Annotated in this window: 54 protein-coding genes and 2 pseudogenes (1 of these 56 running past the window's edge); 17 read left to right on the top strand and 39 right to left on the bottom strand. The window is 69.5% G+C overall.

The genetic code is table 11. The annotated features are described in order from the left end of the window. Both gatA and gatC read right to left on the bottom strand, forming a co-directional pair. Positions 1–273: the beginning of an Asp-tRNA(Asn)/Glu-tRNA(Gln) amidotransferase subunit GatA gene (gene gatA, locus ABD770_RS12400; protein ID WP_344819985.1), read on the bottom strand. It extends 1263 nt beyond the left edge of the window; 273 of the gene's 1536 nt are visible here — the first part of the coding sequence; its start codon is at positions 271–273; its stop codon lies beyond the left edge, outside the window. Then, positions 270–569, bottom strand: a complete 300-nt coding sequence (gene gatC, locus ABD770_RS12395; protein ID WP_344819984.1) for an Asp-tRNA(Asn)/Glu-tRNA(Gln) amidotransferase subunit GatC — start codon at positions 567–569, stop codon at positions 270–272. The genes gatA and gatC overlap by 4 nt, the downstream gene beginning before the upstream one ends. A 97-nt stretch (positions 570–666) precedes the next feature. Here gatC and ABD770_RS12390 point away from each other — a divergent pair, with 97 nt between their 5' ends. The 3 genes from ABD770_RS12390 to ABD770_RS12380 all read left to right on the top strand — a co-directional run bounded on the left by ABD770_RS12390 (position 667) and on the right by ABD770_RS12380 (position 4515). Further along, a complete protein-coding gene (locus ABD770_RS12390; protein WP_344819983.1) occupies positions 667–795 on the top strand; it encodes a hypothetical protein in 129 nt (42 codons plus the stop codon). Next, positions 792–2492, top strand: coding sequence for a long-chain-fatty-acid--CoA ligase (locus ABD770_RS12385; RefSeq protein ID WP_344819982.1), 1701 nt, complete (start codon positions 792–794; stop codon positions 2490–2492). Before ABD770_RS12390 ends, ABD770_RS12385 begins: the two co-directional genes overlap by 4 nt. Positions 2493–2574: 82 nt before the next feature. Further along, on the top strand, positions 2575–4515 hold the full coding sequence (locus tag ABD770_RS12380) for a DEAD/DEAH box helicase (RefSeq protein ID WP_425562767.1): 1941 nt from the start codon (positions 2575–2577) through the stop codon (positions 4513–4515). Between the two features lie 267 nt (positions 4516–4782). On the opposite strand, the gene ligA is transcribed toward ABD770_RS12380, so the two are convergent. The 3 genes from ligA to ABD770_RS12365 are packed head-to-tail and all read right to left on the bottom strand — an operon-like array spanning position 4783 to position 9494. Further along, complete coding sequence (gene ligA, locus ABD770_RS12375; protein WP_344819981.1) at positions 4783–7167, bottom strand: NAD-dependent DNA ligase LigA; 2385 nt, start codon at positions 7165–7167, stop codon at positions 4783–4785. Positions 7168–7207: 40 nt separating this feature from the next. Next, a complete protein-coding gene (gene mnmA, locus ABD770_RS12370) occupies positions 7208–8308 on the bottom strand; it encodes a tRNA 2-thiouridine(34) synthase MnmA (protein WP_344819980.1) in 1101 nt (366 codons plus the stop codon). Positions 8309–8318: 10 nt separating this feature from the next. After that, the gene (locus ABD770_RS12365) at positions 8319–9494 is read right to left on the bottom strand and encodes a cysteine desulfurase family protein (protein ID WP_344819979.1); all 1176 of its coding nucleotides are present in this window, start codon (positions 9492–9494) and stop codon (positions 8319–8321) included. A 108-nt stretch (positions 9495–9602) separates the two neighbouring features. Here ABD770_RS12365 and glgX point away from each other — a divergent pair, with 108 nt between their 5' ends. The 3 genes from glgX (at position 9603) to glgB (ending at position 16046) form a co-directional block, all read left to right on the top strand. Further along, entirely contained in the window at positions 9603–11672 is a 2070-nt protein-coding gene (gene glgX / locus ABD770_RS12360; RefSeq protein WP_344819978.1) for a glycogen debranching protein GlgX, read from the top strand. A 76-nt stretch (positions 11673–11748) separates the two neighbouring features. Beyond that, positions 11749–13842: an alpha-1,4-glucan--maltose-1-phosphate maltosyltransferase gene (locus ABD770_RS12355; protein WP_344819977.1), complete on the top strand. Its 2094-nt coding sequence runs from the start codon at positions 11749–11751 to the stop codon at positions 13840–13842. Next, positions 13839–16046 carry a 1,4-alpha-glucan branching protein GlgB gene (gene glgB, locus ABD770_RS12350; RefSeq protein ID WP_344819976.1) on the top strand — a complete coding sequence of 736 codons (2208 nt, stop codon included), beginning with the start codon at positions 13839–13841 and terminating at the stop codon, positions 16044–16046. The genes ABD770_RS12355 and glgB overlap by 4 nt, the downstream gene beginning before the upstream one ends. 15 nt (positions 16047–16061) lie before the next feature. Here the strand turns inward: glgB and ABD770_RS12345 are convergent, their stop codons facing one another. Both ABD770_RS12345 and ABD770_RS12340 read right to left on the bottom strand, forming a co-directional pair. Beyond that, positions 16062–17009, bottom strand: a complete 948-nt coding sequence (locus tag ABD770_RS12345; protein WP_344819974.1) for a tetratricopeptide repeat protein — start codon at positions 17007–17009, stop codon at positions 16062–16064. Continuing rightward, the gene (locus tag ABD770_RS12340) at positions 17006–18838 is read right to left on the bottom strand and encodes a DUF8094 domain-containing protein (protein ID WP_344819972.1); all 1833 of its coding nucleotides are present in this window, start codon (positions 18836–18838) and stop codon (positions 17006–17008) included. The genes ABD770_RS12345 and ABD770_RS12340 overlap by 4 nt, the downstream gene beginning before the upstream one ends. 161 nt (positions 18839–18999) lie before the next feature. On the opposite strand from ABD770_RS12340, the gene ABD770_RS12335 reads away from it, so the two are divergent. Beyond that, entirely contained in the window at positions 19000–20079 is a 1080-nt protein-coding gene (locus ABD770_RS12335; RefSeq protein WP_344819971.1) for an AI-2E family transporter, read from the top strand. A gap of 25 nt (positions 20080–20104) precedes the next feature. Here the strand turns inward: ABD770_RS12335 and ABD770_RS12330 are convergent, their stop codons facing one another. The 9 genes from ABD770_RS12330 to rpsB all read right to left on the bottom strand — a co-directional run bounded on the left by ABD770_RS12330 (position 20105) and on the right by rpsB (position 26369). Continuing rightward, positions 20105–20281 carry a hypothetical protein gene (locus tag ABD770_RS12330; RefSeq protein WP_344819970.1) on the bottom strand — a complete coding sequence of 59 codons (177 nt, stop codon included), beginning with the start codon at positions 20279–20281 and terminating at the stop codon, positions 20105–20107. Next, on the bottom strand, positions 20278–20565 hold the full coding sequence (locus tag ABD770_RS12325; protein WP_344819969.1) for a hypothetical protein: 288 nt from the start codon (positions 20563–20565) through the stop codon (positions 20278–20280). The genes ABD770_RS12330 and ABD770_RS12325 overlap by 4 nt, the downstream gene beginning before the upstream one ends. Before the next feature lie 9 nt (positions 20566–20574). Next, complete coding sequence (locus tag ABD770_RS12320) at positions 20575–21198, bottom strand: aggregation-promoting factor C-terminal-like domain-containing protein (protein ID WP_344819968.1); 624 nt, start codon at positions 21196–21198, stop codon at positions 20575–20577. 95 nt (positions 21199–21293) lie between these two features. Continuing rightward, positions 21294–21881 carry a DivIVA domain-containing protein gene (locus tag ABD770_RS12315; protein WP_344819966.1) on the bottom strand — a complete coding sequence of 196 codons (588 nt, stop codon included), beginning with the start codon at positions 21879–21881 and terminating at the stop codon, positions 21294–21296. Beyond that, positions 21881–23167, bottom strand: a complete 1287-nt coding sequence (locus tag ABD770_RS12310) for a phosphatidate cytidylyltransferase (protein ID WP_344819965.1) — start codon at positions 23165–23167, stop codon at positions 21881–21883. Before ABD770_RS12310 ends, ABD770_RS12315 begins: the two co-directional genes overlap by 1 nt. 5 nt (positions 23168–23172) lie before the next feature. Continuing rightward, a complete protein-coding gene (gene frr, locus ABD770_RS12305) occupies positions 23173–23727 on the bottom strand; it encodes a ribosome recycling factor (protein WP_344819964.1) in 555 nt (184 codons plus the stop codon). Positions 23728–23801: 74 nt separating this feature from the next. Next, positions 23802–24518 (bottom strand): UMP kinase, encoded by a 717-nt coding sequence (pyrH, locus tag ABD770_RS12300; RefSeq protein WP_344819963.1) that lies wholly within the window; start codon positions 24516–24518, stop codon positions 23802–23804. 102 nt (positions 24519–24620) lie between these two features. Beyond that, a complete protein-coding gene (tsf, locus tag ABD770_RS12295; protein WP_344819961.1) occupies positions 24621–25448 on the bottom strand; it encodes a translation elongation factor Ts in 828 nt (275 codons plus the stop codon). A 45-nt stretch (positions 25449–25493) separates the two neighbouring features. Continuing rightward, positions 25494–26369 carry a 30S ribosomal protein S2 gene (gene rpsB / locus ABD770_RS12290; protein ID WP_344819960.1) on the bottom strand — a complete coding sequence of 292 codons (876 nt, stop codon included), beginning with the start codon at positions 26367–26369 and terminating at the stop codon, positions 25494–25496. 329 nt (positions 26370–26698) lie between these two features. Between rpsB and ABD770_RS12285 the strand changes: the two genes are divergently transcribed. After that, on the top strand, positions 26699–27280 hold the full coding sequence (locus tag ABD770_RS12285) for a murein hydrolase activator EnvC family protein (protein WP_344819959.1): 582 nt from the start codon (positions 26699–26701) through the stop codon (positions 27278–27280). 16 nt (positions 27281–27296) lie between these two features. Here the strand turns inward: ABD770_RS12285 and ABD770_RS12280 are convergent, their stop codons facing one another. The 9 genes from ABD770_RS12280 to ABD770_RS12240 all read right to left on the bottom strand — a co-directional run bounded on the left by ABD770_RS12280 (position 27297) and on the right by ABD770_RS12240 (position 34306). Beyond that, complete coding sequence (locus ABD770_RS12280; protein ID WP_344819958.1) at positions 27297–28199, bottom strand: tyrosine recombinase XerC; 903 nt, start codon at positions 28197–28199, stop codon at positions 27297–27299. A gap of 64 nt (positions 28200–28263) precedes the next feature. After that, the gene (gene dprA, locus ABD770_RS12275; RefSeq protein WP_344819957.1) at positions 28264–29451 is read right to left on the bottom strand and encodes a DNA-processing protein DprA; all 1188 of its coding nucleotides are present in this window, start codon (positions 29449–29451) and stop codon (positions 28264–28266) included. Next, positions 29448–30977: a YifB family Mg chelatase-like AAA ATPase gene (locus ABD770_RS12270; protein ID WP_344819956.1), complete on the bottom strand. Its 1530-nt coding sequence runs from the start codon at positions 30975–30977 to the stop codon at positions 29448–29450. The genes dprA and ABD770_RS12270 overlap by 4 nt, the downstream gene beginning before the upstream one ends. Then, positions 30974–31336, bottom strand: coding sequence for a YraN family protein (locus ABD770_RS12265; protein WP_344819955.1), 363 nt, complete (start codon positions 31334–31336; stop codon positions 30974–30976). The genes ABD770_RS12270 and ABD770_RS12265 overlap by 4 nt, the downstream gene beginning before the upstream one ends. 117 nt (positions 31337–31453) lie before the next feature. Continuing rightward, entirely contained in the window at positions 31454–31780 is a 327-nt protein-coding gene (locus tag ABD770_RS12260; RefSeq protein ID WP_344819954.1) for a DUF2469 family protein, read from the bottom strand. A 12-nt stretch (positions 31781–31792) separates the two neighbouring features. Next, a complete protein-coding gene (locus tag ABD770_RS12255) occupies positions 31793–32449 on the bottom strand; it encodes a ribonuclease HII (protein ID WP_344819953.1) in 657 nt (218 codons plus the stop codon). Between the two features lie 2 nt (positions 32450–32451). Beyond that, positions 32452–33183: a signal peptidase I gene (lepB, locus tag ABD770_RS12250; protein ID WP_344819952.1), complete on the bottom strand. Its 732-nt coding sequence runs from the start codon at positions 33181–33183 to the stop codon at positions 32452–32454. A 120-nt stretch (positions 33184–33303) separates the two neighbouring features. Beyond that, positions 33304–33648, bottom strand: a complete 345-nt coding sequence (gene rplS, locus ABD770_RS12245; protein ID WP_344819951.1) for a 50S ribosomal protein L19 — start codon at positions 33646–33648, stop codon at positions 33304–33306. 169 nt (positions 33649–33817) lie between these two features. After that, the gene (locus tag ABD770_RS12240; protein ID WP_344819950.1) at positions 33818–34306 is read right to left on the bottom strand and encodes an MFS transporter permease; all 489 of its coding nucleotides are present in this window, start codon (positions 34304–34306) and stop codon (positions 33818–33820) included. Between the two features lie 104 nt (positions 34307–34410). Between ABD770_RS12240 and map the strand changes: the two genes are divergently transcribed. Further along, entirely contained in the window at positions 34411–35193 is a 783-nt protein-coding gene (gene map / locus ABD770_RS12235) for a type I methionyl aminopeptidase (RefSeq protein ID WP_344819949.1), read from the top strand. A 46-nt stretch (positions 35194–35239) separates the two neighbouring features. On the opposite strand, the gene trmD is transcribed toward map, so the two are convergent. From trmD to ABD770_RS12210, 5 genes are all read right to left on the bottom strand, one after another. After that, entirely contained in the window at positions 35240–35929 is a 690-nt protein-coding gene (gene trmD, locus ABD770_RS12230) for a tRNA (guanosine(37)-N1)-methyltransferase TrmD (protein WP_344819948.1), read from the bottom strand. 7 nt (positions 35930–35936) lie between these two features. Further along, positions 35937–36539 (bottom strand): ribosome maturation factor RimM, encoded by a 603-nt coding sequence (gene rimM, locus ABD770_RS12225; RefSeq protein ID WP_344819947.1) that lies wholly within the window; start codon positions 36537–36539, stop codon positions 35937–35939. Next, complete coding sequence (locus ABD770_RS12220; RefSeq protein ID WP_344819946.1) at positions 36523–36753, bottom strand: RNA-binding protein; 231 nt, start codon at positions 36751–36753, stop codon at positions 36523–36525. Before ABD770_RS12220 ends, rimM begins: the two co-directional genes overlap by 17 nt. Positions 36754–36759: 6 nt before the next feature. Further along, positions 36760–37200: a 30S ribosomal protein S16 gene (gene rpsP, locus ABD770_RS12215; protein WP_344819945.1), complete on the bottom strand. Its 441-nt coding sequence runs from the start codon at positions 37198–37200 to the stop codon at positions 36760–36762. Between the two features lie 208 nt (positions 37201–37408). Then, positions 37409–38380 (bottom strand): sugar-binding transcriptional regulator, encoded by a 972-nt coding sequence (locus ABD770_RS12210; RefSeq protein WP_344819944.1) that lies wholly within the window; start codon positions 38378–38380, stop codon positions 37409–37411. Positions 38381–38478: 98 nt separating this feature from the next. On the opposite strand from ABD770_RS12210, the gene ABD770_RS12205 reads away from it, so the two are divergent. Together ABD770_RS12205 and glpK are read left to right on the top strand one after the other, a co-directional pair. Next, positions 38479–40188 carry a glycerol-3-phosphate dehydrogenase/oxidase gene (locus tag ABD770_RS12205; protein WP_344819943.1) on the top strand — a complete coding sequence of 570 codons (1710 nt, stop codon included), beginning with the start codon at positions 38479–38481 and terminating at the stop codon, positions 40186–40188. 92 nt (positions 40189–40280) lie between these two features. Beyond that, the gene (glpK, locus tag ABD770_RS12200; protein WP_344819942.1) at positions 40281–41795 is read left to right on the top strand and encodes a glycerol kinase GlpK; all 1515 of its coding nucleotides are present in this window, start codon (positions 40281–40283) and stop codon (positions 41793–41795) included. 66 nt (positions 41796–41861) lie between these two features. Here glpK and ffh read toward each other — a convergent pair whose 3' ends face one another. Together ffh and ABD770_RS12190 are read right to left on the bottom strand one after the other, a co-directional pair. Next, complete coding sequence (gene ffh, locus ABD770_RS12195; RefSeq protein ID WP_344819941.1) at positions 41862–43412, bottom strand: signal recognition particle protein; 1551 nt, start codon at positions 43410–43412, stop codon at positions 41862–41864. Positions 43413–43462: 50 nt separating this feature from the next. Continuing rightward, on the bottom strand, positions 43463–44050 hold the full coding sequence (locus ABD770_RS12190; RefSeq protein WP_344819939.1) for a TetR/AcrR family transcriptional regulator: 588 nt from the start codon (positions 44048–44050) through the stop codon (positions 43463–43465). A gap of 123 nt (positions 44051–44173) precedes the next feature. Here ABD770_RS12190 and lipB point away from each other — a divergent pair, with 123 nt between their 5' ends. Further along, positions 44174–44815 carry a lipoyl(octanoyl) transferase LipB gene (gene lipB, locus ABD770_RS12185; RefSeq protein ID WP_344819938.1) on the top strand — a complete coding sequence of 214 codons (642 nt, stop codon included), beginning with the start codon at positions 44174–44176 and terminating at the stop codon, positions 44813–44815. Then, positions 44812–45804: a lipoyl synthase gene (lipA, locus tag ABD770_RS12180; protein WP_344819937.1), complete on the top strand. Its 993-nt coding sequence runs from the start codon at positions 44812–44814 to the stop codon at positions 45802–45804. The genes lipB and lipA overlap by 4 nt, the downstream gene beginning before the upstream one ends. Positions 45805–45885: 81 nt before the next feature. Here lipA and ABD770_RS12175 read toward each other — a convergent pair whose 3' ends face one another. The 3 genes from ABD770_RS12175 to smc all read right to left on the bottom strand — a co-directional run bounded on the left by ABD770_RS12175 (position 45886) and on the right by smc (position 50988). Then, on the bottom strand, positions 45886–46386 hold the full coding sequence (locus ABD770_RS12175; RefSeq protein ID WP_344819936.1) for a DUF2004 domain-containing protein: 501 nt from the start codon (positions 46384–46386) through the stop codon (positions 45886–45888). Between the two features lie 38 nt (positions 46387–46424). Beyond that, positions 46425–47300 (bottom strand): signal recognition particle-docking protein FtsY, encoded by an 876-nt coding sequence (gene ftsY / locus ABD770_RS12170; RefSeq protein WP_344819935.1) that lies wholly within the window; start codon positions 47298–47300, stop codon positions 46425–46427. A gap of 145 nt (positions 47301–47445) precedes the next feature. After that, positions 47446–50988 carry a chromosome segregation protein SMC gene (gene smc, locus ABD770_RS12165; RefSeq protein WP_344819934.1) on the bottom strand — a complete coding sequence of 1181 codons (3543 nt, stop codon included), beginning with the start codon at positions 50986–50988 and terminating at the stop codon, positions 47446–47448. A gap of 543 nt (positions 50989–51531) precedes the next feature. Between smc and ABD770_RS12160 the strand changes: the two genes are divergently transcribed. From ABD770_RS12160 to ABD770_RS12150, 3 genes are all read left to right on the top strand, one after another. Then, a complete protein-coding gene (locus tag ABD770_RS12160; protein WP_344819932.1) occupies positions 51532–51819 on the top strand; it encodes a hypothetical protein in 288 nt (95 codons plus the stop codon). Between the two features lie 178 nt (positions 51820–51997). Beyond that, on the top strand, positions 51998–52693 hold the full coding sequence (locus ABD770_RS12155) for an ABC transporter ATP-binding protein (RefSeq protein ID WP_344819931.1): 696 nt from the start codon (positions 51998–52000) through the stop codon (positions 52691–52693). Next, positions 52690–54012, top strand: coding sequence for a permease (locus ABD770_RS12150; RefSeq protein WP_344819930.1), 1323 nt, complete (start codon positions 52690–52692; stop codon positions 54010–54012). The genes ABD770_RS12155 and ABD770_RS12150 overlap by 4 nt, the downstream gene beginning before the upstream one ends. A gap of 15 nt (positions 54013–54027) precedes the next feature. On the opposite strand, the pseudogene ABD770_RS12145 reads toward ABD770_RS12150, so the two are convergent. The 3 genes and pseudogenes from ABD770_RS12145 to ABD770_RS12135 form a co-directional block, all read right to left on the bottom strand. Continuing rightward, a pseudogene (locus ABD770_RS12145) lies at positions 54028–54180 on the bottom strand (zinc finger domain-containing protein); the annotation flags it as partial. 69 nt (positions 54181–54249) lie between these two features. Beyond that, positions 54250–54522 carry a type II toxin-antitoxin system RelE family toxin gene (locus ABD770_RS12140; RefSeq protein ID WP_344819929.1) on the bottom strand — a complete coding sequence of 91 codons (273 nt, stop codon included), beginning with the start codon at positions 54520–54522 and terminating at the stop codon, positions 54250–54252. Further along, positions 54519–54782, bottom strand: coding sequence for a type II toxin-antitoxin system Phd/YefM family antitoxin (locus tag ABD770_RS12135; RefSeq protein ID WP_344819928.1), 264 nt, complete (start codon positions 54780–54782; stop codon positions 54519–54521). Before ABD770_RS12135 ends, ABD770_RS12140 begins: the two co-directional genes overlap by 4 nt. Before the next feature lie 231 nt (positions 54783–55013). Between ABD770_RS12135 and ABD770_RS12130 the strand changes: the two genes are divergently transcribed. Then, positions 55014–56252: an AAA family ATPase gene (locus tag ABD770_RS12130; protein WP_344819927.1), complete on the top strand. Its 1239-nt coding sequence runs from the start codon at positions 55014–55016 to the stop codon at positions 56250–56252. Here ABD770_RS12130 and ABD770_RS12125 read toward each other — a convergent pair. Beyond that, a pseudogene (locus tag ABD770_RS12125) lies at positions 56238–56474 on the bottom strand (IS5/IS1182 family transposase); the annotation flags it as partial. The gene ABD770_RS12130 and the pseudogene ABD770_RS12125 sit on opposite strands and share 15 nt — an antisense overlap. Positions 56475–56597: the final 123 nt, after the last annotated feature.

Below are 56597 nucleotides of genomic sequence, written 5' to 3'. Positions count from 1 at the left end.
GCTCGTGGAGGGCTGATCGGTCGTGACGAGCACGTCCTTGACGGCCAACGGCACCCCGGCCAGAGGGCCGAGCTCCTCGCCGGACGCGCGCTTCGCGTCGATCTCGGCCGCCGCCGCCAGCGCGTGCTCGTTGACATGCAGGAAGGCGTGCACGTCGCCGTCCACGGCGGCGATGCGGTTCAGGTGCGCGCGCGTGGCGTCCACACTGGAGACCTCACCCGCACGCAGCTTCTCGGCGAGCTCGGACGCCTGGAGCCGGATGATCTCACTCACTGCTCCTCCCCCAGGATCGCCGTCACCCGGAAGCGCCCGTCAGCGGCATCCGGTGCGTTCTGCAGCACCTGCTCGTGCGTGAGCGTCCGACCGATCTCATCGGGGCGGAAGACGTTGCTCAGCGCGATCGGGTGGCTGGTGGCCGGCACATCGGGCGTGGCCACCTCCGACACCTTGGCGATGTTGTCCACGATGACGTCGAGCTGACCCGTCAGCTGCGTCACCTCTTCGTCGGAGAGTCGGATGCGCGCGAGCACGCCGAGATGGCGCACGAGATCGGGGGTGATTTCAGACACCCCTCCATTCTACGAGAGCGGCGCCGTCATCCCCGCCCGGTGCGGTCGTCGAACTCCCCGCCCGCCAGACCTGCCGGCGATCGACGGGCAGGTACTGATGCTCGTCGGCGCAGACCGGGCGCACATCGGGAAGTCCGGCGCCATCGTGATCGACGCCGCCGACCGCTTCCCACCCGAGCATCCCCCGGCATCGGCGGGAACGCCGAGGATTAGGCTTGCCGCGTGACGACGTTCAAGCCCCCTCGCCCCTGGACCGCCAGCTACGCCGTCGGCGTCCCCGAAGACCTCGAACCGGTCTCCGGCTCTCTCGTCGACATCGTCGAGGCGTCAGCGCGCGATTATCCGGATGCCGCCGCCCTGCAGTTCTTCGGGGCGGAGACGACGTATCGCGAACTGCAGGACGCCATCGAGCGCGCCGCCGCGGGACTACGGGATCTCGGTGTGCGGGCGGGCGACCCCGTGGCCATCGTGCTGCCGAACTGCCCGCAGCACATCGTGGCGTTCTACGCCGTGCTGCGCCTGGGCGCTGTGGTCGTCGAGCACAACCCGCTGTACACGCCCCGCGAGCTGCGCAAGCAGTTCGAGGACCACGGCGCCACGCACGCGGTCGTCTGGAGCAAGGTCGTCGAGACCGTGCAGGAGTTCCCCGACGACCTCGCCGTGTCCACCATCATCTCCGTGGATGTGACGCAGGCGATGCCGTGGCTCACACGGCTGGCGCTGCGGCTGCCCGTCGCGAAGGCCCGAGCTTCGCGTGACGCCCTCACCACCCGGGTGCGCGGGGCCATCGCCTGGTCCCGCGTGGCGGCGTCCGATCCGCTCCCCGCCTCCCACCCGCGGCCGGGCACCGATGACCTGGCGATCATCCAGTACACGTCAGGCACCACCGGTACGCCTAAGGGCGCGTCGCTGACACACCGCAACCTCCTCGCCAACGCCGCGCAGGCGCGGGCCTGGGTGCCCTCGATCACGCGCGGCGACGGCTGCGTCGTCTATGCGGTGCTGCCGATGTTCCACGCCTACGGGCTGACGCTGTGCCTCACTTTCGCGATGTCCATGGGTGCGCGGCTCGTGCTGTTCCCGAAGTTCGACCCGGACATGGTGCTGGAGGTCACGCGGAAGCATCCGGCGACCCTGCTGCCGCTCGTGCCGCCGATCGCCGAGCGCCTGCTGATCGCGGCCCGCGAGAAGGGCGTCTCGCTGCAGGGAACCTCCGTGGCGATATCCGGGGCGATGGCACTCCCGCACGAACTGGTCGTGCCGTTCGAGGAGGCCTCCGGCGGGTACCTCGTCGAAGGCTACGGGCTCAGCGAGTGCTCACCCGTGCTGATGGCCAATCCCGTCGCCGACAACCGGGTCGCCGGCACCGTCGGTCTGCCCCTGCCCGGCACGGAGTGCCGGGTCGTGGACCCCGATGATCCCACGACCGACGTCGTGCCGGGCACGCCGGGCGAGCTTCTCGTGCGCGGACCGCAGGTGTTCTCCGGCTACTACGGCAAACCTGAGGAGACCGAGGCCGTGTTCGTCGACGGCTGGTTCCGCACCGGCGACATCGTCACGATCGACGAGGCCGGGTTCGTGCGCATCGTGGACCGCATCAAGGAGCTCATCATCACGGGCGGCTTCAACGTGGCTCCCACCGAGGTCGAGGTCGCGCTCCGCCGGCATCCGGATGTCGTGGATGCCGCCGTCGTGGGTCTGCCCAGCGATCACTCGGGCGAGGAGGTCGTGGCGGCCATCGTCGTCGACGGCGGCAGGGATGTCGACGTGGAGGCCGTCCGGGAGTTCGCCCGCGGCGTCCTCACGCCCTACAAGGTGCCACGCAGGGTGTTCGTCGTCGACGAGCTGCCGACGTCCCTGATCGGGAAGGTGCTGCGTCGTCAGGTCAGGGAGCGGCTGCTGGCCCTCACCTCCGGGGAATGACGCCCACGTCTCGGCGGCCTGCGGACTCGCCGGAGGACCGGGCGCACTGCGCCCGTTCAGGCGCAGGCACTATCGTGGGCTGGTGACTGCTGACGATATCGCCTCCGGCGAGCCCACCACCGCATCCGCTCCCGAGACCGCCGCGTCCACGGCGGAGGAGGCGTCGGAGCCGGGCTTCGAGGACATCGGCATCACCGGCCCGGTCCTGAAGGCCATCCGTGAACTCGGCTACGAGAGCCCCTCGCCCATTCAGGCCGCGACCATCCCGCTGCTGTTGGAAGGGCGGGATGTGCTCGGCACCGCGCAGACCGGCACCGGCAAGACGGCGGCGTTCGCGCTGCCCGTGCTCGAACACCTCGATCTGTCGCAGAAGACGCCGCAGGCGCTCGTGCTGGCACCGACCCGCGAGCTGGCACTGCAGGTCTGCGAGGCGTTCGAGTCGTACTCCTCGAAGATGAAGGGCGTGCGCGTCCTGCCGGTCTACGGCGGTCAGGGCTACGGCGTGCAGCTCTCGGCGCTGCGCCGTGGCGTGCATGTCGTCGTCGGCACGCCCGGGCGCATCATGGACCACCAGGCCAAGGGCACGCTCGACCTGTCGGAGCTGAAGCACCTCGTGCTGGACGAGGCCGACGAGATGCTCAAGATGGGCTTCGCGGAGGACGTCGAGCAGATCCTCGCGCAGACGCCGGAGGACAAGCAGGTCGCACTGTTCTCCGCCACGATGCCCGCCGCCATCCGCAGACTGGCGCAGAAGTACCTGAACGCGCCCGAAGAGGTCTCGATCACCGCGAGGACCACCACCAACCAGAACATCACGCAACGCTACCTCGTGGTCTCCTATGCGCAGAAGGTGGATGCGCTGACACGCATCCTCGAGGTGGAGAACTTCGACGGCATGATCGTCTTCGTCCGCACGAAGAACGAGACCGAGACGCTCGCGGAGAAGCTCCGCGCCCGTGGATACTCCGCGGCCGCCATCAACGGCGACGTGCCTCAGGCGCAGCGCGAGCGCAGCGTGAACCATCTCAAGGACGGCAAGCTCGACATCCTCGTCGCCACCGACGTCGCCGCCCGTGGCCTGGATGTGGAGCGCATCAGCCACGTCGTGAACTTCGACATCCCCACCGACACGGAGTCGTACGTGCACCGCATCGGGCGCACGGGGCGCGCCGGGCGCACCGGGGATGCCATCAGCTTCATCACCCCGCGAGAGCGCTACCTGCTGCGCCATATCGAGAGGGCGACACGGCAGGCGCCCACGCAGATGCAGCTGCCCACCACGGAGGACGTCAACACCACGCGCCTGGCGCGCTTCGACGACGCCATCACGACGGCTCTTCAGGAGCGCGCGCGCATCGCCGCGTTCCGCGACATCATCGACCACTACGTGCGCCACCATGACGTGCCCGAGAGCGACGTAGCCGCCGCACTCGCCGTCGTGGCCCAGGGAGAGACCCCGCTGCTACTGGACCCCGAGCACGATCCGCTGGCCAGGGCCGTGCAGCGGGACAACCGTCCGCCGCGCTCCCGCTCCGACCGCGACGACCGTGCGCCGCGCGAGCGCCGCAGCAGGGGCGACTACGCGGCGTATCGCATCGAGGTGGGACGACGGCATCGTGTCGAACCGCGCCAGATCGTGGGTGCGCTCGCGAACGAGGGCGGCCTGGGCCGGGACGACTTCGGCGCCATCGCCATCAGACCCGACTTCTCCATCGTCGAGCTGCCCGTCAACCTCGACCCGGCCGTGCTGGAGAGACTGCGCGACACGCGCATCTCCGGCAGGCTCATCGAGATCAAGCCCGACCGCGGCGTGCCGAACCGGCGTGCGCCGCGGGACGGAGGCCGGTACGAGGGGTACCGCGGTGACCGGTACCGTCGGGACGGCGATCATGGTGACCGGCACGGCAGCACACGCGGCCGTCAGAACGACCGACGCGGCCGTGACGACCGGCAACAAGGCCGTGACGACCGCGATGCGCGCTGGGACGACCGTCCTCCTCGCAAGCCCCGCCACAAGAGCTGATTCCCCTGCCGTACCCGGCCGCGCAGCGGAGCGATCCCCGGCCCGAGCGGGCCCCCGGCTCGGAGAGCGAGTCGGAAGTGGTGCGCGTCGATGTCCATCCGCTCGCGCAGGTAGGACCGGTGGGCGTCGAAGCGCTGCACGCCGGAGTCGAGCTCCCGGCGGTGCCGGCCTGCGGCGATGGCCCGCTCCCGCAGCTCGCCGAGGAGCATCCGTCCGTAGCCCCGCGGCCGCTCGGACGCCGCCGTGGAGAGATCGTCGACGGCGACCTCACTCATGACCGTCGGCCTCCAGGGCGTCCGGACCCTGCGTGACCAGCAGGTGGAACTGCGCGGAATCGAGGATGCGGATGCCGAGGTCCTCCGCCTTCGCGAGCTTCGAGCCCGCGCCGGGACCGGCCGCGACGAAGTCGGTCTTCTTCGAGACGGACGAGGCCGCCTTGCCGCCTGCGCGGATGATCGCCTCCTGCGCTCCTTCGCGCGTGTAGCCGTCGAGGGTGCCCGTGGCGACCACGGTCACTCCCTCGAGCACGCCGCCTTCCGCGGCCGACGCGCCCGGGCCGGGATGCCCGGGCGTCGCCCACCGCACTCCCGCTGCCGTCCACTGATCGATGATCTCCTGATGCCAGTCGACCTCGAACCACCGCAGCAGCGAATCGGCGATGATCCCGCCGACCCCTTCCACGGCGGCGAGCTCCTCTCGTGTGGCCGAGCGGATGGCGTCCAACGACCCGAACCACTGCGCGAGCGAGCGGGCCGCGACGGGCCCCACATGGCGGATGTTCAACGACACCAGCAGCCGCCACAGCTCCTTGGTCTTCGCCTTCTCCAGCTCGGCGAGCAGCTTGATCGCGGCCTCCGAAGGCAGCACGTCGTGATGGTCCTTGCGGATCCCGCGTCTGCGCCGTTCCGCCGGCGAGAGGACCTCCGTCCCCGGCGGGTATTTCGCCGGACCGAGCTTCTGGAACGGCGCACGACGGACGAGTTCGCCGGTCTGTTCATCGACCTTCGGCTCGCCGGTCTCCGCGTCGCGGACGACGACGGAGATGGGCACGAGGTCCTCCAGCACGAGAGTGAAGAGCCCTGCCTCCGTGGGAAGCGGTGCGGTCGCGGGCGGCTCGGCCTGGGTCAGCGCCGCCGCCGTCACCTCCCCCAACGCCTCCACGTCGAGCGCGCCGCGCGAGCCGATGTGCTCGACGCGCCCGCGCACCTGCGCTGGGCACGAACGCGCGTTCGGGCAGCGCAGGTCGACGTCGCCCTCCTTCATGGCGCGCAGCGGCGTATCGCACTCCGGGCAGCGTTCCGGCATGACGAACTCCCGCTCGGTGCCGTCACGTCTTTCGATCACGGGTCCGAGCACCTCGGGGATGACGTCGCCCGCCTTGCGCAGCACGACCGTGTCGCCGATCAGCACGCCCTTCGCCTTGACGACGTCCTTGTTGTGCAGCGTCGCCTGCCGCACCACCGATCCCGCCACATGGGCGGGCTCCATGACCGCGAACGGGGTCGCGCGGCCGGTGCGCCCGACCGAGACGACGATGTCGAGCAGCTTCGTCTGCACTTCCTCCGGCGGGTACTTGTACGCGATCGCCCAGCGCGGCGCACGGCTGGTCTCGCCCAGCTCGGCGTGCAGCGCGAGGGCGTCCACCTTGACGACGATGCCGTCCAGCTCGTGCTCGATGTCGTGCCGGTGCTCCCCGAAGTACGCCACGTACTCGGCGACCTCGTCGACCGAGTGGCACACCTTCGCATGCGGGCTGGTCGGAAGGCCCCAGGAGGCCAGCAGGTCGTAGATCTCGCTCTGCGCGGCCACCGGAGGATCAGGCCAGGCGCCGATGCCGTGCACGTACAGGGACAGCGATTCGGTGCGCAGCCGCCCCGCCTCCAGCTCGAGACCGCTCTTCTTGTCGAGCTGCTGCCGCAGGCCGCCGCTGGCGGCATTGCGGGGGTTGGCGAACGACGGGAACCGGCGCGCCGCCGCGGTGCGCGCCCGCTCCTCATCGAAGGGCTTCTTGCCCGCACCGCCTCGAGCCTCCCACTTCGCCCGTGACTCGGCGTACGCCCGGTCGCGGAACGAGGCCTGAGCCGCGTTGAGCCGTTCGAACGCGGCGACGGGGATGAACACCTCCCCACGCACCTCCATGAGCGGCGGGTGCCCGGAGCCGGAGAGCCGCTCGGGGATGGCCGCCAGGCGCAGCGCGTTCTCGGTGACGATCTCTCCGACACGTCCGTCGCCTCGCGTCGCCGCGGAGGTGAGGATGCCGTTCTCGTAGCGCAGGTTGATCGCGAGCCCGTCGATCTTCAGCTCCGTGAGCCAGGCGACCTCCCGCCCGACCGACGCCCGCGCCTTGGCCTCCCACTCGCGCAGTTCGTCGAGTGAGAAGACGTTGTCCAGGCTCAGCATCCGCTCGGCATGCTCGATCGTGTCGAGCCCGGTCGATTCCGCAGCCCCCACCAGCTGCGTCGGCGAGTCCTGGCCCTGCAGCAGAGGGTGCAGGCGCTCGAGCTCCTGCAGTCGCCGCATCCAGCCGTCGTACGTCGCGTCGTCCACGAGCGAGGTGTCCCGCCCGTAATAGGCGTCCTTCGCGTCGAGGATCCACGAGGTCAACTCCTCGGCCTCGGCGCGAGCGTCCTCCAGTGAGATGTTCTCCGGCACCCCGCAAGTCTACGAGCGCCCGCCGACACTCGCAGTCCGTTCAGGCCGCGGACACCGGCACGGCCGACACGGTCGTGTCGATCGTGAACTGGCCCAGCACCCGGGTGCCGATGTACAGCACGGCGCTCTGGCCCGGCGCGACGCCGTCGAGAGGCGCGTCGGGGACCACCCGTACACCGTCGTCCGTCACGAACGCCCGCGCCGGGACCGGGTCCGCATGCGCTCGGATCTGCACCTCGCAGGTGAACTCGGACGCCTCCGGTGGCCTGCCGGCCCAGGAGAACCGCTGTCCGGAGATCTCGGCGATCGCCAGCGCCTCCTTCGGCCCGACCACGACGGTGTTGGTGACGGGGCGCACCTCCAGCACGAACCGCGGCTTCCCGTCCGCTGCGGGAACACCGAGGTGGAGCCCTCGGCGCTGCCCGACCGTGAACGCATGTGCGCCCTCGTGCGTGCCGACGACGGCGCCGGTGCGGTCGACGACGTCTCCCGTCGCGGTGCCGACCTTCTCCGCCAGCCATCCGCGGGTGTCGCCATCGGGGATGAAGCAGATGTCGTGACTGTCGGGCTTCTGTGCGACGGTGATCCCCCGCTCGGCGGCCTCCGCTCGCACCTGCGCCTTCGAGGGCGTCGCCCCGAGCGGGAAGTAGGTGTGGGCGAGCTGTTCCGCGTTGAGCACCCCCAGCACGTACGACTGGTCCTTGGCGCTGTCGGACGCGCGGTGCAGTTCCCGTCCCGCGACGCCGTCGACCAGCGTCGCGTAATGGCCGGTGCACACGGCGTCGAAGCCCAGCTCGATCGCACGCTCCAGCAGTGCGGCGAACTTGATCTTCTCGTTGCAGCGCAGACACGGATTCGGTGTGCGGCCCGCCTTGTACTCGGAGACGAAATCCTCGATCACCTCATCGCGGAAGCGCTCCGAGAAGTCCCACACGTAGAACGGGATGCCGAGCAGATCGGCCACCCGACGCGCGTCCAGCGCGTCCTCCACCGTGCAGCATCCGCGACTCCCGGTGCGCAGCGTGCCACCCGCCCGGGAGAGCGCGAGATGCACCCCGACGACGTCGTGGCCGGCATCGACCGCCCGGGCCGCCGCCACAGCCGAATCGACCCCACCGCTCATCGCCGCCAGTACACGCATGGGTCCCAGTCTACGAGCGGGAGGCCGCACCGGCACCGGATGCTCTCGCATAGACCTCGGCGATCACATCGAGCACCGCATCGACGTCCGCGTCGGTCGACGTGCGTCCGAGCGTGAACCGCAGTGCACTCCGCGCGTCCTGCTCGCCGCGTCCCATGGCCACGACCACGTGGGAGGGCTCGGCGACCCCGGCCTGGCACGCGGAGCCCGTCGAGGCCGCGATCCCTGCCTGATCCAGCAGGAACAGCAGGCTCTCCCCCACCGCGCCGGGGAACAGCACATGCGCGTTCCCCGGCAGACGGTCGACGGGATCGCCGAGCAGCACGGCCCGAGGCACGGCGTGTCGGATGCCGTCGATCAGCCGATCCCGCAGCGCGCACAGCCGGGCGCTTTCGGCGACGAGCTCTGCGGCGGAGACCTCCAGCGCCGCCGCGAGGGCCGCCGCGCCCGCCACGTCCTGTGTGCCTGCCCGCAGCCCGCGCTGCTGGGAACCGCCGTGCAGCAGCGGGGTCAAGCGGGCCGAGCGCGCCACGACCAGCGCCCCCGTTCCCACGGGCGCGCCGAGCTTGTGGCCGGCGATGCTCATGGCCACCAGTCCGGCTCCCGCCGGCGCATCGCCGCGCAATTCCCGGAAGGAGAGCCGCACATGCGGCCATGCGGCGACGGCGTCCAGGTGCAGGGGCACCGTGCGCTCCGCCGCGGCCCTCGCCAGTTCCGGCGCATCGTTGATCGTGCCCGACTCGTTGTTCGCGACGAGAGCGGTCGCCAGCGCGGCCCCTTCCAGCGCCGCACGGAATGCCTGTGCGTCGATGCGTGCGTGCGCGTCGACGCGCACCGCGCGCACCACGGCACCCTCGACCGTCAGGGCGGCGACCGTGTCCATGGTCGCGTGATGCTCGGCATCCGGAAGCACGACGGCATCCGTGCCGTGAACCCGGGAGCGCCACAGCCCGTTCAGCGCGGTGTTGATGGACTCCGTGCCGCCGGAGGTGAACACGACCTCGATGGGATCGCACCCGAGCACCGCCGCCGCCCGCTCGCGCGATTCCTCCAGGACCCGGCGGGCGTCCTGGCCCGCACCGTGCGTGGACGACGCGTTGCCCAGCACCTGTCCCGCGGTGAGCCACGCATCACGCGCCTCCGGACGCAGGGGGGACGTCGCCGCATGATCGAGGTAGAACCGCATCCCCCCATTCTCCCGCCCGTTCGTCCCTCCGGCATCCGCGGGACCGAGAGCCGTTCCGCCCGGGACCGGAGTCCATCACCGCGCGCGTGCGCGCTTATGCTGTTTCCCATGCCTTCGCCGTCCGGCTCTCCTCTCGGGGGCTCCGCACTCGATGATCTCGGTGTCCGTCTCCACGACGGCACCGGGACGCTGCGTGTGTGGTCGCAGAACGCCTCCTCCGTGGAACTGGTCGTCTTCGACGCCGACGACCTGGACTGGGAGACCGCGCAGGTTCCGTTGCAGCGGCACCCCGGCGGTGTCTGGGAGGTGACGACGGATCTGCTGCAGGCCGGCACGCGCTATGCGCTGCGGGTCGACGGACCGCACGGCCCCGGACACGTGTTCAACCCGGAGACGCTCCTGCTGGACCCGTACGGACGCGGGCTCGCGCAGGGCGACGGCTACGAGCAGTGGCGTTCGGTCGTCATCCGGGACGGGTTCGACTGGGGCGGCGTCGCCAAGCCGCGCACACCGCTCGATCGCACCGTGATCTATGAGGGCCACATCAAAGGGCTCACGAAGCGGCATCCGGACGTCACTCCTGCGCTGCACGGCACGTACGCGGGACTCGCCCACCCCGCGATGATCGACTATCTGAAGAACCTGGGCGTGACGGCCGTGGAACTGCTGCCCGTGCACGCGTTCGTCCCCGAACCGCGTCTGCTCGAACGCGGACTGACGAACTACTGGGGCTACAACACGCTCAACTTCTTCACTCCGCACACCGCCTACGCCAGCGACGCGGCCCGCAAGGACGGCCCGGAGGCCGTGCTCGCGGAGTTCAAGGGCATGGTGCGGCTGCTGCATGAGGCGGGGCTGGAGGTCATCCTCGACGTGGTCTACAACCACACCAGCGAGGAGGGCATCGGCGGGCCGCGTTCCAGCCTGCGCGGCATCGACAACGCCTCGTACTACCGTCAGCAGCCTGACGGGACGTACATCGACACGACGGGCGTCGGCAACACCGTCAACACGGCGACCGAGGCCGCCGCACGCCTCGTGCTGGACTCCCTGCGGTACTGGTCCACCGATATGCAGATCGACGGCTTCCGATTCGATCTGGCCGCGGCCCTCGGCCGTGACGCGAACCACGAGTACGACCGCGAGCACCCGCTGCTGCGCGCCATCCGCGACGACCCGGCTCTGCGCGACGCGAAGATCATCGCCGAGCCGTGGGACGTGGGCCTGGGCGGCTGGCAGACCGGCAACTTCCCGGACGGATGGAGCGAGTGGAACGATCGGTACCGCGACCGCGTCCGCAACTTCTGGCTCAGCGACATCGACTACGCCCGTCGCGCCACCGCCCCCGTCGGCATCGGCGGGTTCGCGAACCGACTCGCAGGGTCCGCGAACACCTACAGCGATCAACGCGGACCGCTGGCCAGCGTCAATTTCATCACGGCCCATGACGGCTTCACCCTGCACGACCTGGTCTCCTACGACGTCAAGCACAACGAGGCCAACGGCGAGGGCAACCGCGACGGCGCCGACATGAACCGCTCCTTCAACCACGGCGTGGAGGGCCCCACAGACGAACCGGCGATCCTCGCCCAGCGTCGCAAGGCCATGCGCAACCTGATGGGGACGCTGCTGCTGTCCGCCGGGATCCCGATGATCACCGCGGGCGACGAGTTCGGGCGCACCCAGCGCGGCAACAACAACGCGTACTGCCAGGACTCGCCGCTGAGCTGGCTGAACTGGGAGCATGAGCAGTGGCAACGGGATCTCACCGCCCATGTCGCGCTGCTCACACGACTGCGCGCGGAGAATCCCGCGCTGCGGCCCGGCCGCTATGCGCGATTGGGCGAGCACATCCCCGACTCGAGCGTCATGGACTGGTTCGATCAGAACGGCGAGACCATGGAGGTCGAGCAGTGGACCGATCCCCGAAACCGCACCCTGCAGTACGTCGCGGCGACGATCCCCGTGGACGGCGCCGCCAACCGCATCCTGCTGATCGTGCACGGCACCGAGGCGCCCATCGACGTCACGCTCCCGGATTCCCTGGAGCAGGCGACGGGATTCGTGCAGCTGTGGTCGAGCGCGCAGGAGACTCCCGCGTCGGAGCAGCAGCGCTTCGCCCCCGGCGACGTCATCCCCGTCCCAGGCACCTCCATGCACCTCTTCCGGGTGGAGTGAGCGCTCCGCACCGGACTCTCCAGCACGTCGGGCCGCAACGTCGCGACCCGCTCGACGAGGGCGTGGTGGGAGCCCGATGGAGCGGTACATTCAAGGTGTGGCAGCACGAACCGCTCAAGAACCCGCGGCGCTGAGAAGCCCCGCCAGGATTCCTCTGCGGCCCGCCGCCGAGACAGCGTCGCCCGGTGGCACGAGAGCGGGGCGCATTCCGTTGTTCTCGCCGACACCGACCGCCCCACACGGATACCCGCCCAAGGCGTTCGCGGGAGAAGTCGTCCCGTTCGGTGTGGTCTCCTTCCGCGAGGGGCACGATCGCATCGGCGTGCACGTCAGACTCCTCGATCCCCACGGCGACGAGAGCCTGCACCGGCTCACGCCTCTCGAGGACGGCACCGACCGGTGGACGACGCAGATCGCGCTGGATCGGGTGGGAGCGTGGCGATATCGTTTCGAGGGCTTCGCCGACGACTTCGCGACGTGGGCGCATTCCGCGGAAGTGAAAGCCGAGGCGGACATCGACATCGCGGTCATGAGCGCTTCGGGCGAGCGCCTGCTGAGATCCGCCGCGTCGCAGAAGGACCGCCCATCGCCCGAACGCACCCGCCTGCGCGCCGCGGCCGAGCGACTGCACGACGCGGATGCCGACACGCTGACCGCCGTCGCGACCGACTCCGACCTCGCCGCGATCTTCCGAGCACGGCCGCGCGCGTCCCTCGGTTCGGTCACCGACTGGATGCCGCTGACGGTGGAGCGGCAGCGCGCCGGGGTGGGCGCGTGGTACGAGTTCTTCCCGCGCTCCGAGGGCGCCGTCCGCCGCGAGGACGGCACCGTGCGCAGCGGCACCCTCCGGTCGGCGGCCAAGCGGCTGCCCGGCGTCGCCGACATGGGGTTCGACGTGCTGTACCTCGTCCCCGTGCATCCGATCGGTCAGACCAACAGGAAGGGGCGGAACAACGCCCTGACCGCCGAGCCCGGCGATCCCGGGTCGCCGTACGCCATCGGCTCCGCCGACGGCGGCCATGATGCGATACATCCCGATCTCGGCACCGAGAAGGACTTCCGGGCGCTGCTGCGCGCGGCGCAGAGGGTCGGGCTGGAGGTCGCGCTCGATCTGGCCCTGCAGGCCTCCCCCGATCACCCCTGGGTGGCCGAGCATCCCGAATGGTTCACGACACTGCCGGACGGCACCATCGCCTATGCGGAGAACCCGCCGAAGAAGTACCAGGACATCTACCCGCTCAACTTCGACAACGACCCCGCCGGGATCTACGCCGAGATGCTCCGTGTCGTCATGCACTGGGTGGGGCTCGGTGTGCGGATCTTCCGGGTCGACAACCCGCACACCAAGCCTCTGCAGTTCTGGGAGTGGCTCATCGCCGAGGTCGAGAAGGCCTCCCCCGGGGTCGTCTTCCTCGCCGAGGCGTTCACCCGCCCCGCCGTCATGCGCGCGCTGGCGGCGGCGGGCTTCCAGCAGAGCTACTCGTACTTCACGTGGCGCAACACGAAGGCCGAACTGGAGGAGTTCCTCACCAGCGTCTCCCAGGAGACGAGTGACTACATGCGGCCCAACCTCTTCGTGAACACGCACGACATCCTCACCGAATACCTGCAGTTCGGCGGACGCGCCGCCTACCGCATCCGTGCCTGCATCGCGGCGACCGCAGCGCCCACGTGGGGCGTGTACGCCGGCTACGAACTCATCGAGAACGTCGCCAGACCCGGGTCCGAGGAGAACATCGACAACGAGAAGTACGAGTACAAGTTCCGGGACTGGGAGGCCGCGGAGCGGAACGGCCGGTCGCTGGCGCCGCTGCTGCGCCGTCTCAACGAGATCCGCCGCGAACACCCCGCACTGCGCCAGCTGCGCAACATCTCCTTCCACTGGAGCGACGACGATGCGGTGCTCGTGTACTCCAAGCACCTGGATGCGGAGTTCACGGGGACGGGCGCGAGCGACACCCTCATCGTCGTGGCCAACCTCGACCCGCACTCGGTCCGCGAGACCACCGTGCATCTCGACACGCGCATCTGGGGCGTTGCGCCGGGCGACCGGTTCGAGGTGGAGGATCTGCTCACAGGAGCCACGTGGACCTGGACCGACCACGACTACGTGCGGCTCGACGCCTTCGCCGAGCCGGTGCACATCCTGAAGGTGAAGGAGCGATCATGAGCTGGACCGAGGATGTCTCCGTATCCGAGGCGTGGGAGAAGGCCGCCGTCGGCGCGCACCACGATCCCCATATGCTGCTGGGCGCGCACCCCGAGACGGATGCCGCAGGGCGCACCGTCACCGTGATCCGGACCCGACGACCATTGGCCGCGTCGGTCACGGCGGTGTTCCTGGACGGCGACAGACTCCCCCTCGAGCACGTCGCCCGGGGGATCTGGGAGGGCAGGCACGCCGGTCCTCCGTCCGCCTACCGCATCGCCTGCGTCTACGCCGGGCAGAACGAGACGATCGCCGGAGATCCGTACCGGCACCTTCCCGCGCTCGGCGAGCTGGATCTGCATCTGATCGGCGAGGGGCGGCACGAGCGGCTGTGGCAGGTCCTCGGTGCGCACCATCGGGTGCTCGACGGTGAGACCGGCGTCGACTTCGCGGTGTGGGCGCCCGACGCGCAGGCCGTGCGCGTATGCGGCGACTGGAACGGCTGGAACGGCGAAGGGCATGCCATGCGCTCGATGGGCGCTGCCGGGGTGTGGGAGCTGTTCATCCCCGACGTCACCGTCGGCAGCCGGTACAAGTACGAGATCCTCACCCCCGACGGGCGTTGGATCCTCAAGGCCGACCCCATGGCGCAGGCGGCGGAGACGCCGCCGGCGACGGCATCCGTCGTCACTCTGAGCGCCCACACGTGGGGCGACGGCGCATGGATGACACGACGGGCAGCCACGCACGCCGTCGCGCAGCCCATGTCGGTCTACGAACTGCATCTGGGCTCCTGGCGCGAAAACCTCGGCTACCGGGACATCGCCGACCCGCTCATCGAGCACGTGACGGCGACGGGCTTCACGCATGTCGAGTTCATGCCGGTCTCCGAGCACCCGTTCGGCGGCTCATGGGGATACCAGGTCAGTGGGTACTACGCGCCCACCGGCAGGTACGGTTCCCCCGACGACCTGCGCTACCTCATCGACCGTCTCCACCAGGCCGGCATCGGTGTGATCCTCGACTGGGTGCCCGGGCATTTCCCGAAGGACGACTTCGCCCTGGCCCGCTTCGACGGCCGTCCGCTGTACGAGCATCCCGATCCCCGTCGCGGTGAGCACCAGGACTGGGGCACCCTGATCTTCGACTACGGCCGGAACGAGGTGCGCAACTTCCTCGTCGCGAACGCCCTGTACTGGCTCAGCGAGTTCCACGCCGACGGGCTGCGGGTGGACGCGGTGGCGTCCATGCTGTACCTGGACTACTCCCGCAAGGACGGCGAGTGGGTGCCGAACATCCACGGCGGCCGGGAGAATCTGGAGGCCATCCGCTTCCTGCAGGAGGTCAACGCCACCGCGTATCGGCTGCACCCGGGCATCGTGATGATCGCGGAGGAGTCCACGGCCTTCCCCGGAGTGACGGCGCCGACCTCGGCGGCGGGCCTCGGCTTCGGGTTCAAGTGGAACATGGGGTGGATGAACGACTCGCTGCAGTACATGACGCGCGACCCCCTGCATCGCTCGCACCACGAGGGCGAGATCACGTTCTCGTTCGTGTACGGGTTCGGTGAGAACTACGTCCTGCCGATCAGTCATGACGAGGTCGTGCACGGCAAGGGTTCACTCGTCTCGCGGATGCCGGGAGATCACGCCCACAAACTCGCCAATGTGCGCGCCTACCTCGGGTACATGTGGGGTCACCCCGGCAAGAAGCTGCTGTTCATGGGACAGGAGTTCGGTCAGATCGGCGAATGGTCGGTCGACCGCGAACTGGACTGGTGGCTGCTGGATCAGCCCGCCCACGCGCAGCTGCAGCGCTTCGTCAGCGCGTTGAATGCGATCTACCGTCGGCAGGCGCCGCTGTGGGAGCGCGACAACGACGGCTCCGGCTTCAGCAGGCTCGGCGCCCCCACGTGGGATCCCAGTGTCGTCGCCTTCGAGCGGCGCGACGCGCACGGCGGACGTCTGGTCGTCGTCTCGAATTTCGCGGGCGTGACGCGCACGGGGTATCGGCTGGAGCTGCCCCGCGAGGGCGCATGGTCGGAGATCCTGAACACGGATGCCGCCGAGTACGGCGGCACGGATGCCGGGAACCTCGGCCTCATCGAGGCGCACCGCGACGCCGACGACGCGCCGGCCGTCGCGACGGTCACCCTGCCCGCGCTGTCGACGATCTGGTTCCGCCACCAGAACGATCCGCACGTTCCCGCCATCGGCCGGGGGTGACCCCCGGCCGCCGCCTCAGAACAGCAGTGAGGTGAGGCGAGTCCGTGCGGCGGCGACGCGGGGGTCGGACGCTCCGATGAGACCGAACAGCTCCACCAGGCGCTCACGGATCGCCGTGCGCTGATCGGGCTCGGCGGCCGAGAACAGGTCCAGCAGGCGCGAGAACGCGTCCTCGACGTGGCCGCCGGCGAGATCCAGATCCGCGACCCGGAACTGCGCCTCCACGTCGGTCGGCGAGGCGGCGGCCGCCGCCCTCGCCTCGTGCAGGTCGAGCCCCTGCACCCGATCGAGCAGACGAACCTGACCGAGGCCGGCCCGGGCATCCTCATCACGCGGGTTCTCCGCCAGCGCCCGCTGGTAGGCATCCGCCGCCCGTTTGTAGTCGCCTGCCTCGATGGCCGCATACGCCTCGGCATGCAGTGGCGGCAGCGGCTGCTCCTCGGGCTGCTCGGCCTGCCCGGCCTCCGTGGACTCGCCGACGGGCACGCTGCCGGTCACGCCGTTCTGCGCGGCCACCTCGAGGAGCTTCGCGAACACCTCGCGCACCTGCTCCTCGGGAACGGCACCGGTGAACATCGGCACCGGCTGCCCTCCGATCAGCGCCACCACCAGCGGGATCGACTGCGCACGGAACGCCTGAGCGATCTGCGGGTTGGCGTCGACGTCCACCTTGGCGAGCACCACCCGACCGTGCTGCTCACGCGTGACCTTCTCGATGATGGGACTGAGCTGCTTGCAGGGCCCGCACCATTCGGCCCACAGGTCGACGACGACGGGAACCGTGCGGGAGAGTTCGAGGATCTCGCCGAAGGTCGCGTCTGTGACGTCGACGACGAGGCCCCGGGCCGCTCCCTGGCCCTCGGACGATGCTTCTCCCGCCGTGGGGGCCGGTTGTGCCGCACGGCCTCGCAGTGAGGAAAGGTCGACGGCGCCGCGAAGGGCGGCCGCGGAGATCTCGGTCACTTGATCACCTCTACGTTCATCAGATCCTGGTGGTAGGCCAGCAGTCGAATCTGCTGGTTGGAGCCCTGTGCGGGCACGGCGAAGAACAGCTGGATCCCCCAGCGCGTGATGTAGCCCTTCGCCGCTTCCTTGACCCCCGTGAGCGCCTTGGCCGGCTCGTCACCGCCGAAGCGGATGACGGCGTCGGAGGTGGTGGGCTTGACGGTCTGGGTGTCGATGACACTGACGGCGACGACCGCACCGCTGTCGAGGGTCGCGAGGGACATCGGCTCGTAGTCCGACGGCGTCATGGCGAACTCGGCCTTCGAGGTCTTGGCCGCTCCCGCATCCGCGGCCTTCTTCACGACGGCGGCGCGGCTGTCGCGCACCGACTGGGCGAACTCCGCGGCCATGTCGTCGAAGAGTCCGGCGAACTCGCTCTTGTCCCCCGCGTCGACGTAGTCGGAGTACGCCCCGGACAGCTCGGCCGGGGCCAGCGACAGGAACGCCGACTCGGCGGGAACCCGGGTCGTGCCCAGCCAGGCGGGCGCCACCTTCGGGAAGGCGCCGGATGCCGGCATGTCCCCCATCGCGGTGACGCGGTAGTTGGCCCACGGATCCGTCTGGGTCATGGTGAGCATGACCGGCGGCTTGGTCTCGTCGTCCTCGGCGACGGTGAGCGCCAACACGGTCCGCGGCCAGCTCTCGGTGGCCTCGGGAAGGAGGATCTTCACCTTCCCCAGCGGGGACACCAGCGGGGTGTCGCGCCCCTCGATGCGCTCGCGGAGCGTGTACTCGGTCTGCCGCCCGGCCAGCGCCGCACCGTCCAGCCGGGTCTCGGCCAGATCCGCATCGAGCTCGTCGTCCGCTCGGGTCAGGGTGCTCGCGATCTCGCCGACGATCCGCTGCCCCTGCTTCTCGCTCACCACAGGCTGCTTCTGGTTCTCCGGCGCCACCACCGTCGGGCTGGCCGTCGGTGTGGGCGAGGCGGCGTCCGGCTGGGGCCAGGAGTCGGCCGTGCAGCCGGTGGCCAGCAGCCCCGTGAGCACGAGAGCGGGCAGAGCCAGCGCGCCTCTGCGCGCCGTGTGCGCGATCCGCTGAGCGCCCGAAACGCCCTGCGGGCCGGGAGCATCCTGCGCGCCGGAACGGTCACCGCGCTCGATCTCCCGCTGCTCGGGCACGCTGATCGGCTGGGTCTCCGGAAGCGGGCCGGGCCCCTTCCGTCGCGGGCCGCGGCCGCGTCGCTGGTGCCGGATGCCGAGGATGTACAGCACGATCCCTATCGCCAGCAGCAGCCCACCGGTCGCCATCAGCGGCCCCGCCCACGGTGTGCGAGTGTCCAGGGCCCAGGAGACGAGGATGTCCGCCGGTGCGGGCTCGATGCCGTCCCTGGCGATCAGGACGCTGTTCCCCTCGGTCAGCTGCAGGTTCGCGACAAGGGCGTCCTGGTCGGCGAAGGAGTCGAGCCAGAGGTCCGAGCCCACCGGCGAACGCCCGGAGGTCTCGCCGCCCTCCGCAGGCGGCTGTGCGGCCGCCACGCGCTCGGTCTTCGGCTTCTGCGCCTTGGTGAGCGACACATGATCGTAGGCGGTGTCGGACAGCCATGCCACCATGTCGTCGGTGCGTCCGTAGGCGACGAAGATGTCACCCTGGCCGCGCACGATCAGGGTCTGCAGGCCCGGGTTCGCGCGCAGTACACGGGCGTCGACGAGGACGTACGGCGTCGGCTGATCGACGGTCAGCTCCATGCGCTGCTCGCTGGGACCCTTGAAGATCGTCCGCTGCGCGATTCCCGCTCCGATGAGAACCGTGGCCAGCACGAAGGCCACGACGGCCCATACGAATCGCACGAATCAACTCCTTACGTGACCGCGGGCGTGCCCCGGCGGTCTCCGCTCGACTTTCCAGACTAGCGAAAGCACCTGTGCGTTGCCCACCAGCGTTTCCCGCACGCCTGCAGGGCACCGGGCGCGGTGACGATTAGGCTTGCTCGCATCCGACCGGGAGAACGATGAAGATCCACAGCCCTTTCCGCACCGCACTGGTGGCGACCCTCGGCGTCGGCCTGGGGATCATGCTGCTGACCAGCGTGCAGATGCTCTCGACCGTGTTGCTGTACATCGGCACCGCGCTGTTCCTCAGCCTGGGTCTGGATCCGCTGGTCACCCTCCTCGAGCGGCGTGGCCTGCCGAGGTGGGCGGCTGTCCTCAGCACCATCGTGGCCGTGCTCGGCGCGTTCACCGCGATCGTGCTGATCGTCCTGCCCGTGGTCACCGAGCAGATCTCGCAGCTGGTCTCGCAGGTGACCGCGCTGGTCGTCAACGGCGACCGCACGGTGCAGCACCTCAAGGACTGGATGACGGAGACGTTCCCCACCCTGCGCGTGGACGACGTGTTCGCCTACGTGCAGAACTGGCTTGAGCAGGAGGACTGGGCCCGAAACGTCGCGGACTGGGGCGGGTCGATCGGACAGGGGGTCCTCATCGTCGGGGGCGCCCTGCTGACGGGCCTGTTCGGAGCGTTCATCGTGCTGGTGCTGACGATCTACTTCACCGCGTCGACGCCCTCGCTCAAGCGTGCCGTGTATCAGCTCGTGCCCTCATCCCGGCGTGAGCGATTCATCGACATCGCCGACCAGATCACCGATTCCGTCGGCCATTACGTGATGGGACAGGTCGCCCTGGGAGTCATCAACGGCCTGCTCAGCTCGGTGTACCTCTCGATCATCGGCGCGCCGTTCACCGCAGTCCTCGCCGTCGTGGCTTTCTTCTTCTCGCTCATCCCCCTCGTCGGCACGCTGACGGGCTCAGCGGTGATCGTGCTGGCGTGCCTGCTGCCGGGCGTGGGGTCGCCGGGGACGGCGCTGGCCGCCGCGATCTACTACCTCATCTACATGCAGCTCGAGGCCTACTTCATCGCGCCGCGCATCATGAGTCGCGCGGTATCCGTCCCGGGCGCCGTCGTCGTCATCGCCGCACTGTCCGGCGGTGCGCTGCTGGGCCTTTTGGGCGCGCTCATCGCTATCCCCGTCGCCGCGAGCATCCTCATCATCTACCGGCAGGTGCTCATCCCCCGGATGAACGAGCAATGAGCGGCCGACGCCTTCGACGGGCGGCTCAATCCTCCCAGTCCGTGGACAGCGGCAGCGGATGCGGGGTGATCAGCGTGGCCAACGGCTCCCGCTGCTCGGGCACGGCCGGCTCGTCGACGAGCCGCGGTCCGTCGGCGGTCACCAGCTCGAGGTCCGTGCGGTCCGCCGACAGCAGCACCGGGCCGCGGGTGCGGATGGTCATGCGATGGTCCAGCAGTGCGTGTGCCAGTGCCGTCTGGCGGCGAGGTCGGCGGCGTCGCCCATCACACCGTCCGCACGCCAGACGACCAGGTGCGCAGTGGCCGGTGGGATGGTGCGCCCGCAGCCCGGACACGTGTACTCCTTGACCGCCCGGGCCGCCGAAAGGGGCTGCACGGTCCATTCGTGCCCTCGTCGTGTCTCGGTGCGCTTCCAGCCCGCGAGAAGGCGATCGAAGGACTCGTCAGCGCGGGACCTGTCAGGTCGCCGACGGCGGGATCGTGCCATTCGCCGGATCTACCACCAGTGGTTGCGGGTCCAGAACGCGTAGGCGCCCGCCCAGCCGCCGTATCGTCCGGTCGCGTACCCGCTGCCCCAGCGCAGGTTGTCGACCGGGTTGTAACCGTTCCCGGGAACCTTGCTGCACGGCAGCGCCTGCACCAGTCCGCACGCGCCGGAGGAGCTGTTGGTGGCGTTGGGGTTCCAGCCGCTCTCACGGGAGACGATGTAGTCGACGTACGCCCAGTCACCCTGAGCGATTCCCGCTGCGCTCATCCACTCCTCCTTGCTGCCGCCGCCGGTGTACTTCGGTCGCGGGGCGGAGGCGGAGGCCGTCGCCGGCTTGGGCGTGGGCTTCGGCTTGGGTTTGATGTAGACCTCGAAACTGCCGCGCTCCACCTGTTCGATCGGCGCGCCCTGCACGGAGACCGTGATGTCCTGGGTGTCCTGGGCCGCCAGTGAGAACGCCGTGACCGCCGCCTCGGCGGCGCTCGGGTCGGCGAGGGCCGTGCCTGTGGGCGCGAGCAGCGCCGCGGAGAAACCGACGACGGCGAGACCCGCACCGACGGCACTGAGCCGACGCCGCCATGTTCTGGTCTTGTTCGAACCGAACGCATTCGGGCGCGTCGATGTCGATATCAATTCGTTATCGGGAGTCACGATGGGGATCAGTCTAACCAGAACACCCTGGGACGTCCATGAGAGCGCCCCGCGTGGTGGACCGGACTCGGAGACGCTCAGCGAACGGCGAGCATGACCTCCACGGTGGCGTCGAGGAGGGCGTCGACCTGCTCCTCCCGGTAGCCGCCGCGCTGCATCCGGAATGCCGCCGCGCGGATCTGCTCGACCTCCAGCGCATCGCCGTCCCGCAGGAAGCCGATGATCCGCTGCGCGACATGGTCGACCTCATCGATGCGGTACCCGAACACCAGTCGGTTCGTCCGGGCGAACCGGCGTCGCGGCGGTCGCGCCAGATGGTCCAGGATCTCCTGCGCATCCGTCCTGGCCTGCGCGACCCACGCCTCGACGCCGACTGCGCGCACGGCGCGCTCCCTCGCCCTCGCGGCGAACGCGTCCTCGACCCGCCCCAGCGCCGCATCGACGTCCGCGATGACATAGCCTCGCTTGACGAGCGGGAAGGAGGCGCTGCGCACCTGGTCGGCACCGAAGTCACCACGGTCGTCCTCGAAGGCGCCTCTGGCGGCCTCCAGGAACGTGTCGACGGCCGCGCGATGATATCCGCGCGTGCGGCCCGTCGTCAGGGCGAACGCCGGCGGTGCGGCCTGCTCCTCCGCCTCGAACACATCCAGATCTGCGTCAGTCATCACGAAACCATCCACGGCGTCAACAGGAACGACAGCGCCAGCGCGGGCACGGTCGAGGGCAGGATGCTGTCCAGCCGGTCCAGCAGGCCGCCGTGTCCGGGCAGCCAGGAGCTCATGTCCTTGATGCCCAGATCGCGCTTGAGCAGGGACTCGGCGAGGTCGCCGAGCGTCGCGGAGAGGAGGATCGCCGCGCCCAGGATCAGGCCGCACCACCATTCCAGGTGCAGCAGGTACACCGCCAGCAGCACGCCGACGGTCAGCGAGCCGAGGACCGCCCCCGCGAATCCCTCCCAGGTCTTCTTCGGGCTGATGCGCGGCGCCATCGGGTGCTTGCCGAAGGCGAGGCCGGTCGCGTACGCGAAGGTGTCCGCCGCGACGGCGATGGACACGAAGGTGAGCACCCACCACTCGCCGTTCTCCCGGAACAGCAGCATGATGGCCAATGAAGCCAGGAACGGTACGTAGATCTGCACGAACCCGCCGGTCACGACGTCCGCGAGCACATCGCCGTAAGTGCGACCGTCCTTCGCGACCATCTGAGCGAGCATCCGCCACACGGCGATGAAGGACACCGCGACGATGAGCACCACCCAGCTGATCCAGAATTCGCCGGTCACACCCGCCAGCACGACACCCGTCGCGGCGATGAGCTGCGGAACCGCGTCCACCCTGCGGCCTCCCGTGCGCAGGGCACGGGAGAGCTCGTATGTGCCCAGCAGACCGGCCGCCAGCGCGATCGGGACGAACAGCCACTTCACGAACAGCAGAGACGCCACGAACGCGGCGCCGAAGGCCACGCCGATGACGATCGCGAGGATGAGATCCCGGCCGGTGCGCTCCTTGATGCGCTCATTGGCCTGGTCGAAGTGATCGCGCGCCTGTGAGACATGCGACTCCAGCTGGTCCCGGGCCTGCGACACATGCGACTCGAGCTCGTCACGGCGGGCACGCCAGTGCTCTCGGATCGCACTGTGCTCTCCCGTCGCCGGTTCGACGTCCTCGGCTGCTCTCACCGGACGGGCAGCGTTCACGGTGCCGCCCTGGGCGTCCGACGGCAGAGGGGGTCGGGGCGGTACGCGCGAGGCGTCGAACCCCGGGAACGCCTCATCCGACAGCGGCACACCGGATGCCGAGGTCCCCACGTCGGCACCTGGGACACCGTGCACGGGGGTCCGCGCATCGTCGGCGCGCCGCGCACGGATGTCCGTGTGCGCGGTCGACGCATCCGCCGAGTCGGGCTCGGGAGCCTCGGCCGGGCGATCCTCGGAGTCGTTGGCGTCGGGCATGCAGGTCAGACCTCGAGGAGTTCAGCCTCTTTGCGCTTGAGTGCATCGTCGATGGCTTCGACGTGCTGACGGGTCAGAGCGTCCAGCTCCTTCTCGCCGCGCGTGATCTCGTCCTCACCGACCTCGGACTTCAGCGCGTCCAGCTCGTCCTTCGCCTTGCGACGGATCCCACGGATCTGCACCCGCGCATCCTCGCCCTTGCTGCGGACGAGCTTGACGTACTCCTTGCGGCGCTCCTCGGTGAGCTCGGGCATCGTCACGCGAATGATGTTGCCGTCATTGGACGGGTTGGCACCGAGATTGGGCATGTCGCGGATGGCCTGCTCGATGGCTTTGAGCGCGGACTTGTCGTAGGGCGTGACGATGAGCGACCTGGCCTCGGGGTTGGCCAGCGAAGCCAGCTGCGCGAGAGGCGTGGGCGACCCGTAGTAGTCGACGAGCACCTTCTGGAACAGCTGCGGGTTGGCGCGCCCGGTGCGGACCGTGGCGAAGTCCTCCTTGGCGGCTTCGACCGCACGCGACATGCGTCCGGTGGTTTCGGCGAGGACATCCGCGATCACGGGGGCTCCTTACATCAGGGGTTTGGTTCGATTCTATCCGGCGGTCATCAGACCCACCTGCAGCGACAGGGCGCTCAGGCGGTGACCAGCGTGCCGATCGGCTCGCCCAGCAGCGCGCGGGTGACGTTGCCGACGGGCTCCATGCCGAACACGCGCATGTCCATGGCGTTGTCCATGCACAGGCTGAACGCGGTGGAGTCGACGACCTTCAAACCGCGCTGCAGCGCATCCCGGTAGGTGACCCTCTCGATGCGCTGCGCGGTGGCGTCCTTGTTGGGGTCGGCCGTGTAGATCGCATCCACGCCGTTCTTGGCGACCAGCACCTCCTGGGCGCGGATCTCCAGAGCGCGCTGGGCTGCCACGGTGTCCGTGGAGAAGTACGGCAGGCCCGCACCGGCGCCGAAGATGACCACGCGCCCCTTCTCCATGTGGCGCTCGGCGCGCAATGGGATGTACGGCTCGGCGACCTGAGTCATCTGGATGGCGGACTGCACACGCGTGGGGGCACCCGCCTGCTCGAGGAAGTCCTGCAGGGCGAGCGCGTTCATGACGGTGCCGAGCATGCCCATGTAGTCGGCGCGCCCACGGTCCATGCCGCGCCGGCTGAGCTCCGCTCCACGGAAGAAGTTGCCGCCGCCGACGACGATCGCGATCTCCACACGGTCCACCGCTGCGGCGATGTCCCGGGCGATCCGGCTGACGACGTCGGGGTCGACTCCCAGCGACCCGCCGCCGAAGGCCTCACCGGACAGTTTGAGGAGGACGCGGCGGCGTCCGGTGCGTTCAGTCATGGGGAGTGTCCTCTCGTCCGGTTTCAAGATACTGCCTCGGCCTGCTCCGGGCATGCAGAAGGGGGTTCGGACCGTGTGTGGATCCGAACCCCCTCCGAGGTGTTACGCGCCGACCTTGAACCGCGCGAAGTCGGTGACGGTGATGCCCGCACTCTTCGCGACCTGGCCCACGGACTGCTTGTTGTCCTTCGCATAGTCCTGCTCGAGCAGGGCGACCTGCTTGAAGAACGCGGTGACCCGGCCCTCGACGATCTTCGGAAGCGCGGCCTCGGGCTTGCCCTCGTTGCGCGAGATCTCGGTGACGATCTCCCGCTCCTTTTCGACATCGGCCGCGGGGACGTCCTCGCGGCTGAGGTATGAGGGGTTCGCGAACGAGATGTGCTGCGCGATGCTGCGTGCGGTCTCCGCATCGCTGCCCGTGTACGCGAGGGCGACGCCGATCTGCGGCGGCAGATCCTTGCTGGTGCGGTGCAGGTACACCGACAGGGACTCGCCCTTGACGGTGCGGACCCGACGCAGCTCGACCTTCTCGCCGATGATCGCAGCCTCATCGGAGATGAGCTGCTCGACGGTCTGGTCGCCGGCCGGTGCGGCCAGTGCGGACTCGAGGGAATCCGCCGCGACGGCGGCGACCGCGTCGGCCACCTTGTCGGCGAGCGTGATGAAGCGCTCGTTCTTCGCGACGAAGTCGGTCTCGCAGGCGAGCTCGATCAGCGTGACGGCGCCGTCGGTCTCCCGCGCGGCGACCAGACCCTCGCTGGTGGAGCGGTCAGCGCGCTTCGCGTTGCCCTTGGCACCCTTCAGGCGCAGGATCTCGGTGGCCTTCTCGACGTCGCCGTCGGCCTCCTCGAGCGCCTTCTTGGTGTCGACCATTCCGGTTCCGAGCTGCTCGCGCAGCGCCTTGATGTCGGCGATGGTGAAGTTGGCCATGTGTGGTGGCTCCTTGCTTCGTGTCTGTGCGGGTGTGCGGGTTGCTTACTTGACGTCGGCCGCGGCCTCGGCGGCCGGCGCGTCGGCGGCCGGGGTCTCGGCGGCAGCCGACTCCTCAGCAGGCGCCTCGGCGGCGGGCGCGGCCTCGGCGGCGGGCGGCGCGACGGCGTCGCCCTGGAGCAGCTCCTGCTCCCACTCGGCGAGGGGCTCCGCCTCGCCGGACTCCGGGTTGTGCTTCTGCTGCAGGCCCTCGGCCGCGGCATCGGCGATGATCCGGGTCAGCAGCGAGACCGAGCGGATCGCGTCGTCGTTGCCGGGGATCGGGTACTGGAAGTCGTCCGGGTCGGCGTTGGTGTCGAGGATGCCGATCACCGGGATGCCGAGCTTCTTGGCCTCGTCGATGGCGAGGTGCTCGCGCTTCGCGTCCACGACCCACAGCGCCGACGGCGTGCGCGAGAGGCTGCGGATGCCGCCGAGCGACTTGTGCAGCTTGTCGAGTTCGCGCTTCTTGAGCAGCAGCTCCTTCTTGGTGAAGCCCGAGGCGGCCGGGTTCTCGTAGTCGAGCTCCTCGAGCTCCTTCATGCGTGCCAGGCGCTTGGCGATCGTGGAGAAGTTCGTGAGGAGACCGCCCAGCCAGCGCTGGTTGACGTACGGCTGGCCGACGCGGGCGGCCTGCTCGGCGAGGACCTCCTGCGCCTGCTTCTTGGTGCCGACGAAGAGGATGGTGCCGCCGCGCGCGACGGTCTCCTTGACGAAGTCGTAGGCCTTGTCGATGTACGACAGCGACTGCTGCAGGTCGATGATGTGGATGCCGCTGCGCTCGGTGAGGATGAAGCGCTTCACCTTCGGGTTCCACCGACGGGTCTGGTGTCCGAAGTGCACGCCGCTGTCGAGCAGCTGGCGGATGGTGACCACAGCCATGGTCGTCTCCTGGTTCTGACGCTCTCGCGTCGTCGAGGTTGTTCTCGCCGGTCGGATGACCGGCAATCCTGGTGCCCGGCGCACACCCGCCCTCCGCGCAGCTGAAGTCTGTGAAGAAGGACCTGTGGGAGTGGATGCCGCGACCGGAGTCGCTCTGGGCACGCGTAGTCATCCCGATATCGGGATGCCCTTCAAGCATACAGGACCGGCGGGGTCCGCACCCATCGGATCGTGTGCGTTCGCCCTGCACATCCGGCGGGCACGGGCGGTTCTCCACGGATGCGGGGATCGCCGCCTCCCGGCATGCTCAGCGGTGTCAGGGTTGCGGTGTGACGACGACCATCCGCAGACCGCATCCCGTGCTGATCCCGATGTGCGTCATCCTCGCGCTCATGCCCTCGGCCACCGCGTCCGCCGCCGCGCACACGGTCGACGCCCCCGGCATGAGCCCCGCCGTCTCCGTCGCCGGTGCGCCCGTCTCGGAGGACGCCCCGGGCCATCCATGGCTCTGGCCGGTCTCCGAGGCCCGTGAGGTCCTCGAGCCGTACCGCGCCCCGGCTCACGACTACGGTCCGGGGCATCGCGGGATGGACATCGCAGCGCAGCCGGGGGCCGACGTGCTCGCACCGGCTGCAGGGGTCGTCGCCTTCCGCGGTGTCGTCGTCGATCGTCCGCTGCTGACCATCGCTCACGGCGACGGGTACGTGACGACGCTGGAGCCGGTCGTCTCCGGCCTGGCGCCCGGCGTCGCGGTGACCGCCGGGATGACAGTGGGCACGGTCTCGGCGGGCGGGCATGCCGTGCGCGGGAGCCTGCATGTCGGCGTTCGCATCGACGGCGCCTATGTGAATCCTCGCGGGCTGTTCGGGACGGCGGAGCGAGCCGTGCTGCTGCCGTGCTGCGAGGGCTGAGCGGCGGGATCCATCATCACGCGCGGGGGTGGGCGAGGCGGTAGGCGGCGGTGAGTCGCTCCGCTGACACGTGCGTGTAGATCTGGGTGGTTCCGAGGCTCGCATGACCGAGGATCTCCTGCACGGCGCGCAGGTCCGCGCCTCCGTCGAGCAGATGGGTCGCGGCGGAGTGCCGCAGCGCGTGCGGGCCGACGTGCTCGGTGCCCACGACGGGGCCGAGCGCCCGAGTCACGAGCGCGTAGACGCTGCGCGGGCCGATGCGCGCTCCGCGGGCGCCGAGGAACAGCGCCGGCGTGCTCGCAGTGGATCGGGCGAGCAGGGCGTCTCGCCCGCGGGTGAGGAAGGCGCCCACCGCGTCGGCCGCCGGCCTGCCGAACGGGACGATCCGCTCCTTGTCTCCCTTGCCGACCACCCGAACGGTCCTGCGGTGCAGGTCGACGTCGTCGACATCGACGCCGCACAGTTCGGACACCCGGATGCCTGCGGCGTACAGCAGCTCGAGGATGGCGTGGTCGCGCAGCGCGATCGGATCCCCGCCGGATGCGGCGGACCTGCGCTGCTCGAGAAGCTCGCGCATGCCGTCGGCGGAGGCGACCACGGGGAGAGTCTTCACCCGACGCGGCGTGACCAGACGCAGGCTGGGGTCGACGGGAACGAGCTCGGTCTCCCTCGCCCAGCCGAAGAAGGACCGCACGGCTGCTGCTCGGCGAGCGAGCGTGGAGCGCGCGTCGCCCCGCTGCGTGGCCCGCCACAGCCAGTCCCGCAGCGTTTCCAGGTCGACCGTAGCGAGATCCCCGTCCCCGACCGCGCGTCCGAGGTCGGCGAGGTCGGAGCGGTAGGCGCGCACCGTCGAGACGGAGAGCCTGCGCACCTGGGTCAGGTGCGCGAGGAAGGCCTCCACAGCATCCGAATACGTCACCCCACCAGCATGCCCCGTTCCCGCGACGCCGGACCGGTCCCTCGCCGACGGGCGGCATGACCGATCATGACGTGCGCCGCCAGCCCTCCTCGTTCCGGACGACGACGCCCTCCAGGCCCAGCAGGCCCAGCAGGCTGCGCACCCGCTCCACGGCGAGCCCGCAGCGGCGCGCGAGATCCAGGGCGTCCCGACCGGTGCGGGTGCTCATGGCGTCCAGCAGTCGGATCTGCTCCGGGTTCATCGCGGACGACGATGACGGAGCGGTGGCTCTGTCGTCCCACAGCTCCCGCACCTCCTGGGTGCTGGTGACGCAGATCGCGTCGTATTCGCGCAGCAGCCGGTGGCAGCCCGACGATGTCGAGGAGGAGACGGGCCCGGGCACTGCGCCGATCGGCCGGCCGAGAGCGGCGGCGTGACCCGCCGTGTTCAGGGAGCCGCTGCGCGACCCCGCCTCGACGACCACTGTCGCGAGCCCTGCGGCGGCGATGAGCCTGTTGCGCTGCAGGAACCTCCAGCGGGTGGGCGCACCACCGCAGGGCACCTCGCTCAGCAGCACGCCGTGTCCGCGAATCCGCTCGAACAGCTGCTGGTGCCCGGCGGGGTAGGCACGGTCGACTCCCCCGGCGAGGAACGCAACCGTCGTCCCGCCCGAGCCCAGCGCCGCACGATGGGCGGCGCCGTCGATCCCGTAGGCTCCCCCGGACACGACCAGCACGCCCGTGGCGGCGAGCTCGCCGGCGAACTCCGCCGCGACGGACTCCCCATATGCCGTCGCGGCGCGCGCGCCGACGATGGACACCGTCTCCGCAGCAGGAAAAGTGCACATGTCGCCGCGCGCCCACAGCACGACCGGTGCGTGCACACCGAGACCGTCCAATCCCTCCGGCCAAGCCTCATCGCCGGGCAGGAGGAGCCGTCCGCCCAGTTCGATGCATGAGTTCACGGCTTCCAGAACCGCCCGCGCGTGCATTCTGGGTCGCCAGCGGTCCCGGGCCTCCGCCAGTGCCCTGGCGTCCACGACTCCCGGCTCCTCCAGACCGGTCGCCAGATCATCAGCGCTGACGGCGATGTCGAGCGCACGTGCCGCGCCGTGGATCGCGATCAGAGCACCGGCGACGCCGTCACCGGGCTCGACGAGCACGGACCACGCCGCCCGCGCGATCACCTCCGCCGGATCCGCGTCCGGTCTCAATCGCCGGGCCGCCGGCAGCAGCCGTGGCTCATCCAGCATCCGATTGGTCGCAGTCCTCATGCCAGCAGTCCTCTCTTCAGGAACAGAGCCCGTCCCAGTTCATCCGCACCGGGCACGGATACCCCGGCGAGGTCGGCCAGAGTCCAGGCGATCCGCAGCACCCGGTCGTACGCGCGCAGCGTGACCGCTCCGCGCTCCAGCGCGCGATCCAGCGGTGCACGGACCTGCGGAGGAAGACGCAGTGCACCGATGCGCAGGCGCTCCCCCGGAGCATCCCCGTTGACGCGCCAGGGGGCGCTGCGCCATCGTTCTGCCGCCGCTGCGCGTGCCGCCACCACCCGTTCCCGTGCGATGGCGGACGTGAGCGTGGACCTCTCCCCCGAGGTCGCCCGGGATGCGGCCACACGAGCCACGCGCAGATCGATGTCGATGCGGTCCCGCAGCGGCCCCGACAGGCGGGAGGCGTAGCGCCGGATGGCCATCGGCGGGCAGGTGCACTCCGCGCCGCGGACTCCGTGGTTCCCGCACGGGCACGGGTTCATCGCGAGAATCAACTGGAAGCGTGCCGGATAGCTCGCGGTGAATCCCGCCCGGTGCACCTCGATGCGCCCGGACTCCAGGGGCTGGCGCAGGGCGTCCAGTGCGACGCGCTGGAACTCCGGCGTCTCATCGAGGAACAGCACACCGCGGTGGGCCCGCACGATCGCGCCGGGACGCGCCACCCTGGTGCCGCCGCCGACGAGCGCCGCGGACGACGCGCTGTGATGCGGAGCCACGAACGGTGCGACCGGATCGAGCCCGATGATCGGCTCCCCCGCCAGGGAGCGGATCGCCGCGACCTCGAGCGCCTCCCGATCGTCCAGCAGCGGGAGGATGCCCGGCAGCCGCCTCGCCAACATGGTCTTGCCCGCACCGGGCGGCCCGCAGAGCATCATGTGGTGCCCGCCCGCAGCCGCCACGACCAGGGCGTCGACGGCCTCCTCCTGACCGATCACATCGGCGAGATCCAGCCCGTCGGGCTCCGCCCGCTCGGGTGCCGCGATGCGCACGGGCTCGACATCGGGCACCTCCACGTCGGCGCCGTGCAGCGCGGCGACCTCCGCGAGGGAAGCCGCCGCGCGCACCTCGATGCCGGTGACCAGCGCCGCCTCCGCCGCGTTGGCGTACGGAACGATGACCCGCGGGAATCCCGCGCGCGCCGCCGCGTAGACGGCGGGCAGCACACCGGGAACCGGGCGCAGCCTGCCGTCCAGCCCCAGTTCGCCGACGTGCACCGCCGAACGGACCGTCTCCGCGGGGATGATGCCGCCCGCGGCGGCCGTCGCGACGGCGATACCGAGGTCGAAACCGGACCCGTGCTTGGGCAGACTCGCCGGCGAGAGATTGACGGTGAGGCGTCGTCGGGGAACCTCGAGCCCTGCGTTGCTGCAGGCGTTCCACACCCGCTGCACGGCCTCGCCGAGCGCCTTGTCGGGAAGGCCGATGATCTTGAACTCGGGTGTCTGCGTCGAGAAGTCGGCCTCCACCTCGACCATGTGCCCGTCCACGCCTGTGAGCGCGACGGCCCAGGTCCGTGCGGTGCTCACAGCAGGTCCACGAGGTGCTCGAGACGGGCGGTCTCGGCATCCGCTCCGATCAGCCCGATGGCCTCCAGCCTGATCCTGCGCCGCTTCGCCTCATCCGGATGCGCTCCGGCCCACGCGAAGGCCAGCCGCCACAGGCGGCGACGTTTGCGGTCGTCGATCGCCTCGAACGGATGACCGTAGCGCTCGGAGGTTCGGGTCTTGACCTCCACCACGCACAGCCGGTCGCCGTGCGCCGCCACGATGTCGATCTCACCCTGATCGCACCGCCAGTTCCGGTCGAGGACGACGTAGCCGCGCATCCGCAGATACCGTGCCGCCCGCTCTTCGCCCGCGCGTCCCAACTCGTCTTTCGCTGCCATGACGACAGCCTGCCGGGATCAGCGGGCTCCGCCGGGCAGGATTCGCAGTCGCTGTGGAGAAGACGTGTCGATCGCCCGGCTGTGGGATCGAGTGGGGTCACGCGCGGTGCGGTGCGCTCACTTGCCGTCGAGGGAGAGCTCGTCGGGCAGCTCGAACTCGCGCCGCTGCAGCTCCTCGACGTTGACGTCCTTGAAGGTGAGCACACGGACCGCCTTGACGAAACGGTCGGCACGATAGATGTCCCACACCCAGACGTCCTTCATCGAGATCTCGAAGTAGAAATCGTTCTCGGTGTCGCGCCGGACCACATCCACCTCGTTCGCGAGGTAGAAGCGCCGCTCCGTCTCAACCACGAACTGGAACTGCGCGACGACGTCACGGTACTCACGGAACAGCGCGAGCTCGAGCTCGCGGTCGTAATCGTCGAAGGCATCCTCATCCATAGTGCTCCCAGTCTAGAAGAGTGTCGTCGGCGCGATGATCGCCCACGAGGAACGGTGCAACGGGGTCAGACCCAGCTCACCGATGGCACGACGATGCTCGGCGCTCGCATACCCCTTGTTGCGATCCCAGCGGTACGCGGGATGCTCGGGATGCAGGTCGGTCATCAGCGTGTCGCGGGCCACCTTCGCGATCACCGACGCCGCCGACACCGAGGCGCAGTCCCGGTCGCCCTTGACGACGGTGCGGACGGTGAGGGGGGCGGGGTGCACCGGCGAGATGTAGTCCAGATTCCCGTCCAGGAGCACGAGCACGCGCTCCGCGGCCCCGGCCGCCTCGATCGCCTCCTGCACGGCGCGCGACGCCGCCAGCCCCAGCGCCCGCATGATGCCGACCTCATCGATCTCTGCGGCGCTCGCCCAGCCCACGGCGGATGCGCGCACCCAGTCGGCCGCCCGCAGGGCCATCTGCGGACGACGACGCTCGGTGATCAGCTTCGAGTCGCGCAGACCCTCCGGCACCCGACGACGGGAGCCTGCGGCATCCATGACGGCCGCTCCGACGGCGACAGGCCCCGCCAGCGCACCTCGACCGACCTCGTCCAGCGCGACGATCAGGTCGAACTCCTCCTTCAGGAGCCGCCGTTCAAGGCGGAGCGTCGGCTCGATCACGCCTACCCGGCCTCCGGAACCGAACGGAACACGTCGTCCTGGGTGTCGATGAGCCCGAACCGGTCCAGCGGCCAGGTGGTCAGGAACGCCCTGCCCACCACGTTCTCCAACGGCACGAAGCCACCGCCGGGCAGCTCGCGGTGCGCACGGGAGTCCTGCGAACGATCCCGGTTGTCGCCCATCACCCAGATGGCGTCCACAGGCACTGTGACGTCGAAGTCGATGTCCGATGCCATGGTGTCACCGGGCGGGAGGTTCAGGTAGGTCGTCTCATCGACCGGCGAGCCGTTGATCGTGAGCTGGCCGAGTGCATTGCAGCACACGACGTGATCACCGGGCAGCCCGATGACCCTCTTGACGAGATGGTCCTGCGCATCCGATGTCGACAGACCCACGAACGTCAGCACCCAGTCCGCGGCCTCGACGACGAAGGGGCGCGCCGGACGCTGCGGTGCCGGGGGCAGCCATCCACCGGGGTCCTTGAAGACCACCACGTCGCCGTGATCGTACCCCGCCCAGACCGGCGTCAGCTCGTCGACGAGGATGCGGTCGTCGATCATGAGCGTGCGCTCCATCGACCCGGACGGGATGTAGAACGAGCGGACGATGAACGTCTTGACGACGAAGGACACCAGAGCCGCGATGAGGACGATCACGAGGACGTCGCGCAGGAAGACCAGGGCTCCCCGTCGCCGTGCCGGTCGTTCCGCGGACTCGGCGGCGTCGGATCTCATGTGCTCCCTCTCTCCGGTGCACCGCCCGATGGCGGCATCTACAAGGTTCGCACACCCGCGCGAAGACGACAGAACCCCGGCACCATCGTGTGTCCCGGGGTCCTGTGAGCAGTCCGCGCGTCAGCCGCGCTTCTCCCTGATCTTGGCCTTCTTGCCGTGCAGGTTGCGCAGGTAGTAGAGCTTCGCACGGCGCACGTCGCCCCGGGTGACGACCTCGATGCGGTCGATGACCGGCGAGTGCACCGGGAAGGTGCGCTCGACGCCCACCTGGAAGCTGATCTTGCGGACCGTGAACGTCTCGCGGACGCCATCGCCCTGGCGGCCGAGGACGACGCCCTGGAAGACCTGGATGCGGGACCGGCTGCCCTCGGTGATGTTGACGTGCACCTTGACGGTGTCACCGGGGTGGAAGTCAGGGATGTCGGAACGGAGCGAGGCCGCGTCGACGGCGTCGAGGATCTGCATGATCGTCTCTCTCTGCACTCGCCACAGGTCGGGTGCATGATTCAAAGGGATGAGAACGTGTGTGCCCAGCGGCGCGCGAGGCGTCCACAGGCTCCCCTGAGGCAGAGCCGGATCGTGGCACGAACATCCATTCTGCCATGAAAGAAGCACCACTCAAAACCGACGCGGATCAGTCGGGCCGCCGACGCTCCTCGATGACGATCACCTCGGGATCCGGCTCGGTCGCACCCGGTGCGGAGCCGTGCGGAGTGCGCCAGTCGACGGTCTCCCGGATCCGTATGCCGGAGCCGCGCGCCTCGTCCCACAGTTGCCACAGCTGCAGCCAGAACAGCGCGATCGCGGCGGCGACGGCTCCGGTGAGCAGCCACCCGAACGCCCCGCCGGGGAACAGTCCGACGGCGATCGTCAGCACGTGCCAGACGCCGAAGCCGATGACATCCCACCAGGACAGGGCGCGCTCCGCACGCACGGAGGGCCGCGACCGCGTCAGCAGCGTGAGGATCAGCTGGCCGACGAAGACGGCCGGCATCGCCATGAGGAGCACCCACAGTAGCGTCCAGCCGTTCCGGCCGAACAGCGCCCACCCCGACAGGATCCACAGCGGAAGGACGAAGGCGGCCGGAATGAGCCACCGGAGGAATGCCTGCCGCAACCACATGGTTCGATCGTACGGGGGATGCCGCGGTTCCCGGCACCTGTTCGCTGTGAGCTTGAGGTGACGACGATCGGGGAGAATGAGATGTCTACGAGAGGAATCCGCCCATGATCGAACTGCGCACACCGGCCGAGATCGACGAGATGCGCGCCGCCGGGCGCTTCGTCGCGGAGACGCTGGCGACGCTGCGCGCGGAGACGAAGGTGGGCATGAATCTGCTGACCATCGACCGCCACGCGCATGACCTGATCCGCAGGGCCGGTGCGGAGTCCTGCTACATCGACTACGCCCCGTCCTTCGGGAACGGGCCGTTCGGCAAGGTCATCTGCATCTCCGTGAACGACGCCGTCCTGCACGGCCTCCCCCACGACTACACGCTGCGCGACGGCGACCTCGTGTCGCTGGACTTCGCGGCGTCCGTGGACGGATGGGTCGCGGATTCCGCCGTCTCCTTCGTGGTCGGCACGGCGCGCGACGAGGACCTGCGTCTCATCGACACGACCGAACGCGCCCTGGACGCCGCGATCGAGGCGGCGGTCGTCGGCAATCGGATCGGCGACATCTCGGCGTCCATCGCCGCCGTCGCGCACGGCGAGGGGTACTCCATCAACACCGACTTCGGCGGACACGGCGTCGGACGCGTCATGCACGGCGACCCTCATGTGCCCAACGACGGCCGCGCCGGGCGCGGCTTCCCGCTGCGCGAGGGCCTGGTGTTCGCGCTGGAGCCGTGGCTGCTGGCGACCACCGATGAGCTGCGGACGGACGCCGACGGCTGGACGCTGCGCAGCGCGGACGGCTCCCGCGGATCGCACTCCGAGCACACCGTCGCCGTCACGGAGGACGGACCGATCGTGCTGACCGACCGCGGCTTCCTGGGCGTCGACTGACGCTCAGACCGCACTGCGCGCACGACGCCGCAGAGGGGTTGCACTGTCAGTCGCCCAGCAGGTCCGGCCTGCGCACCCGCGTGCGCTCGAGCTGCTGGTCGCGGCGCCAGGCGGCGACGGCGCCGTGATCGCCGCTGAGCAGCACCGGCGGGACCTCCCGCCCGCGCCACACCGAAGGCTTCGTGTAGGACGGGTACTCCAGGAGGCCGTCCTCGTGGGATTCCTCCACCAGGCTCTCGGGATTGCCGACCACGCCGGGGATGAGGCGTCCGATCGCCTCGATCATGGCCATCACGGCGACCTCTCCCCCGTTGAGCACGTAGTCGCCGAGGCTGATCAGACGCGTCTCGCCGAGTTCGGACGCGTATTCGAAGACGCGCTCGTCGATGCCCTCGTAGCGTCCGCAGCCGAAGATGAGGTGCTCGCGCGTCGCGAGCTCGCGCGCCGTGGCCTGGGTGAGGACCTCGCCCGCCGGCGACGGGAAGATGATGGTGGGTCGATGCTGCGCATCCGCGGTCAGCCCGTCCAGCGCCTCGCCCCAGGGCTCCGGTTTCATGACCATGCCGGCACCGCCGCCGTACGGCGTGTCGTCGACCGTGCGATGCCGGTCGTGCGTCCAGTCGCGCAGATCATGCACGGCAAGATCGAGGATGCCGACGTGCTGCGCCTTCCCGAGCAGGGAGAGTGTCAGACCGTCGAAGTACGACGGGAAGATCGAGACGACGTCGATGCGCATGGCGCCGTCATTCCGACGCGCGTTCGTTCACCGCGTCCGCCCGGGCGGCGCCGTCGGAGGCTGACGGGAGCTCCTCGAAGAGGCCGTCGGGCGGGGTCACGACGATGCGGCCCGCGGCGATGTCCACCGTCGGCACGATCGCGGCGACGAACGGGACCATGACCTCGGTGGTCGCTGTCCTGACGATCAGCAGATCCTGCGCGGGCAGGTGCTCGACGCGCAGCACGCGTCCGATGACGGCGTCATCGCGGACGACCTCGAGCCCCACCAGCTGATGGGCGTACCAGGCGTCATCCTCGTCGTTCTCGTCCTCGTCCATCCAGAGGATGGCGCGCACGAGCGACTCGGCGGTCGTGCGGTCCTCGACGCCCTCGAAGAACACGACGGAGCTGCTGTTCATGACGCGGTAGTCGCGGACGGTCACGGTCTTGCCGTGCCACACGGACGCCTCCGGCACCTGCAGCGTGAACTCGGCGCCCGGGACGAAACGGCGCTCGGGGCTGTCGGTGTACAACTCGAGCTTCAGCGCGCCCTTGAGGCCGTGCGCCTTGAGCAGCCGGCCGACGCGGAGCTGGTTCCGCTCGCCCGCCACGTCAGTCGTCCGCGACATCGACGCGGACGCGGCGCCCGTCGGCGAGAGCGGTGATGAGCGTGCGCAGCGCCTTGGCGGTGCGGCCGCCGCGCCCGATCACGCGACCACGGTCATCCGGGTGCACGTGCACCTCGAGGAGGTCACCTCGGGGCGACGCGGATGCGGTGATGCGGACGTCGTCGGGATGATCGACGATCCCCTTGACGATGTGTTCGAGCGCGGCGGCGAGCACGACGGACTACTCCGCGTCGGCGGGAGCCTCGGCGGCCTCCGCGTCGGCGGGAGCCTCGGCGGCCTCCGCGTCGGCGGCGGGAGCCTCGGCGGCCTTCTCGGCCTTGGGCTTGATGACCGACTTCTTCGAGGAGTCGGCTTCGAACGCGGCCTTCGGCTCAGCGACCTGGACGGTGGACTTCGCGTCCTTGTCGCCCTTGAACCTGCCCCAGTCGCCGGTCAGCTTCAGCAGCGCGGTGACCTGCTCGCTCGGCTGAGCGCCGACCGACAGCCAGTACTGCGCCCGCTCCGAGTCGACCTCGATGAGCGAGGGCTGCTCGGTGGGATGATACTTGCCGATCTCCTCGATGACGCGACCGTCGCGCTTGGTGCGCGAGTCGGCGACGACGATGCGGTAGTAGGGCGCACGGATCTTGCCGAAGCGCTTGAGACGGATCTTGACAGCCACGATTCTCCTGAATGGTGTGGAAAGGAAGACGAACGACGCCCGGAGAGTGGGGTGCACAACCCGGCGGAGGCTCTTTACAGGGGAACGGATGCCGGATAGAGGGTCGAGCAGCCGTCCGACCCTCTATTCTGCCAGATCCGCAGACGGTCCGCGAAACCCGACCGACACGATGCATCGACCGTCCACGAGCGGGCCGCGGCACCGCGGCTCAGGCTGCCTCATCGAGCATCCGCGCGAGGGACTCGTCGAGCACGACATCGGTGACCGCTCCCGCCGCGATGGCCGCCCGGAGCGGGCCCTCCTTGGCGGCGCCGGAGACCACGCACACCCGACGCGGCACGCGTCGCAGCCGGTCGAGCCCCGGGCCGGTGGATCGGGCGTTGAGCCGGATGTCCCTCCAGCTGCCGTCGGCGCGGAAGAACACCGTGGCGAGATCACCGATGACCCCGTCCTCACGGAGACTGCGGTAGTCGTCCCTGTTCAGGTATCCGCCCACGTACACCCTGCTCGGCACCTCCGACTGCGGCGAGCCCAGACCGAACACGGCGATGTCCATCTTCGACTGGAACGACAGCACCCGCCGAGTGCTGCGCTCGCGCCACATCGCCGCCCGCGTGTCGGGGTCGTCGAAGAAAGCCGGCACGGGGAACTGCTCGACCTGCGCGCCGAAGGCCCGGCCGAACCGCTGCAGGATCTCGCTGGAGTACTCCAGGCCGCTGGTCTGGACGTTGCCGGCCCCGTTGAGCTGCACGACGGTGGTGCCGTGCGTCTCCTTCGGCACGAGGGTCCTGCTGACCATCCCGATCGTCGATCCCCAGGCGACGCCCACCACCATGTTGGACTCCACGAACTGCGACACCAGCCGGCCCGCCGTCAGGGCCACGCGCTCCAGCCTCTCGACCTCGTTGACGATGCCGGACATGGGCACGACGTGCGCGGCGATGCGGAACCGGCTGCGCAGTCGCTCCTCGAGCTGCCCGGCCCGCTCGAACGGCGAGTTCACGCGGATGTCCACCAGTCCGGTCTTCCGTGCGTGCGCGAGCAGTCGCGACACGGAAGAGCGCGAGGTGGACAGCTCGGCCGCGATCGCGTCCATCGTCATGTCCTGGAGGTAGTAGAGCTTCGCGGCGGTGAGCGCCGCGGTCGTCTTCGCGATCCGTCGACCGTCGTCCGCGCTCATGAGAATCCGCCTCCGGACTCAGCATTGCACATTCGTGCAATGCGTTTGCGAGATCCGGCCAGGGATCGGATGCTGGAAGCGGAGCGAAGGGGTAGACGATGGTCGAGGAGACACGGCGGGCACGACGGGATGCGGAACTGGCAGCGGTCAGGGAGACGAGCCGGACGTCGGTGCTCATCATCGGTGCGGGGATCAACGGCATCTCGCTCTTCCGCGATCTGGCGCTGCAGGGGGTCGACGCCGTCATCGTGGACCGCGGGGATCTCGCCGGAGGCGCCACCTCGGCATCCAGCCACATGATCCACGGCGGCATCCGCTATCTGGAGAACGGCGAGTTCCGTCTCGTCCGGGAATCCGTGCAGGAGCGCAACGGTCTGCTGCGCACCGCACCGCATTACGTCAAGCCGCTGCGGACGACCATCCCGATCTACTCGACCTTCTCGGGCATCCTCGCCGCCCCGCTGCGCTTCCTCACGCACCGCAGCGGAAAGCCCCGCGAGCGCGGCGCCGCACTCATCAAGACCGGCCTGCTGATCTACGATCTCTTCTCCCGCGACGGCGGCGCCGTGCCGCGGCACCGGTTCCTCGGCCGCACCGCGTCGCTGGCGGAGCTGCCGCAGCTGGACCCGAGGATCCGGTACACCGCCACGTACTACGACGCCTCCATGCATGATCCGGAGCGGCTCGCGCTGGACGTGCTCCAGGACGCCCGCTCCGCGCACTCCGGCGCGCACGCCCTCACCTATGTGGCGGCGGTGGGCCGGGAGGAGGACGCCGTCGTGCTGCGCGACCTCGAGACCGGCGAGGAGTTCACGATCCGGGCGGACGTCGTCGTCAACGCCTCGGGGCCGTGGGCCGACCTCACCAATGCGGACATCGCCGCGCCGACGCGCTTCATGGGTGGCACGAAGGGGTCGCACATCGTGCTGGACTCCCCGGCGCTGCTGGACGCGACGAAGGGCCGCGAGATCTTCTTCGAGCACTCCGACGGGCGCATCGTGCTGATCTACCCCCTCAAGGGCCGCGTTCTCGTGGGCACCACGGACATCGAGGCGGATCCTCGCGAGCCCGCGCGCTGCACCCGGGAGGAGGTGGACTACTTCTTCGAGCTGATCCACCACGTCTTCCCCGGCATCGACGTCACGCGCGAGCAGATCGTGTACAGGTACTCCGGCATCCGCCCGCTCCCCCACCACGAGGACACCGCGCCGGGATTCGTGTCGCGGGACTACCGGATCGAGGTCGACGACTCCGGTGCCGTCCCGCACATCACCCTCGTCGGCGGCAAGTGGACGACGTTCCGTGCCCTGGGCGAGGCGCTCGCCGATCGCGTCCTCGAGCTGCTGGGTCGTGCCCGCGCGGTGTCCACCGCCGGACTGCCGATCGGCGGCGGACGAGGCTACCCCCGCACGACCCGGGCGCGGCGGTCGTGGATGCGGGTGCACCTTCCCGGCGCGGATGAGCGCGCACCGGCGCTGCTGGAGCGCTACGGGACGCGTGCGGCCGAGGTGTGGAAGCACATCTCCCGAAGTGAGGACCGGCCGCTGGCCGGCGGTGCGCTCTCCACCGGCGAGCTCGAATGGATGGTGGAGCACGAGCTCGTCGTGAGACTCGCCGACGTCGTGCTGCGCAGGACGGGAATCGCCTTCACGGGCGGCGCCACCGGCGAGATCCTCGAGGAGATCGCCGGGGAACTGGGCCGCCTGCTCGGCTGGGACCCGGCGCGGGTGAACACGGAGATCGTCGACACCGCGGAACTCCTGCGCGACGCCCACGGCCTGTCGATCACGGTGCCCGCCCGGTCCTGAGCCGTCCGGGGCCCCGGACGGCTCGTGCCCCCGACGCGTGACCCCCGCATCGCATCCGCCGATCGGCCAGACTGTCTTCGAAGGAGAATCCCATGGCTGACTACATCCTCGCGATCGACCAGGGCACCACGTCCAGTCGCGCGATCGTCTTCGACCGCAGGGGCCGCATCGTCGCGTCCGGGCAGAAGGAGCACGAGCAGATCCTCCCCCACCCCGGGTGGGTCGAGCACGATGCCGCGGAGATCTGGCGCAATGTGCAGGAGGTCATCGGGCTCGCCCTCACCCGCGCCCATGTCACCCGGCATGACATCGCCGCGATCGGCATCACCAACCAGCGTGAGACGACCGTGGTGTGGGACAGGACCACCGGCGAACCCGTCTGCAACGCCATCGTCTGGCAGGACACCCGCACACAGGGGATCGTCGACGGACTCGCCGCGGACGGCGGGACCGATCGGTTCAAGCCGATCGTCGGCCTGCCGCTGGCGACCTACTTCTCCGGCACGAAGATCGCGTGGATCCTGGAGAACGTCGATGGCGCACGGGCGAGGGCCGAGGCCGGCGACCTGCTGTTCGGCACCACCGACTGCTGGGTGCTGTGGAACCTCACCGGCGGTCCGGACGGCGGCGTGCACGTGACCGACGTGACCAACGCATCGCGCACGCTGTTCATGGACCTGGAGACGCTCCAGTGGCGCGACGACATCCTCGAGGCGTTCGACGTGCCGCGGTCGATGATGCCGGAGATCCGCTCCTCATCCGAGGTGTACGGTGCCGCCGAGAGCTCCTCGCTGCTGCGCGAGACGCCCATCGCCGGCATCCTCGGAGACCAGCAGGCGGCGACGTTCGGGCAGGCGGCCTTTGAAGCCGGCGAGAGCAAGAACACGTACGGCACGGGCTGCTTCCTCATCTTCAACACCGGCACGGACATCGTCCACTCCGGCAACGGCCTGCTCACGACCGTCGGATACAAGCTCGGCGATCAGCCCGCGCACTACGCGCTCGAGGGCTCGATCGCCGTGACGGGATCGCTCGTCCAGTGGCTGCGGGACCAGCTGGGGATCATCCGGACGGCGCCGGAGGTGGAGGATCTCGCTCGTCGGGTCGCGGACAACGGCGGGGTCTACATCGTGCCGGCGTTCTCCGGCCTGTTCGCGCCGTACTGGCGCCCGGATGCTCGTGGGGCGATCGTGGGCCTCACGCGGTACTCCAACCGGAATCACCTCGCGCGCGCCGCGCTGGAAGCCGTGGCGTACCAGACCCGTGACGTGCTGGATGCCGTCAACGCCGACGCCGGGCTCGCGCTGACCGAGCTGCGGGTCGACGGCGGGATGGTCGCCAACGATGCGCTCATGCAGTTCCAGGCCGATGTCCTCGGGGTGGAGGTCGTGCGTCCCGTCGTCGCCGAGACGACGGCTCTGGGCGCCGCCAATGCCGCCGGCCTCGCCGTCGGCTTCTGGGACGGGTTGGAGGACCTGACCGCCAACTGGCAGGAGGATCGCCGCTGGCGTCCGGAGATGGCCGTCGACGAGCGCGACCGCCTGCTGCGCCAGTGGCACAAGGCCGTCACCAAGTCGATGGACTGGGTGGACGCCGACGCCCGATAGTGTCCTGGTTCTCCCAGGGACGCGTCCTGCGAGAACCGCTTCGCCGGCCTTCCAGGGTGCGCTGAGTCAGCCCTTGCCGAACAGCTTCTGGATCGCGGCGAGGTCCGCCTCGCTGGGGGCCTTCGGCCCGCCGCCGAGTCCGAAGCCCGAGCCCGTCGGCGTGGCGTTCGACATCGTCAGGCCGGCGTTCTCCGCCGCGCGCTTGGCGGGGTTGCCCGATCGGGAGCCGCCCTTGGACTTGCCCTTCCTGCCGCGCTTCGACGACGCGCCGGGCTTTCCCATCGAGCCCATGCCGGGGATCTGCGGGGTCCCGCCGCGAGCGACGGTCTTCATCATCTTCGCCGCCTGGTCGAAGCGCTGCACGAGCTGATTCACGTCGGTGACCGTCATCCCGGAGCCCTTGGCGATGCGCAGCCGGCGCGAGCCGTTGAGAATCTTCGGATTGCGCCGCTCCCCCGGCGTCATCGAGCGGATGATCGCCTCCGTGCGGTCGATCTCGCGCTCGTCGAAGTCGTCGAGCTGCTGCTTCATCTGCCCCATGCCCGGGAGCATCCCGAGCATCTTCTTCATGGAGCCCATCTTCTTCATCTGCTGCAGCTGCTCGAGGAAGTCCTCGAGAGTGAAGGCCTCGTTCGCGAGCTTCTCGGCGACCTTCATCGCCTCTTCCTCGTCGAAGGCCTGCTGCGCCTGCTCGATGAGGGTCAGGATGTCGCCGAGGTCGAGGATGCGGCTCGCCATGCGGTCGGGGTGGAAGGGTTCGAGATCCTCGAGGTTCTCCCCCGTCGAGGCGAAGATGATCGGGCGGCCGGTGACGGATGCCACCGACAGCGCCGCGCCGCCGCGGGCGTCGCCGTCGAGCTTGGAGAGCACGACGCCGGTGAAGTCGACGCCCTCCTGGAATGCCCTGGCCGTGTTCACGGCGTCCTGACCGATCATCGCGTCGATGACGAACAGCACTTCGTCCGGGTCGGTCGCGCTGCGGATGTCGGATGCCTGCTTCATGAGCTCCGCGTCCACGCCGAGGCGCCCGGCGGTGTCGATGATGACGACGTCGTGCTGCCGGCGACGCGCGTGCTCGACACCGGCCATGGACACCTGCACGGGGTCGCCCACACCGTTGCCCGGTTCGGGGGCGAAGATCGCGGCGCCCGCGCGCTCGGCGACCACCTGGAGCTGGGTGACGGCGTTCGGCCGTTGCAGGTCGGCGGCGACCAGCAGCGGCGTGTGGCCCTCGCCCTGCAGCTGCTTGGCGAGTTTGCCCGCGAAGGTCGTCTTCCCGGATCCCTGCAGGCCCGCGAGCATGATCACGGTCGGCGGGGTCTTGGCGAACTCGAGACGGCGCTGCTGCCCGCCGAGGATCTCGATGAGCTCCTCGTTGACGATCTGCACGACCTGCTGCGCGGGGTTCAGCGCCCGGTTGACCTCGTCGCCCAGGGCGCGTTCGCGCACCTTCGCGGTGAAGTCCTTGACGACGGCGAGGGCGACGTCGGCGTCCAGCAGCGCGCGGCGGATCTCGCGGACGGTGCCGTCGACGTCGGCCGGGCTCAGCTTGCCCTTCGTGCGCAGGTTGCGGAAGGTCTCGGTGAGCCGATCGGAGAGCGTGCCAAAGGTAGCCATGGTGCCCTTCAGTTTACGGGAGACCACCGCGGTCCCGGAGACCTGCGCGCTCAGCCCCAGGGAAGATCGTGGATGCTGCGCAGCGCCTCGTCGAACTGCGCCTCCAGCGACGTGCGCCCGGCACCCTGCTCCGCCCACACCCGCAGGGACGACATGACCGCGGCCGCCAGGGCGGCACCGAGGATGTCTGCGCGGATCTCATCGATCCCGGCGCTGCGCGCCGCCGCGGCCACCGCGGATGCGATGCGCGCGTGGCGCAGCCCCGTGTCCCGGAGCAGCTCGACCTCCAGCCCCATGGCCGCCGCGTTGCGCAGGGCGAGCACGAGCGGATCCGGTGCGAAGCCCTGCACGATCGGCTCCACAGCCGCACGGACCGCCGGTCCATCGGCATCCGTTCCCAGCGCCGCCAGCGCGACCGACGCGTCGGCGATCCGCGCATCCAGCCCCGACCACAGCACGTCGCTCTTGGAGGAGAAGTAGTTGAAGAAGCTGGATCTGCTCACTCCCGCGCGCTGCGCGATGTCGACGACGGAGGTCGCCTCGTACCCCTGCTCGAGGAACAGCTCGCAGGCGGCCTCGGCGAGCGTCTCCCGCGAGGATGCGCGAGGACGCCCCGCCCGAGACCCCTGTGCGCTCATGCAGGTCATCGTAGCCGGGGCGTCGACTCGAATCATCGGCACGAGCGGCGTAAGCTGTGCAGGACACTATTGTTGTACTGCATCCAATAACAGCTGTTCCTCACTCGAACACCGGGAGTGCTCATGCTCGACATCAGGATCGCCGGCCTCGCGCCGGACTTCGTGCCCTACCTCGACGGATGGGAGCTGCAACGCCGTGTCCACCGAGGCGTGGTCGCGGGCGATACGCCCGACACGCTGCTGCTGCTCGAGCACGAACCCGTCTACACGGCGGGCAAGCGCACCGAGCCGCACGAGCGCCCCAAGGACGGCACTCCCGTCATCGACGTCGATCGCGGCGGCAAGATCACCTGGCACGGCCCGGGTCAGCTCGTCGGCTACCCCATCGTGCGTCTGCCCGAGCCCATGGACGTCGTCGCGCACGTCCGCCGCATCGAGCGGCTGCTCATCGGCATCCTCAAGCCTCTCGGCATCGACGGCTACCAGGTGCCGGGGCGCAGTGGCGTGTGGGTGCGCCGCCCGTTGTCCGAGGACAAGATCGCCGCCATCGGGGTCCGCGTCCAGCAGGGCGTGACCATGCACGGCTTCGCGATCAACTGCGACAACACGCTCAGCGGCTTCGGCGGCATCATCCCGTGCGGGATCACGGATGCCGGGGTCACGACCATCAGCGAGGTCGTCGGTGCCGACGTCACGCCCGCCGACATCGTCCGGTCCGTCGCCGACGCGTTCGCCGCGGAGTACTCCCCGGTGGTGGCGGCATGAGCGCGGCGGCGCCCGAGGGCCGCAAGCTGCTGCGCCTCGAGGTCCGCAACGCCGAGACCCCCATCGAGCGCAAGCCGGAGTGGATCCGCACGAAGGCGAAGATGGGCCCCGAATACCAGGCTCTGCACTCGCTCGTGAAGGACGAGGGCCTGCACACGGTGTGCCAGGAGGCGGGCTGCCCGAACATCTACGAGTGCTGGGAGGACCGCGAGGCGACGTTCCTCATCGGCGGTTCCCAGTGCACGCGTCGGTGCGACTTCTGCCAGATCGACACCGGCAAGCCCGCCGCCTACGACATCGACGAGCCGCGCCGGGTCGGCGAGACCGTCGCGAGGATGGGACTTCGGTACGCCACGGTCACCAGTGTCGCCCGTGACGACCTGGCCGACACGGGAGCGTGGCTGAACGCCGAGACCGTGCGTCAGATCCACAAGCAGAACCCGAACACCGGCGTGGAGCTGCTGGCCAACGACCACAGCGGGAAGCCGGAGTTCCTGGGCAAGATCTTCGACGCGCGTCCCGAGGTGTTCGCGCACAACATCGAGACCGTCCCGCGGATCTTCCGCCGCATCCGCCCGGCGTTCACCTACGAGCGCTCGCTGAACGTCATCACGCAGGGCCACGAGGCAGGGCTCATCACGAAGTCCAACCTCATCCTCGGCATGGGCGAGGAGCCCGAGGAGGTCGTGCAGGCCATGCACGACCTGCACGACGCCGGCTGCGACATCCTCACGATCACGCAGTACCTGCGGCCCACTCCGCGCCACCATCCCGTCGAGCGCTGGGTCAAGCCCGCCGAATTCGTCGAGTTCAAGAAGGAGGCCGAGAGCATCGGCTTCCTGGGCGTGCTGGCCGGTCCCCTCGTGCGGTCGTCGTACCGCGCGGGGCGGCTGTGGGCGCAGTCGATGCTCTCGAAGGGTCGCGAGATCCCGGCTCACCTCGCCCACATCGCCGAGAGCGCCGATCTGGGCTTCGCCCAGGCGGTCTGACATCTTCGGCGGACTCGCCGCGCGGCCGGAAGGTGACGCGATCGGGCGGCGAGTCCGCCGGGGATCATCGCCGACGAGGCGTCAGTCGGAGCTCATCACCGAGAGCACCGTGCCGTCGTCGGCGAGATTCACCAGCAGCGCGTCGTCGGCGGCATCCGCGTCGAGCGCGTACTCCATGACGGCGAAGGGGTCCGTGCCGCCGTGCTCATCGGCGAGGATCGTCATGCTCATGAGGCTCAACGAGCGGATGATGTCGACGGCGGCGTCGCCGCTCACGTCCACCAGCAGGTCGCCCAGCTCCTCGCCGTACGTCTCCTGCTGCTGCAGGATGAACTCCGTGACCTCGCTCGTGCGGTCATCGACCTCGGTGAGCATGGCGCGCCGCACCATCGCATCCAGGTTCTCGATCCCGGCGATGAGACCGGCGGCCACGTCGAGGGCCTCCTGCGAGACGTCGTCCTGGTCCGGGGCGGTCAGGTCGACGGTCACGGACTGGTCGCCGAACTCGACCCGCTCCGTCCAGAAGATGGCACCGTCGGGTCCCGCGGACAGGACGCCGAAGAAGTCGTGTTCGATTGCCATGCCGCTATGAAACCAGCCTCGCTGCCGCTCCGGTAGTCCTACGCGCCGACCAGCGACGACACGAAGACATGCGGGGTGAAACCGGTGAGGTCGTCGATCCCCTCGCCCTGGCCGAGGAGCTTCACGGGGATGCCGGTGCGCTCCTGCACGGCGAGGACGAACCCGCCCTTGGCCGACCCGTCGAGCTTCGTGATGACGAGCCCCGTCACCCCCGCATGCTGCAGGAAGGCCTCCGCCTGGATCACCCCGTTCTGACCGGTCGTGGCGTCCAGGACCAGCAGCACCTCGCTGATCGGTGCGAGCTTCTCCACCACGCGCCGCACCTTGGACAGCTCGTCCATCAGCCCGCCCTTGGTGTGCAGCCGGCCGGCCGTGTCGATGATCGCGATCTCCGTGCCGTGCGTCTGGGCGTACTCGACCGTCTGGTAGGCGACGGATGCCGGGTCCTGTCCCTCGTGCTGCGGGCGCACGATCGCTGCTCCCCCGCGCTGCGCCCAGGTCGCCAGCTGCTCGACGGCGGCGGCGCGGAAGGTGTCGGCGCCGCCGACCACGACGCTGCGCTCGAAGCCGCGCAGGAACTTCGTGAACTTGCCGATCGTGGTGGTCTTGCCCACGCCGTTCACCCCGACCACCAGCACGACCGCCGGCCGTTCGGTGAGTCTGAGAGTCGTGTCGAACTTCGCGAACCGCTCCTCGAGGGTCTCCCGCAGCATCCGCTGCAGGTCCTTGGGGTCGGTGGTGCGGAACCGCTCGACCTTCTCGCGCAGCTCGTCCAGCAGCTGCTCGGTGATGTCGGGGCCGAAGTCCGCGGTGATCAGCGCGGTCTCCAGGTCGTCCCACGTGGTCTCGTCGATGGTGGGCTTGACGAACATGCCGCGCAGGGCGCGACCGAGGGACCAGGACTTCTCCGCCATGCTCCCAGCCTACGTCGTCCCCCTGTTCGCCCCCGTCGTGAGGATCGCCGGTTCGGCGGTGGGGAAAGGGACAGAAAGCGCTTCGGGAGCGGTGTGAGGTGGGCGCGGAGGCGGAGACGGCTGGATGGGGTGGGACGTTCGGGGGTCAGACGGATGCCGTGGCGCGGTCGCCGACACGCTGACCGACGACGGCGGAGACGCCGTCCTGGCGCATGGAGACCCCGTACAGGGCGTCGGCGATCTCCATGGTGCGCTTCTGGTGCGTGATGACCAGCAGCTGGGAGTTCTGCCGCAGCTGCTCGAACACCGTCAGCAACCGGCCCAGGTTCGCGTCGTCGAGGGCGGCCTCCACCTCGTCGAGGATGTAGAACGGGCTGGGCCGCGCCTTGAAGATCGCCACCAGCAGCGCGACCGCGGCCAGCGACCTCTCCCCGCCGGACAGCAGCGACAGCCTCTCGATCTTCTTCCCCACCGGACGCACGGCCACCTCGATGCCGGTGGTGAGCATGTCGTCGGGGTTCGTGAGCGAGATGCTGCCGGAGCCTCCGGGGAACAGCAGCGGGAACACCTCGGAGAACGCCTGCCTGGTGTCCTCGAACGCCGCGGCGAAGATCACCTGCATCCGCTCGTCGAGCTCAGCGATGATCTCCCGGAGGTCCTGCCGCGTCTTGGTCAGATCCGCCAGCTGCTCGGTGAGGAAGGCATGCCGCTGCTCGAGAGCGGCGAACTCCTCCAGCGCCAGCGGATTGACCCGACCCAGCTGCGCGAGCTTGCGCTCGGCGTCCTTCAGTCGCCGCTCCTGATCGCGGCGGTCGAACGGCACCCCTGCAGCCTCGCCTGCATCCGGCCGCTCCCCGGCGTCATCGGCGCCGGAATCCGGCGGGACGAGCTGGTCCGGCCCATATTCCGCAATGAGAATATCTTCGTCCAGGGCGAGTTCGGAGGCGACCCGCTCCAGCAACCCGGTCAGATGCAGCTTCTTCTCGTGGATCTGCATCTCGAGGGTGTGCACGCTCTCCGTCAGGCCCGCCAGCCTCTCCCGCAGTGCGCCTTCCTGGGCTCGCAACGCCGTGAGCTCTTCGCTGTGCGCGGCGCGCTCCGCCTCCGCGGCCGCCAGCGCCATCCGCGCCTCGGCGACCGAGCGCCCGATGGAGTCCAGCACCCGAGGCACCTCCTCTGCGACCGCGGAGGCCGATTCGCGCTGCGCCCTGCGGATCACCGCACGGCGTGCGGCCTCCGCAGCCGCGTCACGCTCCTGCTCGCGCTGACGCTCCAACCCGGCCACCCGGGCCTGGGCGGCACGGATGCGCTCCCGGAGCGTCTCGATCTCCAGACGTGCCCGCACCTCCCCCTCACGTGCGAGATCCAGAGCCTCCAGCAGCCCGTCCCGCGCGCCGGTATCCAGTACAGGCCTCGGCTCGGACTCGGATGCCGCCAGTTCACGAGCCGCCTGCTCCGCAGCGGCCTCCGCGTCGGCGACGGCGGCCTGCGCCTGCGCGAGGCCGGATTCCAGTCGGTCGCACTCCGCGACGGCGGCCTCGTGCTGCACGGTGGCCCGGTTCAGCTGTTCGGCGTGAGAGGCCAGCGCCGCGTCGTGCTCGCGCAGCTCTCGCAGGGCGTCCTTCGCCTGTCTGCGCGCCTGTTCCACGGCATCCGTCGCCTCATCCCGGGCGTCGCGCAGCTCGGCCACCGTCAGGCGCACCTGCGCGAGCCGCTCCGTGGCGGCGTCGCGCTGGGCGGCCAGCTCCAGACGGGATGCCTCCCCGGTGCCGGCGCGCATGGTGTGCGCGGTGATCAGCTCCCCCGTCCGTGTGACGATCGTCGTGTGCACGTCACCAAGCGCGTCCAGCGCGGCACGGGCGGCCCGAGCGGATGCCAGGTCGTCTGCGACGAGCACCGTCGAGAGGATTCCCCGAACCCCGGGCGGCGCGTCCACCACCTCGGCGGCGGAGGTGGTGCCGGGAACGTCGACGACGGCGGAGGCCAGGGGCACCGAGGCATCGGCGATGACGAAGTCGACGGACCTGCGAGCACCGCCGTCCGCGACGAGCGCGAAGGCGTCATCGACGGCATCGACCAGGACACCCTCGGTCAACGGTCCGAGGACGGCGGCGATGGCGGCCTCGAATCCTGCACGCACCTGCACGGCATCGCCCACGAGACCGCGCACTCCCGCCGCGCCGGAGGCGACGATCTCGGCTGCTCCGCCGGACAGCGCCAGTGCGCTGCCGAGTGCAGCGGCCTTGGCGGTGAGCGCATCGGCCTCGCGCTCCGCCTCGTGCAGCCGCTCGCGCAGTGAGTCCCGTTCGGCTTCCGCGGCTGTGGCGCGCTTCTGCGCATCCTCGTAGGCGGCGGCGTACTCGGCAGCGGAACCGTCCGGCACCTGCGCGTCCTCGATGGCCTCCAGCGTCGCGGCGGCCTCTCGGCGGCGGCTGCGGGCGGCTTCCAGCGCGCTCTCCTGGCGCAGCACGGCTCCACGCACGGCGGCGAGGGCGGATGCCGCGGCCTCGGCGTTCCCGCGCAGGGTGGTCAGCCTCATGTCGTACTGCGAGACCAGGGCGCTCTGCTCGGCGATGTCGACGTCGAGCATGTTCAGCTCGGCGCGCGCGTCGACGACGGCTCTGCCGGCTGCAGCGGCCGCATCCTGCGCGTCACCCAGCCCCTCCGAGATACGGGTGATCTCGTCTCTGGCCTCGTCGATGGTGTCCTGGGTGACGGTGATGGCCGTGACGGTGTCGTCCTCTTCGCTGCCCAGGAGCGCCAGCCGCTGGTTGGCGAGCGTGTACAGGCTGCGCATGCGCTCCTGCACCTGCTCCAACCCGAAGGCGACCCGGCGCGCCTCATCGACGGCCGCGGAGTTCTGGAGGGATTCGAGGTGCTGGATGGATGCGCGAGCGGACTCCAGCTGGTCGGCCAGCACGAGGCGCTCGGTGTGGCGCTCCTGCTCGGTGCGGGTGTGGTCGGCCAGAGCGGTGCGCAGCGCGACCAGGTCGTCGGCGAAGATCCGCGCCTTCGCATCGCGCACGATCGCGGCGATGCCGGCGGCTTCACGGGCGATCTCGGCCTGCTTGCCGAGCGGCTTGAGCTGGCGACGGATCTCCCCGGCGAGGTCGCTGAGCCGCGTGAGGTTCGCCTCCATCGCGTCCAGCTTGCGGATGGTCTTCTCCTTGCGGCGCCGATGCTTGAGGATGCCGGCGGCCTCCTCGATGAACCCGCGGCGCTCCTCGGGCGAGGCCTGCAGCACGGTGTCCAGACGCCCCTGACCGACGATCACGTGCATCTCACGGCCGAGACCGGAGTCGCTCAGGAGCTCCTGCACATCCAGCAGGCGGCAGGCGGAGCCGTTGATGGCGTACTCGCTGGAGCCGTTGCGGAACAGCGTGCGGCTGATCGTCACCTCGGCGTACTCGATCGGCAGCGCGCCGTCGCTGTTGTCGATCGTGAGCTGCACCTCCGCACGACCCAGCGGACCCCGGGTCGAGGTGCCGGCGAAGATGACGTCCTCCATCTTGCCGCCGCGCAGCGTCTTGGCGCCCTGCTCCCCCATCACCCAGGCCAGCGCGTCGACGACGTTCGACTTGCCGGATCCGTTCGGTCCGACGATGCACGTGACCCCGGGTTCGAAGACGAACGAGGTGGGCTGGGCGAAGGACTTGAAGCCCTTGAGCGTCAGGCTCTTCAGGTGCATGCGCGCACCGTCCGTCCGGCGGTCCGTCCAGCGACAATCACGACGCCACGCTACCGGAATCCCGGCGGCGACAGCGGATCCCCCGCGGTCACGACCGGGATCCGCGCGGCTGCTGCACGGGGCGACGCAGGCACGACACGCCCCAGCATGCAGGCGGTGCTTGACGCGGCCTGAGGGGAGGCACTAGCTTTGCAACTCTCGGACAGCTCACGAAGGGAGGACGCTCATGGTCACTGCATCTGTCCCGGCACCGATCACCGGTTGGTCTGCGATGCGCATCGATGATCGGCCGTCCTCCGTCTTCGGCATCCGATCGAGCGCGCTCTCGTAGAGCCGTCGCCGGGTCCTCCGTTCAGGAAGACGCCCCCGACGGCTCCCACCGCTCCCGCATCGGTCGACCTCCTCGACCCTCTGCATCCCGTGCGACATCCCGTCTCCACGACCGTCCGCGCACCGGTGTCACCGGCCGCGCGGACCGCCCGCCGGAGGTCGCCGCCGTTCCTCCCTCCCATCCCATGGAATCCGACACGAAAGAGCACTCTCGTGAACACTGAAGCACTGCTTCGCAAGACCGTCCATCCGCCCTGTACCGAGGAGCACGAGATCGTCGAGATCGTCCTCCCCGCCGACCGCACCAGGCTCTCGCTCGGCGATCGGCTCGCCCTCCGCATCGGGTTGTGGCTCACGCTGCGCGCCCAGCGGAGCCGCCCCCGGCGCACGCCCCGCGCCCAGCGCGCCCCCGTGTCGTACGTGCGCACACTCGACCGCGGGATCACCGAGCACGAGGCCATCACTCTGCTCTCCTTCCCCATCCAGCGAGGTCTGCGATGAGCCGAGACACCGGCACCCCGCCGGTGCGACCCTGCGTCCGCTCGAGCTTCCCGCTCGGGCGGACGCGGGGTCCGGGATCGCCTCCTCGACGTGAATCATCCCGGGGGATGACGGCATCCGTCCGGGATCATCCGCTGGTGCGATGACCCGCACCACGGCCCCGGCGGAGGCTGGAGGCATGAACGATCCGATCCTGCACGCGCACTCGCTCACCAAGACCTACGGCAGCACTCACGCCCTCGCCGGTGTGGATGTCGTCGTGGGCAGGGGCGAGTCGCTGGCCATCATGGGAGCCTCCGGCTCCGGCAAGACCACGCTGCTGCATGTTCTCGCGGGCATCGTCTCCCCGGATGCAGGGACGGTCGTGTTTCGCTCCGCGGCGGGGGTCGACCTTGATGTCACCGCGCAGTCGGAATCGTCCCGCTCGAGGCTGCGGAGGGAGGGATTCGGCTTCGTGTTCCAGCAGGGGCTGCTGATCCCCGAGCTCACGGCCGTCGAGAACGTCGCTCTCGCTCTGATGGTCAACGGCGTCTCCCGTCGGGAGGCGATCCCGCGTGCGGCGGGGTGGCTGCAGTCGCTGGGGCTGGCAGGCATGGAGGAGCGGCGCATCGGTGAGTTGTCGGGCGGGCAGGCGCAGCGGGTCGCGATCGCCCGCGCCCAGGTGACCGGCGCGGAGCTCGTGTTCGCCGACGAGCCGACCGGTGCGCTGGACTCGCACACGTCCGCGGACGTGATGGATGCTCTGCTGTGGTCCACGGGGAGTCAGGGCCGCACCCTTGTGCTCGTCACGCATGATCTGCAGGTCGCGGCGCGCTGCTCGCGGACGCTGTCCATGCGGGACGGCGTGATCGTCGACGCGGAGGTGGCGGCGTGAACGCGCAGACCATGCGGATGCTGCTGCGTCCTGAGCCGGGCGGTGCCGCCACCATCGCGATCCCCGTGGCCGCCTTCGGGATCGTGACCGCCCTCGTCCTCACGGTCGTGGGCGGTGCGCAGACGTTCTGGGGCGTGCCGGGTCAGTATGCTCTGCTCTACCAGGTTCTCGCCGCCGTCGCGCTGGCCCTGCTCGTGCTGCCTCTCGCCTCTCTGGGCGGCGCCGCCGCACGGCTGTCGGCGCGGCGACGCGACGAGCGGCTCTCCACGCTGCGGCTGCTGGGTGTGACGCCGCTGGGCGTGGGTGTTCTCACCGTCGTCGAGTCGACGCTGGTCGCCGCGTGCGGCGTGCTCCTCGGTGTCCTCGGTCATCTGCTGCTGGTGCCGATGGTCGGTCTCATCCCGTTCCGGGGCGAGCCGCTCGGCTGGCAGCACGTCCTCCTGGCACCGTGGGGCACGGTCGGGGTCTGCGCCGGCACCGTACTGCTGGCCACGATCAGCGCCGTGCTGGGCCTGCGCCGGGTCATCGTCTCACCGCTGGGGGTGCGGATGCGGGCGCAGGCGTCGAAGGTGCGCGGGATTCGCGGCATGATCGCCGTCGTGCTGCTGCTCGCCGCCTTCCTCACGGCCCAGTCGGTGCCGTCGCTCGCCGGCGCGGTGTCGATCGCGGTCGTGCTCGCCGCACTGTTCGCGGGTACGATGGCCGTGCTGAACCTGGTCGGTCCCTGGGTGCTGAAGGTCGGTGCCGGCATGCAGGTCACGCGCGCCGCGACGGCGCAGCGGCTGCTGGCCGCGCGCACCGTCCTGGACAACCCGAGAGCCGCATGGCGGCAGGTGGGCGGGGTGGCGATGACGAGCTTCATGGCCGTCTTCGCCGGCACGGGAGTGTCGCTCATGAACGTCGCAAGCGCCGAGGCGCCGTCCAGCCAGGATGTCATGCTGATCACCGACATGCGCACGGGCCTGATCATCACGCTCGTCGTGTCGTTCCTCATGGTGGCCGCGTCGGTGGGCGTCACCCAGGCCGCGGAGGTCCTCGATCAGCGACCGCTGCACCGCAGCCTGCACCGGGTGGGCATGCCCCTGCAGACGGTCGAGGCGGCGCGACGTCGCACCGTCATGTCGCCGCTCCTGCTGACCTCCCTGGGGTCTGCGCTGTGCGCGGGGATCGTCGTGTTCCCGCTGCTGGGCATCGCGCTCATCGTCGCCCCGCTGTCGCTGCTGACCATCGCCGCGGTGCTCGCCTCCGGGATCCTCGTCGTGTGGCTGAGCACCCTGGCCACACGTCCGCTGCTGCGGCGTTCCTTCGCGTCCGCCTGAGCGTCGACGTCGCGGTCAGCGTCGCCGCTGGCAGCGCGGGCACAGGTGACTGGACCGGTTCATGAACGCGACGCGACGGATCGCGCCGCCGCACCGTGGGCACGGCCGCCCCGTACGCCCGTACGCGTTCAGCGAGTGGGCGAAGTACCCACCCTCGTCAATGACATTGAACGACACCCGTCGGGGCAAGCATCGTCCGCGGCGCCGAGGTGTGGGGCGGCACGAAGCACTCCGAGTTCAAAGGTTCTGGTAGATGTCGCGTCGGTGTCCGACGCGCACGACAGTGACGATTACCTCGGTGTCGTTGATCTCGTAGATCACACGGTAATTACCAACCCGCAACCGGTAAGCATCGCGGCCTGTTAGCTTCGTGCACCCGTTAGGGCGCGGGTCCACCTTCAGCCCCAGAATCGCGTCGCGGAGGACGCGCTGCTCCTTCACCGGAAGCTTCTTGAGGTCACGCCTCGCTGCGGATGCCAGGCCGACCGTGTAGGCGGTGGCGCCGCTCAACCGAGTTCAGCGAAGAACTCGTCGGCGCTCACGCGGGAGCCGTCATCAGATGCCTTGGCCTCGTCGTAAGCGCGGATGTCCGCCAGCTCCTCGTATTTCTCGAGCAGTTCCACGTCTTCTACCGGAACCATCACTGCGACGAGCTTTCCATGGCGGGTGATTCCGACGCGTTCATGCCCATACGTGACGGTACTCACCGTGCTGGTCATCTTGTCACGCAACGCGGAGGCGCTCACTTCACGAGCAACAGTGACGGTCATGCGCTTACGCTAACCCATGATCCTGACAATTCCAACATTTTGTACAAATTGCCGCCACTGACACCCGGCGCCGGCCTCAGCTGGCCATCCCTCCCACCCGTTCTTGAAGTCAAACAGGGCCGATGGATACTGCGGCCCAACGATCGGCCATCACCCCGGCCACGCCGTGGATTCGCGAGCGGTGAACGCTAGCCTTAACTCCAGCGCTCAGCCCTGCTGCCCAGGAGAACTATGACGAAGGCAACAATCACCCGTATCCGCAAAGTCCACGACTATCGCGCCTTCCAGCGCTGGACCGATGACGGGCGGGCGACTGATTTCGCCCGCATCAATCTGCTGTACGGCACCAACGGCAGCGGGAAGAGCACCCTTGCTAGCCTTCTGCGGTCCTGTGCAGCATCGGACGCCGAGGCTGCACAGTCGAAGATCGAGCTCGCAGCGACTATCGACGGCGTCGAGAGCACGGTGACTCATGCGACCGAGGGCTTCTGGAGCCGCGTCCAGGTCTTCAACGCGGAGTATGTCCATGAGAACCTCCGCTTCGACGACAGTCAGGGTCCGCGCTCCGACAGCCTCCTCACACTGGGCAAAGCGAACGTCGACGCAGAGCTTGAGCTGGCCGAAGCAGAGCGGCGCAGGGCCGAGATCGAACCCAAGGCAGCCGAAGCACGCGCAGCCGCGAAGGCCGCCGAAGCGAGCCTCGAACGACGCATGACGGAGGTCGCTGGACATATCGTCGACGACCTGCGCACCTCCCCGGTCGCCACCTATCGTGGCACAAACACCTACACCCGCAGAAACGTACGCAACCTGCTGGTCGGCGACCGTACCGTCTTCGACTCGGCATCGGCTGACGTCGCGGCCGACAGAGAACTAGCGACATCGAGCGCACCCCGACCATACACCGGGCTGTTCACGGGGGAGTTGGCGAGCGTCGATGACATCCGCCGGGACTCAGTCGCGCTTCTGAAAGAAGACGTCATCTCGCGACCCCTTGCTGAACTAGCAGAGAACCCCGTAGGAGCTGAGTGGGTTCAGCGTGGCTTGCCGTTGCATGGGCACGCGTCTGAGTGCCTATTCTGCGGTAACGAGATCTCATCAGAGCGCCGAGCCGCTCTCGCGGCTCACTTCGACCGGTCGGTGACGGACCTGCAAGCTCGCATCGACGCGCAGCTCGCTGCTCTGAATGCAAGCAAACAGAGCGCGTCCAGGCTCGCCGACAGCATTCCTGGCGATGGCGATCTGTACCCCGATCTGGCAGGCGCGCTGCGCGCGGCGCGCAATGAGGTGAGAAATCGCGTCGACCGCTACCAAAAAGCCCTCTCCGAGCTGGAGGGCCGCCTCAACGCCAAACGGTCGAACCCATTCGCTGTTCCGGAGTTTGACCTCATCACTGCCGCCACGCCCACACTCCATGCTGTCGTCGAGGTAGTCGACATACATGAAACGCGTCGCCTAGGGCGTGTCTGACAAAGCCTTGGTCCAGGCGATGACGGCGTTGAGGACGACCGCGGCGCGGTAGATCACGACGTGCTTGTCGTACCGGGTTGCGAGGCCTCGCCATTGTTTGATGTGGCAGTAGCGGCGTTCGATGACGTTCCGGTTCTTGTAGTCGGCGACGTCGAGCCCGACAGGTCTGCCGCCGCGGGATCCGCGACGCTTGCGGTGGCCTTTCTGGTCGTCGGGCTCGGGTGTGTCCGATGAACGGTGTTTCTGGGCCGGCGGTCATTAGTTGATTCGGCCTTCGAAGGCGATCGCGAACGCGTTCAGCGCTGGCTTCCACCTCGTCGCCCAGCGTGCCCTGCCCCGACCCGT

The organism is Microbacterium soli (genome assembly GCF_039539005.1).
In the GTDB taxonomy this organism is placed as follows: domain Bacteria; phylum Actinomycetota; class Actinomycetes; order Actinomycetales; family Microbacteriaceae; genus Microbacterium; species Microbacterium soli.
Note: the sequence above shows the minus strand (reverse complement) of the source record. Positions and strands in the feature narration are given on the sequence as shown.

Bases quoted from the DNA above. Each gene is read 5' to 3' on its own strand.
- ABD770_RS12390 (WP_344819983.1), top strand. From the start codon at position 667: ATGCTCGTCGGCGCAGACCGGGCGCACATCGGGAAGTCCGGCGCCATC.
- mnmA (WP_344819980.1), bottom strand. From the start codon at position 8,308: ATGCGTGTACTGGCGGCGATGAGCGGTGGGGTCGATTCGGCTGTGGCG.
- ABD770_RS12365 (WP_344819979.1), bottom strand. From the start codon at position 9,494: ATGCGGTTCTACCTCGATCATGCGGCGACGTCCCCCCTGCGTCCGGAG.
- glgX (WP_344819978.1), top strand. From the start codon at position 9,603: ATGCCTTCGCCGTCCGGCTCTCCTCTCGGGGGCTCCGCACTCGATGAT.
- ABD770_RS12355 (WP_344819977.1), top strand. From the start codon at position 11,749: ATGGAGCGGTACATTCAAGGTGTGGCAGCACGAACCGCTCAAGAACCC.
- glgB (WP_344819976.1), top strand. From the start codon at position 13,839: ATGAGCTGGACCGAGGATGTCTCCGTATCCGAGGCGTGGGAGAAGGCC.
- ABD770_RS12335 (WP_344819971.1), top strand. From the start codon at position 19,000: ATGAAGATCCACAGCCCTTTCCGCACCGCACTGGTGGCGACCCTCGGC.
- ABD770_RS12330 (WP_344819970.1), bottom strand. From the start codon at position 20,281: ATGACCATCCGCACCCGCGGCCCGGTGCTGCTGTCGGCGGACCGCACG.
- ABD770_RS12325 (WP_344819969.1), bottom strand. From the start codon at position 20,565: ATGGCACGATCCCGCCGTCGGCGACCTGACAGGTCCCGCGCTGACGAG.
- ABD770_RS12315 (WP_344819966.1), bottom strand. From the start codon at position 21,881: ATGACTGACGCAGATCTGGATGTGTTCGAGGCGGAGGAGCAGGCCGCA.
- ABD770_RS12310 (WP_344819965.1), bottom strand. From the start codon at position 23,167: ATGCCCGACGCCAACGACTCCGAGGATCGCCCGGCCGAGGCTCCCGAG.
- pyrH (WP_344819963.1), bottom strand. From the start codon at position 24,518: ATGACTGAACGCACCGGACGCCGCCGCGTCCTCCTCAAACTGTCCGGT.
- tsf (WP_344819961.1), bottom strand. From the start codon at position 25,448: ATGGCCAACTTCACCATCGCCGACATCAAGGCGCTGCGCGAGCAGCTC.
- rpsB (WP_344819960.1), bottom strand. From the start codon at position 26,369: ATGGCTGTGGTCACCATCCGCCAGCTGCTCGACAGCGGCGTGCACTTC.
- dprA (WP_344819957.1), bottom strand. From the start codon at position 29,451: ATGAGGACTGCGACCAATCGGATGCTGGATGAGCCACGGCTGCTGCCG.
- ABD770_RS12265 (WP_344819955.1), bottom strand. From the start codon at position 31,336: ATGGCAGCGAAAGACGAGTTGGGACGCGCGGGCGAAGAGCGGGCGGCA.
- ABD770_RS12260 (WP_344819954.1), bottom strand. From the start codon at position 31,780: ATGGATGAGGATGCCTTCGACGATTACGACCGCGAGCTCGAGCTCGCG.
- lepB (WP_344819952.1), bottom strand. From the start codon at position 33,183: ATGAGATCCGACGCCGCCGAGTCCGCGGAACGACCGGCACGGCGACGG.
- rplS (WP_344819951.1), bottom strand. From the start codon at position 33,648: ATGCAGATCCTCGACGCCGTCGACGCGGCCTCGCTCCGTTCCGACATC.
- ABD770_RS12240 (WP_344819950.1), bottom strand. From the start codon at position 34,306: ATGTGGTTGCGGCAGGCATTCCTCCGGTGGCTCATTCCGGCCGCCTTC.
- map (WP_344819949.1), top strand. From the start codon at position 34,411: ATGATCGAACTGCGCACACCGGCCGAGATCGACGAGATGCGCGCCGCC.
- trmD (WP_344819948.1), bottom strand. From the start codon at position 35,929: ATGCGCATCGACGTCGTCTCGATCTTCCCGTCGTACTTCGACGGTCTG.
- rimM (WP_344819947.1), bottom strand. From the start codon at position 36,539: ATGTCGCGGACGACTGACGTGGCGGGCGAGCGGAACCAGCTCCGCGTC.
- ABD770_RS12210 (WP_344819944.1), bottom strand. From the start codon at position 38,380: ATGAGCGCGGACGACGGTCGACGGATCGCGAAGACGACCGCGGCGCTC.
- ABD770_RS12205 (WP_344819943.1), top strand. From the start codon at position 38,479: ATGGTCGAGGAGACACGGCGGGCACGACGGGATGCGGAACTGGCAGCG.
- glpK (WP_344819942.1), top strand. From the start codon at position 40,281: ATGGCTGACTACATCCTCGCGATCGACCAGGGCACCACGTCCAGTCGC.
- ffh (WP_344819941.1), bottom strand. From the start codon at position 43,412: ATGGCTACCTTTGGCACGCTCTCCGATCGGCTCACCGAGACCTTCCGC.
- ABD770_RS12190 (WP_344819939.1), bottom strand. From the start codon at position 44,050: ATGAGCGCACAGGGGTCTCGGGCGGGGCGTCCTCGCGCATCCTCGCGG.
- lipB (WP_344819938.1), top strand. From the start codon at position 44,174: ATGCTCGACATCAGGATCGCCGGCCTCGCGCCGGACTTCGTGCCCTAC.
- lipA (WP_344819937.1), top strand. From the start codon at position 44,812: ATGAGCGCGGCGGCGCCCGAGGGCCGCAAGCTGCTGCGCCTCGAGGTC.
- ABD770_RS12175 (WP_344819936.1), bottom strand. From the start codon at position 46,386: ATGGCAATCGAACACGACTTCTTCGGCGTCCTGTCCGCGGGACCCGAC.
- ftsY (WP_344819935.1), bottom strand. From the start codon at position 47,300: ATGGCGGAGAAGTCCTGGTCCCTCGGTCGCGCCCTGCGCGGCATGTTC.
- smc (WP_344819934.1), bottom strand. From the start codon at position 50,988: ATGCACCTGAAGAGCCTGACGCTCAAGGGCTTCAAGTCCTTCGCCCAG.
- ABD770_RS12155 (WP_344819931.1), top strand. From the start codon at position 51,998: ATGAACGATCCGATCCTGCACGCGCACTCGCTCACCAAGACCTACGGC.
- ABD770_RS12135 (WP_344819928.1), bottom strand. From the start codon at position 54,782: ATGACCGTCACTGTTGCTCGTGAAGTGAGCGCCTCCGCGTTGCGTGAC.
- ABD770_RS12130 (WP_344819927.1), top strand. From the start codon at position 55,014: ATGACGAAGGCAACAATCACCCGTATCCGCAAAGTCCACGACTATCGC.